This window comes from Acinetobacter sp. AOR12_HL, assembly GCF_027855275.1.
Classification (GTDB): Bacteria; Pseudomonadota; Gammaproteobacteria; order Pseudomonadales; family Moraxellaceae; genus Acinetobacter; species Acinetobacter baumannii.
In genome coordinates this window covers 344,817-402,342 of sequence record NZ_JAKTIJ010000020.1, presented here as the reverse complement: position 1 = coordinate 402,342, position 57,526 = coordinate 344,817, and the positions used below count along the sequence as shown (strand labels likewise).

Annotated in this window: 58 protein-coding genes and 1 pseudogene (2 of these 59 only partly in view); 25 read left to right on the top strand and 34 right to left on the bottom strand. The window is 38.9% G+C overall.

Annotated features, from left to right (window positions below; translation table 11 throughout):
* Window positions 1-114 carry the 3' portion of a YaiI/YqxD family protein gene (locus tag MKL36_RS10370; RefSeq protein WP_086374099.1) on the top strand. It extends 372 nt beyond the left edge of the window, so the window shows 114 of its 486 coding nt (coding positions 373-486); its start codon lies off the left edge, out of view; it ends in the stop codon at window positions 112-114.
* Window positions 115-124: 10 nt separating this feature from the next.
* A complete protein-coding gene (locus tag MKL36_RS10365) occupies window positions 125-1,033 on the top strand; it encodes a DMT family transporter (RefSeq protein ID WP_001140078.1) in 909 nt (302 codons plus the stop codon).
* A gap of 29 nt (window positions 1,034-1,062) precedes the next feature.
* Here the strand turns inward: MKL36_RS10365 and MKL36_RS19095 are convergent.
* Window positions 1,063-1,143 (bottom strand): annotated as a pseudogene (locus tag MKL36_RS19095) (PilZ domain-containing protein); the annotation flags it as partial.
* Between the two features lie 137 nt (window positions 1,144-1,280).
* On the opposite strand from MKL36_RS19095, the gene MKL36_RS10360 reads away from it, so the two are divergent.
* From MKL36_RS10360 to MKL36_RS10350, 3 genes are all read left to right on the top strand, one after another.
* Entirely contained in the window at window positions 1,281-2,516 is a 1,236-nt protein-coding gene (locus MKL36_RS10360) for a lipoprotein-releasing ABC transporter permease subunit (protein WP_001984636.1), read from the top strand.
* Entirely contained in the window at window positions 2,509-3,195 is a 687-nt protein-coding gene (gene lolD / locus MKL36_RS10355; protein ID WP_000049406.1) for a lipoprotein-releasing ABC transporter ATP-binding protein LolD, read from the top strand. Before MKL36_RS10360 ends, lolD begins: the two co-directional genes overlap by 8 nt.
* Before the next feature lie 85 nt (window positions 3,196-3,280).
* Window positions 3,281-5,713, top strand: a complete 2,433-nt coding sequence (locus tag MKL36_RS10350) for a DNA internalization-related competence protein ComEC/Rec2 (protein ID WP_021511079.1) — start codon at window positions 3,281-3,283, stop codon at window positions 5,711-5,713.
* On the opposite strand, the gene MKL36_RS10345 is transcribed toward MKL36_RS10350, so the two are convergent.
* Window positions 5,666-6,649, bottom strand: a complete 984-nt coding sequence (locus MKL36_RS10345) for a lysophospholipid acyltransferase family protein (protein WP_001984639.1) — start codon at window positions 6,647-6,649, stop codon at window positions 5,666-5,668. The two genes, MKL36_RS10350 and MKL36_RS10345, sit on opposite strands and share 48 nt — an antisense overlap.
* Before the next feature lie 136 nt (window positions 6,650-6,785).
* On the opposite strand from MKL36_RS10345, the gene sppA reads away from it, so the two are divergent.
* Together sppA and MKL36_RS10335 are read left to right on the top strand one after the other, a co-directional pair.
* Window positions 6,786-7,802 (top strand): signal peptide peptidase SppA, encoded by a 1,017-nt coding sequence (sppA, locus tag MKL36_RS10340; protein WP_031222736.1) that lies wholly within the window; start codon window positions 6,786-6,788, stop codon window positions 7,800-7,802.
* Window positions 7,803-7,820: 18 nt separating this feature from the next.
* Complete coding sequence (locus MKL36_RS10335) at window positions 7,821-8,630, top strand: alpha/beta fold hydrolase (RefSeq protein ID WP_000114071.1); 810 nt, start codon at window positions 7,821-7,823, stop codon at window positions 8,628-8,630.
* Between the two features lie 64 nt (window positions 8,631-8,694).
* Here MKL36_RS10335 and purN read toward each other — a convergent pair whose 3' ends face one another.
* A complete protein-coding gene (purN, locus tag MKL36_RS10330; RefSeq protein ID WP_000975530.1) occupies window positions 8,695-9,324 on the bottom strand; it encodes a phosphoribosylglycinamide formyltransferase in 630 nt (209 codons plus the stop codon).
* Window positions 9,321-10,391 (bottom strand): phosphoribosylformylglycinamidine cyclo-ligase, encoded by a 1,071-nt coding sequence (gene purM, locus MKL36_RS10325; RefSeq protein ID WP_000071984.1) that lies wholly within the window; start codon window positions 10,389-10,391, stop codon window positions 9,321-9,323. The genes purN and purM overlap by 4 nt, the downstream gene beginning before the upstream one ends.
* A gap of 135 nt (window positions 10,392-10,526) precedes the next feature.
* Here purM and cxpE point away from each other — a divergent pair, with 135 nt between their 5' ends.
* The 4 genes from cxpE (at window position 10,527) to MKL36_RS10305 (ending at window position 17,054) form a co-directional block, all read left to right on the top strand.
* Window positions 10,527-11,720, top strand: a complete 1,194-nt coding sequence (gene cxpE, locus MKL36_RS10320) for a chloramphenicol efflux transporter CxpE (RefSeq protein WP_021511077.1) — start codon at window positions 10,527-10,529, stop codon at window positions 11,718-11,720.
* A 20-nt stretch (window positions 11,721-11,740) separates the two neighbouring features.
* Window positions 11,741-12,439, top strand: coding sequence for a DnaA regulatory inactivator Hda (hda, locus tag MKL36_RS10315; RefSeq protein WP_001249536.1), 699 nt, complete (start codon window positions 11,741-11,743; stop codon window positions 12,437-12,439).
* A 316-nt stretch (window positions 12,440-12,755) separates the two neighbouring features.
* Window positions 12,756-14,609 carry a rhombotarget A gene (gene rbtA / locus MKL36_RS10310; RefSeq protein WP_021511076.1) on the top strand — a complete coding sequence of 618 codons (1,854 nt, stop codon included), beginning with the start codon at window positions 12,756-12,758 and terminating at the stop codon, window positions 14,607-14,609.
* A gap of 15 nt (window positions 14,610-14,624) precedes the next feature.
* Entirely contained in the window at window positions 14,625-17,054 is a 2,430-nt protein-coding gene (locus MKL36_RS10305) for a CSLREA domain-containing protein (RefSeq protein WP_021511075.1), read from the top strand.
* A 90-nt stretch (window positions 17,055-17,144) separates the two neighbouring features.
* Here the strand turns inward: MKL36_RS10305 and MKL36_RS10300 are convergent, their stop codons facing one another.
* The 5 genes from MKL36_RS10300 to MKL36_RS10280 form a co-directional block, all read right to left on the bottom strand.
* A complete protein-coding gene (locus MKL36_RS10300; RefSeq protein ID WP_000225917.1) occupies window positions 17,145-17,534 on the bottom strand; it encodes a DUF3106 domain-containing protein in 390 nt (129 codons plus the stop codon).
* Window positions 17,524-17,844, bottom strand: a complete 321-nt coding sequence (locus tag MKL36_RS10295) for a hypothetical protein (protein WP_001015075.1) — start codon at window positions 17,842-17,844, stop codon at window positions 17,524-17,526. The genes MKL36_RS10300 and MKL36_RS10295 overlap by 11 nt, the downstream gene beginning before the upstream one ends.
* Window positions 17,834-18,448 carry an RNA polymerase sigma factor gene (locus MKL36_RS10290; protein ID WP_000362312.1) on the bottom strand — a complete coding sequence of 205 codons (615 nt, stop codon included), beginning with the start codon at window positions 18,446-18,448 and terminating at the stop codon, window positions 17,834-17,836. The genes MKL36_RS10295 and MKL36_RS10290 overlap by 11 nt, the downstream gene beginning before the upstream one ends.
* Before the next feature lie 159 nt (window positions 18,449-18,607).
* A complete protein-coding gene (locus MKL36_RS10285; protein WP_000268346.1) occupies window positions 18,608-19,384 on the bottom strand; it encodes a TrmH family RNA methyltransferase in 777 nt (258 codons plus the stop codon).
* Window positions 19,385-19,440: 56 nt separating this feature from the next.
* Window positions 19,441-20,412, bottom strand: coding sequence for a class 1 fructose-bisphosphatase (locus tag MKL36_RS10280; protein ID WP_000067971.1), 972 nt, complete (start codon window positions 20,410-20,412; stop codon window positions 19,441-19,443).
* A 182-nt stretch (window positions 20,413-20,594) separates the two neighbouring features.
* Between MKL36_RS10280 and MKL36_RS10275 the strand changes: the two genes are divergently transcribed.
* Complete coding sequence (locus tag MKL36_RS10275) at window positions 20,595-20,783, top strand: NF038105 family protein (protein ID WP_000208542.1); 189 nt, start codon at window positions 20,595-20,597, stop codon at window positions 20,781-20,783.
* A gap of 54 nt (window positions 20,784-20,837) precedes the next feature.
* Here MKL36_RS10275 and pal read toward each other — a convergent pair whose 3' ends face one another.
* The 10 genes from pal to MKL36_RS10225 form a co-directional block, all read right to left on the bottom strand.
* Window positions 20,838-21,401: a peptidoglycan-associated lipoprotein Pal gene (pal, locus tag MKL36_RS10270; protein ID WP_000836015.1), complete on the bottom strand. Its 564-nt coding sequence runs from the start codon at window positions 21,399-21,401 to the stop codon at window positions 20,838-20,840.
* 27 nt (window positions 21,402-21,428) lie between these two features.
* On the bottom strand, window positions 21,429-22,709 hold the full coding sequence (gene tolB, locus MKL36_RS10265) for a Tol-Pal system beta propeller repeat protein TolB (protein ID WP_000858386.1): 1,281 nt from the start codon (window positions 22,707-22,709) through the stop codon (window positions 21,429-21,431).
* Window positions 22,710-22,802: 93 nt separating this feature from the next.
* Window positions 22,803-24,206 (bottom strand): cell envelope integrity protein TolA, encoded by a 1,404-nt coding sequence (gene tolA, locus MKL36_RS10260; RefSeq protein ID WP_021511074.1) that lies wholly within the window; start codon window positions 24,204-24,206, stop codon window positions 22,803-22,805.
* A gap of 3 nt (window positions 24,207-24,209) precedes the next feature.
* On the bottom strand, window positions 24,210-24,662 hold the full coding sequence (gene tolR, locus MKL36_RS10255) for a protein TolR (RefSeq protein ID WP_001007562.1): 453 nt from the start codon (window positions 24,660-24,662) through the stop codon (window positions 24,210-24,212).
* Window positions 24,662-25,360, bottom strand: a complete 699-nt coding sequence (gene tolQ / locus MKL36_RS10250) for a protein TolQ (RefSeq protein ID WP_002058761.1) — start codon at window positions 25,358-25,360, stop codon at window positions 24,662-24,664. Before tolQ ends, tolR begins: the two co-directional genes overlap by 1 nt.
* Before the next feature lie 23 nt (window positions 25,361-25,383).
* Window positions 25,384-25,791: a tol-pal system-associated acyl-CoA thioesterase gene (ybgC, locus tag MKL36_RS10245; protein WP_001273591.1), complete on the bottom strand. Its 408-nt coding sequence runs from the start codon at window positions 25,789-25,791 to the stop codon at window positions 25,384-25,386.
* A 210-nt stretch (window positions 25,792-26,001) separates the two neighbouring features.
* The gene (locus tag MKL36_RS10240; protein ID WP_021511073.1) at window positions 26,002-27,336 is read right to left on the bottom strand and encodes a M20 family metallopeptidase; all 1,335 of its coding nucleotides are present in this window, start codon (window positions 27,334-27,336) and stop codon (window positions 26,002-26,004) included.
* Between the two features lie 204 nt (window positions 27,337-27,540).
* A complete protein-coding gene (gene ruvB / locus MKL36_RS10235; RefSeq protein ID WP_001154002.1) occupies window positions 27,541-28,545 on the bottom strand; it encodes a Holliday junction branch migration DNA helicase RuvB in 1,005 nt (334 codons plus the stop codon).
* Between the two features lie 8 nt (window positions 28,546-28,553).
* Complete coding sequence (ruvA, locus tag MKL36_RS10230) at window positions 28,554-29,153, bottom strand: Holliday junction branch migration protein RuvA (RefSeq protein WP_000578663.1); 600 nt, start codon at window positions 29,151-29,153, stop codon at window positions 28,554-28,556.
* A gap of 91 nt (window positions 29,154-29,244) precedes the next feature.
* Entirely contained in the window at window positions 29,245-30,585 is a 1,341-nt protein-coding gene (locus tag MKL36_RS10225; protein ID WP_021511072.1) for a deoxyguanosinetriphosphate triphosphohydrolase, read from the bottom strand.
* Between the two features lie 309 nt (window positions 30,586-30,894).
* Between MKL36_RS10225 and purL the strand changes: the two genes are divergently transcribed.
* From purL to MKL36_RS10205, 4 genes are all read left to right on the top strand, one after another.
* Window positions 30,895-34,728 (top strand): phosphoribosylformylglycinamidine synthase, encoded by a 3,834-nt coding sequence (gene purL, locus MKL36_RS10220; protein WP_021511071.1) that lies wholly within the window; start codon window positions 30,895-30,897, stop codon window positions 34,726-34,728.
* 82 nt (window positions 34,729-34,810) lie between these two features.
* Entirely contained in the window at window positions 34,811-36,016 is a 1,206-nt protein-coding gene (locus MKL36_RS10215) for a multidrug effflux MFS transporter (RefSeq protein WP_000836948.1), read from the top strand.
* A 200-nt stretch (window positions 36,017-36,216) separates the two neighbouring features.
* Window positions 36,217-36,342: a KGW motif small protein gene (locus MKL36_RS10210; protein ID WP_000977276.1), complete on the top strand. Its 126-nt coding sequence runs from the start codon at window positions 36,217-36,219 to the stop codon at window positions 36,340-36,342.
* Window positions 36,343-36,409: 67 nt separating this feature from the next.
* Window positions 36,410-36,727: an NIF3 1 gene (locus MKL36_RS10205; protein WP_000916029.1), complete on the top strand. Its 318-nt coding sequence runs from the start codon at window positions 36,410-36,412 to the stop codon at window positions 36,725-36,727.
* Here the strand turns inward: MKL36_RS10205 and MKL36_RS10200 are convergent.
* Entirely contained in the window at window positions 36,724-37,524 is an 801-nt protein-coding gene (locus MKL36_RS10200; RefSeq protein WP_021511070.1) for an enoyl-CoA hydratase-related protein, read from the bottom strand. The two genes, MKL36_RS10205 and MKL36_RS10200, sit on opposite strands and share 4 nt — an antisense overlap.
* A 109-nt stretch (window positions 37,525-37,633) precedes the next feature.
* On the opposite strand from MKL36_RS10200, the gene MKL36_RS10195 reads away from it, so the two are divergent.
* Window positions 37,634-38,224, top strand: coding sequence for a nicotinate-nicotinamide nucleotide adenylyltransferase (locus tag MKL36_RS10195; protein ID WP_171251847.1), 591 nt, complete (start codon window positions 37,634-37,636; stop codon window positions 38,222-38,224).
* Between the two features lie 70 nt (window positions 38,225-38,294).
* Here MKL36_RS10195 and MKL36_RS10190 read toward each other — a convergent pair whose 3' ends face one another.
* From MKL36_RS10190 to dapD, 7 genes are all read right to left on the bottom strand, one after another.
* Window positions 38,295-38,864, bottom strand: coding sequence for a CAP domain-containing protein (locus tag MKL36_RS10190; RefSeq protein WP_021511068.1), 570 nt, complete (start codon window positions 38,862-38,864; stop codon window positions 38,295-38,297).
* A gap of 121 nt (window positions 38,865-38,985) precedes the next feature.
* Window positions 38,986-39,447, bottom strand: a complete 462-nt coding sequence (locus tag MKL36_RS10185) for a peroxiredoxin (protein WP_001293529.1) — start codon at window positions 39,445-39,447, stop codon at window positions 38,986-38,988.
* Window positions 39,448-39,464: 17 nt separating this feature from the next.
* The gene (locus MKL36_RS10180; RefSeq protein WP_021511067.1) at window positions 39,465-40,151 is read right to left on the bottom strand and encodes a diphthine--ammonia ligase; all 687 of its coding nucleotides are present in this window, start codon (window positions 40,149-40,151) and stop codon (window positions 39,465-39,467) included.
* Between the two features lie 90 nt (window positions 40,152-40,241).
* Window positions 40,242-40,658: a hypothetical protein gene (locus tag MKL36_RS10175; protein ID WP_000771345.1), complete on the bottom strand. Its 417-nt coding sequence runs from the start codon at window positions 40,656-40,658 to the stop codon at window positions 40,242-40,244.
* Between the two features lie 13 nt (window positions 40,659-40,671).
* Entirely contained in the window at window positions 40,672-41,343 is a 672-nt protein-coding gene (queC, locus tag MKL36_RS10170; protein ID WP_001247780.1) for a 7-cyano-7-deazaguanine synthase QueC, read from the bottom strand.
* Between the two features lie 40 nt (window positions 41,344-41,383).
* Entirely contained in the window at window positions 41,384-42,094 is a 711-nt protein-coding gene (queE, locus tag MKL36_RS10165) for a 7-carboxy-7-deazaguanine synthase QueE (RefSeq protein ID WP_021511066.1), read from the bottom strand.
* A 78-nt stretch (window positions 42,095-42,172) separates the two neighbouring features.
* On the bottom strand, window positions 42,173-42,994 hold the full coding sequence (gene dapD, locus MKL36_RS10160; RefSeq protein WP_021511065.1) for a 2,3,4,5-tetrahydropyridine-2,6-dicarboxylate N-succinyltransferase: 822 nt from the start codon (window positions 42,992-42,994) through the stop codon (window positions 42,173-42,175).
* Window positions 42,995-43,289: 295 nt separating this feature from the next.
* On the opposite strand from dapD, the gene carO reads away from it, so the two are divergent.
* Entirely contained in the window at window positions 43,290-44,039 is a 750-nt protein-coding gene (gene carO, locus MKL36_RS10155) for an ornithine uptake porin CarO type 1 (RefSeq protein ID WP_014207379.1), read from the top strand.
* 89 nt (window positions 44,040-44,128) lie between these two features.
* Here carO and MKL36_RS10150 read toward each other — a convergent pair whose 3' ends face one another.
* The 6 genes from MKL36_RS10150 to MKL36_RS10125 form a co-directional block, all read right to left on the bottom strand.
* Window positions 44,129-45,052, bottom strand: a complete 924-nt coding sequence (locus MKL36_RS10150; protein ID WP_001011052.1) for a CysB family HTH-type transcriptional regulator — start codon at window positions 45,050-45,052, stop codon at window positions 44,129-44,131.
* Window positions 45,053-45,123: 71 nt separating this feature from the next.
* Window positions 45,124-46,185 (bottom strand): sulfate/molybdate ABC transporter ATP-binding protein, encoded by a 1,062-nt coding sequence (locus MKL36_RS10145; protein WP_000027499.1) that lies wholly within the window; start codon window positions 46,183-46,185, stop codon window positions 45,124-45,126.
* Window positions 46,186-46,196: 11 nt separating this feature from the next.
* Window positions 46,197-47,081 carry a sulfate ABC transporter permease subunit CysW gene (cysW, locus tag MKL36_RS10140; protein ID WP_001048807.1) on the bottom strand — a complete coding sequence of 295 codons (885 nt, stop codon included), beginning with the start codon at window positions 47,079-47,081 and terminating at the stop codon, window positions 46,197-46,199.
* Window positions 47,078-47,911, bottom strand: coding sequence for a sulfate ABC transporter permease subunit CysT (cysT, locus tag MKL36_RS10135; RefSeq protein ID WP_000083115.1), 834 nt, complete (start codon window positions 47,909-47,911; stop codon window positions 47,078-47,080). Before cysT ends, cysW begins: the two co-directional genes overlap by 4 nt.
* An 80-nt stretch (window positions 47,912-47,991) precedes the next feature.
* Window positions 47,992-48,600, bottom strand: a complete 609-nt coding sequence (locus MKL36_RS10130; protein ID WP_021511064.1) for an RBBP9/YdeN family alpha/beta hydrolase — start codon at window positions 48,598-48,600, stop codon at window positions 47,992-47,994.
* Window positions 48,601-48,630: 30 nt separating this feature from the next.
* Window positions 48,631-49,638: a sulfate ABC transporter substrate-binding protein gene (locus tag MKL36_RS10125; RefSeq protein ID WP_001212600.1), complete on the bottom strand. Its 1,008-nt coding sequence runs from the start codon at window positions 49,636-49,638 to the stop codon at window positions 48,631-48,633.
* A gap of 263 nt (window positions 49,639-49,901) precedes the next feature.
* Between MKL36_RS10125 and pabC the strand changes: the two genes are divergently transcribed.
* The 4 genes from pabC to MKL36_RS10105 all read left to right on the top strand — a co-directional run bounded on the left by pabC (window position 49,902) and on the right by MKL36_RS10105 (window position 52,949).
* Window positions 49,902-50,714, top strand: a complete 813-nt coding sequence (gene pabC, locus MKL36_RS10120) for an aminodeoxychorismate lyase (RefSeq protein WP_000263427.1) — start codon at window positions 49,902-49,904, stop codon at window positions 50,712-50,714.
* A gap of 1 nt (window position 50,715) precedes the next feature.
* Window positions 50,716-51,786 carry an endolytic transglycosylase MltG gene (gene mltG / locus MKL36_RS10115; RefSeq protein WP_021511063.1) on the top strand — a complete coding sequence of 357 codons (1,071 nt, stop codon included), beginning with the start codon at window positions 50,716-50,718 and terminating at the stop codon, window positions 51,784-51,786.
* 9 nt (window positions 51,787-51,795) lie between these two features.
* Window positions 51,796-52,395 carry a dTMP kinase gene (gene tmk / locus MKL36_RS10110; protein ID WP_000470763.1) on the top strand — a complete coding sequence of 200 codons (600 nt, stop codon included), beginning with the start codon at window positions 51,796-51,798 and terminating at the stop codon, window positions 52,393-52,395.
* Between the two features lie 137 nt (window positions 52,396-52,532).
* Complete coding sequence (locus tag MKL36_RS10105; RefSeq protein ID WP_000842539.1) at window positions 52,533-52,949, top strand: PaaI family thioesterase; 417 nt, start codon at window positions 52,533-52,535, stop codon at window positions 52,947-52,949.
* Between the two features lie 54 nt (window positions 52,950-53,003).
* On the opposite strand, the gene nadB is transcribed toward MKL36_RS10105, so the two are convergent.
* Window positions 53,004-54,647: an L-aspartate oxidase gene (gene nadB / locus MKL36_RS10100; protein WP_000367534.1), complete on the bottom strand. Its 1,644-nt coding sequence runs from the start codon at window positions 54,645-54,647 to the stop codon at window positions 53,004-53,006.
* Window positions 54,648-54,877: 230 nt separating this feature from the next.
* On the opposite strand from nadB, the gene MKL36_RS10095 reads away from it, so the two are divergent.
* The 3 genes from MKL36_RS10095 to lepA all read left to right on the top strand — a co-directional run.
* Window positions 54,878-56,254: a Do family serine endopeptidase gene (locus MKL36_RS10095; protein ID WP_000842417.1), complete on the top strand. Its 1,377-nt coding sequence runs from the start codon at window positions 54,878-54,880 to the stop codon at window positions 56,252-56,254.
* Window positions 56,255-56,374: 120 nt separating this feature from the next.
* Entirely contained in the window at window positions 56,375-56,824 is a 450-nt protein-coding gene (locus MKL36_RS10090) for an acyl-CoA thioesterase (protein ID WP_000094833.1), read from the top strand.
* Window positions 56,825-57,001: 177 nt separating this feature from the next.
* Window positions 57,002-57,526 carry the beginning of a translation elongation factor 4 gene (gene lepA, locus MKL36_RS10085; RefSeq protein ID WP_000035781.1) on the top strand. It continues 1,293 nt past the right edge of the window, so the window shows 525 of its 1,818 coding nt (coding positions 1-525); its start codon is at window positions 57,002-57,004; the stop codon falls past the right edge of the window.

The following is a 57,526-nucleotide window of genomic DNA, read 5'->3' as shown; positions in this document are numbered from 1 at the left end:
CGCGGCGCTGGTGTACAGACGGGTGGTCCACCACCTATTTCAGAACGTGATAAGCGCGAATTTTCTAGTGCACTCGACCAAACAATTTTAAAGCAAAAACGTAAAACTGCTTAGTGAGCCTCTTATGCCATCCCAAACCAACTTGGCTTCAACTTATGTCTTGCTTGTATTTATCTGGGCAACGACACCTTTAGCCATTGTATGGAGCGTATCTGACTTACATGTCATGTGGGCTTTACTGTTACGGTTTTATATAGCTTTGCCTCTGTCGGTTATTGTTTTACTTGTTCTAAAAACTTCTTTTCCAACTCATAAGCAAGCTTTACATAGTTATTTTGCAGGGTCTTTTAGTTTAATCGGCTCGCAAATTTTTACCTATGCTGCGACCCAATATTTAAGTTCTGGCATGATTGCCTTGATGTTTGGTCTAGCGCCCATTATGGCTGGGTTGATTGGTCGTTTTGCTTTTGGTCAGCATCTTTTTAAATTGCAGTGGCTAGGTATGGCTGTTGCTGTTTGTGGACTAGCGATCATTTGTTTAAATGGTTCAAATCAACATGTGCATCCATTTGGCATTGTCTTAATGTTGGTCAGTGTTTTTGTTTATTCATTTTCTATATTTTGGGTAAAGAAAGTGAATGCCAAAATTCAGCCAATGGCTCAAGCGACCGGTTCGATCTTGGTTTCTTCAATTTTGGCAAGCTGCCTTATTCCATTTATTTGGCAATATGCACCGACTCATTTACCACAAGCTAAATCTTTATTTGCATTAATTTATACAGTTCTGATGGCTTCACTTGTGGCTATGTTCTGTTATTTCAAACTTGTTCAGAATATAAAACCGACCACTTTATCGTTAACGACAGTCATTACACCAATGCTAGCAATGATCATTGGAGCTGTTTTAAACCATGAACAATTGTCGATTATGGTTTTTGTGGGAGCTTTCATTATCTTATTTGGTCTATTTCTATATTTTTATAAAGACATTCAAGCAAATCGTAATTTTGCTCAACATATTAAGTCTAAGTAGGAGAAGATGAGGGTAATTTGTTGAGCTTATTCATTAAATTGTTCTAATTCGTAGCTAAATGCATGATCAAATTGATCTCATATCTTAAGTAGTAGAAAATAGCGCAGCAATATAATATTAGGATTGTTAAGGATAGATCAGAACTTACTGATTTTTAAGCCTTAATACAGCATCTAACGATATGGCTAAATAAGAAGTGTGAATGAACACTTCTCTTTTTCCATCAATGACCTTGGATTTAGAAGGTATGTTTAAACCAATCTCACTGTATATAGGGTTGAGATATACTCGCGCTCGACGCAGTAATCATTTTATTTCTTTTATTGCATTGGTTTCGATGGTCGGTTTGACACTTGGTGTCGCTGTACTAATTACGGTACTTTCTGTAATGAACGGTTTCGACCGCGAATTAAAAAATCGTGTTTTGGGAATGGTACCGCAAGCGACAGTTTCATCGACGCAAATCCTTACGGATTGGCCTGAACTGGTTAAACGAGTTGAAAATCATCCCCACGTGACAGGAGTTGCACCTTTTACCCAATTGCAAGGTATGTTAACTGCTCAAGGGCAAGTGGCAGGTATTATGGTGACGGGTATTGACCCTAAATATGAAAAGAATGTCTCTATCATTCAAAACCATATTGTTGCCGGTAGCCTCGACTCACTTAAAAAAGGTGAATTCGGTATCGTACTTGGTAAAGACATGGCCGATTCGCTTGGCTTACGTCTAAACGATAGCGTGACATTGGTTTTACCTGAAGCGACTCCATCTCCAGCTGGTGTTGTACCTCGTTTTAAACGCTTTAAAGTGGTGGGTATTTTCAGTGTAGGTGCTGAAGTTGACTCGATGGTTGGATACATTGCTTTATATGATGCTTCAACTTTATTGCGTTTACCTGATGGCGCTCAAGGCGTTCGTCTAAAATTAGATGACATTTTTGCCGCTCCTCAAGTTGCCGATGACATTGTGAAAAATTTGCCAAGCAATTTCTACGCAACCAACTGGACTTATACACATGGCAACTTATTTAATGCCATCCAAATGGAAAAAACATTAGTTGGTTTATTGCTTGTACTAATTATTGTAGTTGCTGCATTTAACATTGTTTCGTCTTTGGTTATGGTCGTGACTGACAAAAAATCAGACATTGCAATTTTACGTACTTTAGGTGCATCGCCATCTATGATTACTAAAATCTTTATGGTGCAAGGTACGGTTATTGGTGTGATTGGTACGGTTGCGGGTACGGTTTTAGGGGTAATTCTGGCACTTACGATCAGCGATATTATTTCTTGGTTTAATAATGTTCTCGGACTTAATCTGTTCGATGCCTATTTTGTACATTACTTACCTTCTTACTTAAGATGGCAAGACGTGACAATTATTGTGATTGTTTCTTTACTCTTAAGTTTCTTGGCAACTATTTATCCGGCGCTTCGTGCAGCCAAAGTTCAACCTGCCGAGGCATTGCGTTATGAGTAAAGTCGTTTTAGAAGCAAAAGATATTTATAAACATTTTGATGACGGTAAATCTAAGGTTGAAGTCATTAAAGGTCTCTCTTTACAAGTGGAAGCAGGGCAGTTTGTATCTATTGTCGGAGCAAGTGGTTCAGGTAAAAGTACTTTGTTGCATGTACTTGGTGGCTTAGATCAGCCGACTAAAGGACAGGTATTTTTGAATGGTCAGCGCTTTGATAATTTAGGTGAAGCGGAACGTGGCTTTCAACGTAACCAATACTTAGGTTTTGTTTACCAGTTCCACCATTTATTACCTGAATTTACTGCTCTTGAAAATGTAGCGATGCCTTTAATGCTTCGAGCAGACAGTCAATATAAGTCGGTAAAGGCACAGGCTGAATATTTGCTAGATCGAGTGGGGCTATCTCATCGTATGGACCATAAACCAGGTGAACTTTCAGGTGGTGAGCGTCAGCGTGTTGCGCTTGCTCGTGCATTAGTGACTAAGCCTGCGGTAGTACTAGCTGATGAGCCTACGGGTAACCTAGATCGTAAAACAGCAGTAGGTATTTTCGAGTTGCTCACCGATCTTAAGAAAGAACTCAACATGGCAATGTTAATTGTGACCCATGATGAGCAATTAGCTCAGGCAGCAGATTCAATCTTGCATATGGAAGATGGGCTGTGGGTAAACGGTTCTTAAAAAAATTGTCATTAAATCACATTGTTAAAGCCCACTGAGTTGGGCTTTAATTTTGCCCCTAAAATGATAATGACTAGATTTTTAAATGTTTAAGATTATTCTATTGGGGTGGATTGGCGGTATTGCATTGATGGGAATAGATTTCCCTTTAATCATGCAATATGAAAAAGTGGGCGAGGCTCTACTGTTACTTGCCATTATTTTTTATCTTTATAAACGACCAATGTTCGTTGATCGACCATTTTTAAAGGCAGTGTTTTGCTTATTATGTACAACAAGTCTTTTTATGGTTGGTTACCACTATGCTGAAAAAGCACTGATTGAACGATTAGAACAAAGAGAAACGGATACCCGAAATCTCGACATTATTGTCTATATAAACCGTTTAAGTGAAGAAAAAGATAATAAGGTTCAACAAACTGCACAAGTTCTAAATCTTTCTAAAGAACCGGTGAATTGGTTGCTATATTTAAAAAGTAATAATCAAAATTTATTAAAGAATAATCAGAATCTTGAATTAGGTCACTATTATCGAATATCTGGAAAAACAAGACCTGCGCATAGTTATGCCAACCCAGGAGCTTTTGATCAGGAAAAGTGGTTTATTCAGCGAAATATTATGTCTGGTTTTAACGTGAGATATATTGAGCCTTTAAGCCTTGATGAAATCTATCGATTGGGCTATCAGCAACATTTAAAAGAACAACAGTCTTTTTCCAATAGTTTTCGTTTAAATATAGAAAAACTTCGCTTAACTTTTAGGCAAATATTAAACAGCTCATCTATACAGCAAAAGGGTTTAATTTTAGCTTTGCTGACAGGTGATGAAAGCCTTTTATCAGATGAAACTCAACTACAGTTCAAACAATTAGGAATTAGTCATTTATTGGCGATCTCAGGCCCACATGTGCTCATTTTTGCCATTATGTTATCTTGGGCATGTCATCAATTTATCAGTCGTTATTATCCTCAAATTTACTTATGGAAACCGAAACAGGTTTTGATGACTGTACCATGCTGCCTTGGTGTTTTAATTTATACTGCATTTGTAGGTTTCGAAATTCCTGCACTACGAACATTATTATCAGTATTTATATTTATTGGATTTCTATTATTAAAACAACCTATTAAACCTTTTACATTACTCGTATATAGCGCAAGTCTACTGTTGCTAATTGACCCGTTTAGTGTGCTTTCTGCAGGTTTTTGGCTGTCTTATGGGGCATGTTTTATTTTATTAAGAATTTACCAAACTATAGCGCAGCTACCTCAGCAACATTTTTTAAGTCTGAGCTCAAAAATGATTTTTATGAGTAAGGTGTTAATTGAATCTCAAGGCAAAATATTTATTGCATTGAGTCCCTTAACCTTACTTTTCTTTCAACAAATTTCTTGGGTTGCTCCATTAACCAATATTATTGCTGTACCTATTGTTGGTGGTGTTATTGTCCCTTTAAACATCATAGCTGCTTGCGCATGGTTTGTAGTAAAACCATTTGGAAATATGCTTTTTCATTTCAACGATATGTTGCTCAGCATATTGCTGAGTTGTTTGGGCTTATTAGAAAAACTCTCTTTACCATTACAAGGTATAAGCTTGACGCCACTGTCTTTATTAGCGATTAGTTTTGCCATAATTATTTTATTTTTACCTAAAGGAATTCTGCCCAAAACTTGGGGGATATTATGTTGTTTACCCTTAGTTATTATGAACAAAACGAGTCAGCAAATTCAGCTTAATATTTTAGATGTTGGACAGGGGCAAGCCATTTTTTTACAACATTCAGAACAAAACTGGTTAATTGATACAGGCGGTTCTTACGATGAAAAAATATTTAGTATTGGACAAAATGTTGTAGTGCCTTTTCTACGTCAGCAAGGCGTAAGACAATTAGATCATGTTGTGCTATCCCATCTTGATCAAGACCATAGTGGCGCGTTTCCTCTTATTCAACAAGAGATTCCTGTAAAGCAGCTTATTTCGAATGAACAATTACCAAATGATTTAAAGCAACCATTCCAATATTGCCATCAAGGGCAACAATGGCATTATCCTGAGTTAGATATTCAAATTTTATGGCCTAAAGAAAAAGATCTGGCTTTTGTTACTTCTAACCAGAATCAATATTCTTGTGTTGTATATCTTCAATTTAAAAAAGTTGGTGGTTACCAAAATTTTCTTATTATGGGCGATGCAGGATGGGAAGCTGAATACGAGTTATTAAAAGATTATCCTAAATTGAAGATAGATGTGTTAGTGCTAGGGCATCATGGAAGTAAGCACAGTTCGGCTTATGATTTCTTAGCGACCTTAAAACCTAAACTGGCCATTGCATCGGCAGGGTTTGATAACCGTTATGGCCATCCTAGCCAACAAGTTATAGCACGTTTAAAAGCTCTACATATTCCGCTAAAAAGTACTGTGGAACAAGGGACCTTAAGTTTTGTGTTGGAAAATCACAAAATAGTTTTACATGACCGACGTTTGGATAGGCTCTGGTTGAGTAGAGGTTTTTAAAGCTTCTGCTTTGAGCCTATCTACAATTTTAAGTGCTTCTGTCGGATCGATATTATAGATATTGTCTAAAGCAGGGTTCGCTTTAAAACGTTTATAGCTCCAGTGATAGTGTTCTGGATATTGATAAATGAGTTGCTCAATCGCTTGATGGATGACATACGTTCCATCGTCCGCAGTACCCTCATAAATTTTCTCATCCATTGGCTCGATATGCATAGTAAACCCATCGTTTTCATTACGGATCGCATAAAGAAACAGAGCTTTTGCTTTAGTTTTCTGGATGAGTTTTGCGCTTAAATTACTTGAGGCAAGTGGAACACCAAAATAGTTCACCATATCTCCACCCACATTAGGGGTATGATCCGGCAAAATTACTGTCGTTTCACCTTGCTTTAATGCTTTAAAAATTTGTCTTACACCGCTTTCATCGGTAGGGACGAGATTCGCTTGTTCACGGCTACGGGCTTCTCGCACAAAACGGTCTGCATCAGCATTTTTAACGGGTTTATATAAAATGGTCATTGATGTGAATTGAGCACACCATGCATTCATGACTTCCCACGTACCAAAATGTGGAACAATAAGAACTACACCTTTTTTTGCAGCCAATGCTTCATGAAAAAAATGTTCACCTTCAATACGGTGAATGCGTGAGATATTTTTACTATTTGATGAGCCCCAAATACTTAAAAACTCAAAATATGAAGTTAATTCGTTTCTTACAGCTTTTTCTGTAATCGCTATACGCTGCTGAGGTGTTAAATACGGAAGCGCAATTCTTAAGTTAAGCTCAATACTTTTTGATGTTCTAGTAATTTTTAGAGTATTTACAAGTCCTGCTAACAGACGAGCAAGAAAACGCCCAAATTGAATGGGTTGGCGGCTAAATGTTTTGAGTAATTGATAGTTCATGCTTTTTGAATCTGGTCTAGTCATCTATAGCAGTAAGTAAGGAAGAAACAACAAGTAAAAAAAGACAAAAATATTATAAATGAAATCATATTATTTAGACAGTTTTTATCAAATCAACGTATATAATGACATCATTTCGATTGATTTGGATTGGAATTTTATGTCCGATTGGCCACCAAAACCACAAAATGAACCTATAACCCCTAAACAGAACGGACCGGAATGGCAAATCCTTGAGAAAGCTGTACTGGCTTCTGTAGAAGAACAACGCCGTAGTCGTCGCTGGGGTATATTCTTTAAAACACTTACTTTTATTTATCTATTGTTCATTATCATCTTAATGGGCAAAGGCTGTTCGACCACTAAAGATGGCTCTACAGCAAGTAGTAGCAGTGCTCACCTTGCAGTAGTTGATATTATTGGAACTATTGATGCTTCAAGCAATCAGGCTGTGAATAGTGAAGATACAAACAAAGCGCTTAAACGTGCTTTTGAGGCATCGAATAGTAAAGCAATTGCCCTTAATATTAATTCTCCTGGTGGTTCACCTGTTCAGTCAGATGAAATCTGGCAGGAAATTCGCTATTTGAAAAAAGAGCATCCTGACAAGAAAGTCTATGCGGTAATTGGCGATATGGGTGCTTCGGGTGCTTATTATATTGCTTCTGCTGCCGATGAAATTATTGTGAATCCATCAAGTTTGGTAGGTTCAATTGGTGTCATTATGCCAAACTATGGCATTACTGGTTTAGCTCAAAAACTAGGAATTGAAGACCGAACTCTTACAGCGGGGACGAATAAAGACATTTTAAGTATGACAAAACCGATTAATCCTGTACAAAGACAACATATCCAATCTGTACTCGATAATGTTCATACTCACTTTATTAACGCAGTTAAAGAAGGACGTGGGAAACGCTTAAAAACTAATGATCCTGCTATTTTCTCTGGTCTTTTCTGGACTGGCGAGCAAGCAATTCAGTTAGGCGTAGCTGACCGTTCAGGTAACATTACAAGCTTGATGCGTGAACTGAAGCTTGATAATAAAGTTGACTACACGATTGAACGTAATCCATTACAATCCATTCTAGGGCGAATGGGATCAGAAATGGGGAAAGGTTTAAGTGAGTCGGTTGCTGAACGCTTACAAACAAGTCAGGACGCAAAACTACAATAATTTAAGCAGGATAACGGTATGTCAGTAAAACCGGTTATACACTTTGCGCATGCCAACGGCGTGCCATCTATGGTGTATCAAAAATTGTTTGATCAATTAAAAGATGAGTATGACGTAATTTATGTTCCACTCATTGGACCTGACAAACGTTATCCGATTACCAATCATTGGCCTTTTTTGGTTGATCAGGTAATTGATAGTATTGTACGTCAAGCGAAGGGGCGAAAAGTGATTGGACTGGGCCATTCACTCGGTTCAGTTTTAACTTTAATGGCTTCTTTTAGACGGCCTGAGCTGTTCTCACAAGTGATCATGTTAGATCCGCCTCTTATTTTGGGTAGATATTCTTTTGCTTTTCATATGGCAAAATTATTTAAACCCAAAATAGTTGATGATATGACACCAGCGGGTTTATCTGCACGTCGTCGCGAGCATTGGGAATCACGTGAGCAAGCAGCTGCATTGTTACGTCCAAAAGGTTTTTATAAAGACTTTGATGAAGATTGCTTTCAAGCCTACATTGACTATGCTTTGAAAGAAGACTCGGTACGTGGTGGTGTAACGTTAACTATTTCCCGTGAAGATGAAGTTGCGATTTTCCGTAAAAACCCTTCTTGGTGGTGGTTACCCATGCCAAAACCGAAAATGCCAGTACATTTAGTTGTAGGAAAAGAGAGTGCCTTCTTAAAAAGAGGTTTTCCTCAAATGGCAAAACGTAAAATGGGGATTCCATTTAGTGTAGTTGAAGGAGGGCATATGTTCCCTCTAGAGCATCCGATTGATACAGTGAATTATATTAAGGAACTTATTCACCGTAATTCACGCTAATAAAGCTTTCGCAAAAAAAAGGACATGCATGCATGTCCTTTTTTAATTGACGTTAAGCAAACTTTTACCAAGATGCAAAACGGATAGGGTGTTCAAGAATTTGATTGCGGAAATAGGCTTGTCCATTTTTCCATGTGAGCTGGCCATTACATAACCACTCTGCAACTTGAGGATAAATAAAATGCTCAAGTTTATGTACACGTTCGGCCAAGGATGCAACATTGTCATGTTCTTTTACTTCAATGGCAGATTGAGCAATTGCTTGACCAGCATCAAGTTCAGAAGTCACAAAGTGAACGGTACAGCCATGTAATCGATCCCCCGTATTTAATACACGTTGATGTGTATTAACGCCTTTATAGGCAGGTAATAATGAAGGATGGATATTAAGCATTTTACCTTGCCATTTATCGACAAAGTCAGCAGTTAAAATACGCATAAAGCCAGCTAAAATAACTACGTCAGCTTGCCATGCGATAAGTTGCTGATGCATAGCTTCATCAAAATCTTCACGACTAGGAAAGTCTTTGTGAGAGATTACGGCTGTCGCGATATTGGCATTTTGAGCACGCTCTAGGGCATAAGCATCGGCTTTATTAGACAGTACACCTACAATTTGCCCTGATAGATTTGCATCTATCAAGGCTTGTAAGTTGCTGCCGTTCCCAGAGACTAGAACAGCAATTTTCATCATTCAAAGATCACACGAATTTTTTCGTCTGCACCTTCCACTGATTCAGCATTTTCTTGGATATGTCCGATTTTCCAAGCTTTTTCACCTTGAGCATTAAGCACTTCAATTGCTTTTTCTGCATCATTTGCATCAACAGCAATGACCATACCTACACCACAGTTAAAGGTACGATACATTTCAAAACGTTCTACATTGCCTTCGCGTTGTAAAAGTTTGAATAATTCTGGCCATTCCCAAGAAGCTTCATTAATTACAGCTTGAGCACCATTTGGTAATACACGTGGTAAGTTACCTGGTAAGCCGCCACCAGTGATGTGTGCCATCGCGTGTACATCAACTTGTTTGCAAAGCTCTAGAACTGGTTTTACATAAATACGTGTTGGCTCCATTGCTACATCTGCAAGAGGGCGACCATCAATTACTTGAGTTAAGTCTACATTCTTAACATCTAAGATTTTACGTAGTAATGAATAACCATTTGAGTGAGCACCGCTTGATGCAACACCAATAAGTACATCACCAGATTTTACTTTAGAGCCATCAATAATTTTGCTTTGCTCAACTACACCTACGGCAAAACCAGCAAGATCGTAATCTTCGCCTTCATACATGCCAGGCATTTCAGCTGTTTCACCACCTACAAGTGCGCAACCTGCAAGTTCACAACCTTTACCGATACCAGTAACTACGTTTGCAGCTACATCGACATTTAAGTGACCAGTCGCATAATAGTCGAGGAAGAATAGTGGTTCTGCACCACAAACCAAAAGATCGTTTACACACATAGCGACAAGATCTTGGCCGATTGTGTCATGACGATTAAGGTTAAGTGCTAAACGTAATTTAGTACCTACACCGTCAGTTCCAGAAACCAAAACAGGTTCTTCGTAACCTTTAGGAATTTTGCATAGTGCACCAAAGCCACCAAGTCCGCCCATTACTTCTGGACGAGTTGTACGTTTAGCGACTGACTTGATACGATCGACCAGTGCGTCGCCCGCTTCAATGTCAACACCCGCATCTTTGTAGCTTAAACCGGTATTTGGGGTAGAAGTTGAGTTGCTCATAAATGAAGTCTCCGCATTGGCGGCAGATTATAACCTGAATATACGAAACTCTTATGTTATTTATGCTCGAAAATGCTATCTTTAATAAAAATATTTTTCCATTTATAACGATTAAATCAAAAAAGGCTAGATTTTATGCAAGATCGTATACTGCGCCGTATTTTCTTACTCGCAGGTATTGTATTGCTGGTATGGGTATTATACTTGCTCAAGCCTGTGGTCATCCCATTTATTGGTGCTTTTTTCCTGGCTTATTTATTTAGTCCACTAGTCGAAGTTCTAGTAAAAATTAAGATACCTCGCTGGTTGGCAATTAGTATTGTTTTTATTGGTATAGGTGTAACTTTAACCGTTGCATTATGGTATCTGGTTCCACTGATCTGGAAACAACTTGTTTACGCTCGAGACAGTATTCCAGCGGGGATCCACTGGATTAATGCAGAGCTATTACCGTGGATTTCTTCGACATTCCATGTCCAGCAAATGGAAATTGATACCGATCAAATGTCCAAAGCTGTGATGGATTATGTTCAGACCAATTACAGTGCTGATAGTATTCAAGCAGTTTTATTAAAGCTTGCACAATCAGGACTTAATTTTATTCAAATTGGTGGAACAGTTGTTTTAATCCCAATTATTGCTTTTTACTTCTTATTAGACTGGGACCGTATGTTACAAAACTTACGTCGTCTCATTCCACGGCCATATGAGGCTACGACCTTACAAATCGTCCGTGAATGCCATAGCGTTTTAGGAGCTTTTGTTAAAGGTCAGTTCCTTGTTATGCTTTTGCTCGGTGTAGTTTATGCAGTAGGCTTACAATTAATTGGACTAGAGGTCGGCCTAATTATTGGTATGGTGGCAGGTCTTGCCAGTATTATTCCTTATTTAGGATTTGCAGTCGGGATTATTGCAGCGGTTATTGCAAGTTTGTTCCAATTTGGAATGGACTGGACACACTTATTACTTGTTGGCGTAGTCTTTATGATTGGGCAGGCAGTAGAGGGCTATATTCTGCAGCCATTCCTACTCGGTGATAAAATTGGTCTTTCACCTGTTGCAGTTGTATTTGCTGTTTTAGCTGGTGCTCAATTGGCCGGCTTTTTAGGAATGTTAATTGCATTACCTGTAGCGGCTGTCATTGTGGTGCTCTTAAAACACCTCAGAGAAAATTACGAACGGAGTTCATTCTATGCTCCATCTTCTACATTATTAATCCAAGAGGGTAATATTGAGCAACTTCATGTAGAAACTGAAAATACTAAACTTGATCTTGAAGTTAAAAAACAGCAAGATACAGATATCCCGAATCTTTCAGATCAGAAATAATTTCAAGGCCAATTCATTATATGCGTCAACTCCAACTGGATATAGAACCTCAACTTGATGCCCGAATCAGTGATTTTTCGGGACCAGGTTGGGGGCATGTAGTGGATGCAGTGCGACAACTACATGCGGGTCTAGTAAATAGATTTTATATCTATGGTGGCGCTGGAACAGGCAAGAGTCATTTGCTTTCAGCGATTTGTGATTCTTATTTAGAGGTCGGTAAATCTGCAATTAAAGTTTCTTTGCTTGAACTTCTCGATGCTCCAATTGAGGCAATTACTTGTTTAGAGCACTATGATCTGGTGGCTTTAGATGATATTGAGTCGATTAGTGGGGTGCCTCACTGGCAAAAAGCTGTTTTTCATTTGATGAATAACCATGAAGGACAACTTGTTTTCTCTTCACGTGTTGCACCGATTGAATTAAAACTAGAGTTACCAGATTTACAATCGCGACTTACACAAGCAGTGAGTGTAAAAGTGCCGAGCGGAAGTTTATATGCTGACCGCTATGCTTTAGTCACTTCTGTAATGGCTAGACGTGGGATCCATTTTGATCAGCAGATTGTAGACTATTTACTTTTACATGGGCCTCATCAAGCTTCTGTTCTATTGCAAACCGTAGCACAATTAGAAAAACTCCTTAAAGGTGAGAAGACTAAACTTTCAAATGCAACGTTAAGACAAATCTATGCTTTAATTGATGAATATCAACAATAATAATTTTTTAGCTTCTGGACTTTTAATTTATTAGCCTAAGTAGACTTTCCTTACTATAAAAATCATGAGCTACTTATTCTTTTAACCTTGAAAAATACTTTTAAATTTTTATAAGTAAAATTTTCATATATCAATAGATCTTTAATTGTACAAATATTTAGAAAGTTCCCTATCGAAAATGACGCTATAGACCGATCAAAACATCTTGAGAAATTCTGATTCCTGTGACAAAGTACGCACAAAGGATGCGTTTGCAAAAGTGGAAACTTTGCAATATTGACAAAGAAAAATGAAAAAAATAGGTAAGGAGAAGGGTATGCTCAAACGGAGCATTGCTTTTGCATTATTGGCTGCTGCTGGGCACGCTTATTCTGCTGATATTGAAGTCACAACTACAATTGATGAAGATGTCGATAATACAGTATGCTCATTACGTGAGGCTGTAGAACTAATAAATAAGCGTAATTCAAGTGATTCTACCGTGGTTGCCTCAGTAAAAGATGGGTATCATGGCTGTGGAAATAAAGATAGTTCATCAAATATTATTTTACAGCGGGATAAAGAATATACGTTAAATAGCAGAATAACGATTACAGCACCCCTTACAATTAGTACAGCAAAAAACGATTCTACATTAGTTGATACTGATCAGCCCGGTTCTCATAATGCAACCATTAAAATGGCAGGTACAGATCAGCTATTTAAAATTGATGATGGTAGCGTTGAGAAAGCATCTTTTGCTGTGACCTTAAGTGATATTAACTTACAAGGTGCAGGCGCAAGCTCTAATGTATTAACAGGCGGTTTAATTTTAAACCATGAAAAACTGACTATTCAGAACTCTCGACTGATTGGTGGATATGCGAATCAGGGTGGGGCGATTTACAACCAAGGACTATTATCTAAAATAGGTCAAACAGCCGGCTTTGTAAGTATTATAAATAGTTTGATTCAAAATAATAAAGCAACCCAAGGTGGTGTCATTTATAGTGAGCAGCCTTTATATTTGGTGACCCAATCTGTAGTACGTGATAATGAAGTCTCTTCTGCAGATGGTGCCTTGTTTTATGGTGCAACAAAGTTTGATGATGAAAGTACTGGTGGATACTTAAATGTACGTGCCATCGGCTTTAGTAATAGTACCTTTTTCCATAATAAAGTTGGTTTTATTGCAAACATTAAAGATGGGATGTTTGTTAATAATATTACAATGATTAAAAATGCGGCAGGTTTATTTCTTGATGCTCCACAAGGTAATGCTTCAGTTTCAAATAGTATATTAGTAGGAAATACTATTAATTGTCAGGCTAGTTCAACGGATAAAGCAATTATTCAAAGTAATCTGGTTATATCTGACTGTAATCGTAATGCTACATCAAAGCTTCCTAATATAATCTTTCCTGCAGATGAAAAATTAATTGCTGGCGATAGTGATGAAGGTATATGTGATGTAACTGCAAAAAATGGCTTGTTATGCCCATTTAATATACCAAAAGATAGTTTTCTTGGTTTCTTTAAGCCAAGGTTACTTGAGAGCTATAATACTTTAGCCGACTCTTTAATTATTAATAAAGGGCGTTTATATAGTGATGGTTCATCAGTTGGTTTAGCAAGTTGTGAGAGACTTGACCAACGTGGAAAAAATCGCAGTGGTTACGATGAATTATGTGATCTAGGGGCGATTGAATATATTTTAAATAATGAAATTGGTACAGTGGGGCAGGATATTAAATATGGACAAGTCGCAAGATTTAATATTTTAAATTCTTTAAGTGAAGCAGACTTGGTTACACCTGCCACGTGTAAGCGTTTATTCGGTGAACGTCCTGATGGTAAAGAATGGCAACCCGGCTGTTTGAAAATAAAACAAAGTACGGATACACCATTTTCTAAAGGCAGTGTAACTATAGATCAAAATGGAAATGTAATTTATACACCAAATGGTAATTGGCATGGTGCAGATATTTTCAGTATTCAAGTCGTTACAAGTGTATCGAGATTTAACGATGGTTCAGATTTCCAATATATCTCGATTCCAGCAACTGTAGTCCAGGAACCTGTATCTGGTATTGAAGATAAATCTGTGAGTACGGGTGGTGGGGGAAGTGTCGGTGGTGGATTAATTTTAGGGTTATTTGGATTAATTGCATTACGCCGTTTCAAGTCATAATCAGGGATGTGGACTATGAAAAATTATAAAAAAGCAGTATTAGCATTAGCTGTACTAGCGGCTATGCCTCTTTTTGCCGATACAGCAAATCAAAGAATCGAAGTAACAACTTTTGCAGATGAAGATGGTGAAAACCCTAATGCTTGTTCGTTAAGGGAGGCGATAAAAGTTGCTGAAACACGAAGATCTGATTACGGATGTACAGTTTATAACACTTCTAAAAGTCAGGTCATCCAGCTAAAAGCAGGAACTTATAACTTAAATAAAGAACTAGCTCCAAATGCAGATATAGCGATTTATGGATTTGGTGAAAAAGATCAAGATAAAAATTGGTCAGAGAAGAGTGTTTTAACCAATGATTATCCAGCATTACAACCGTTACAGACGAGAATTAATGCTGCTGGTAAATCACGTATCTTTAATACGGCAGTAAATAAACAACCCTTATTCCTTCAAAACATTATTTTGGAAAATGGTTCAGCTCCAGATTTTGGTGGCGCTATTTATGCAGGTGGTAATGTTACCTTATTAAATAGCCAAATTTTGAATTCACAAGCATCTAAAGGCGGTGCCATTTTCCTCGGTGGCGATAATGTTAATTTATCTGCAACTCACTCTTTGATTCAAGGTAATACTGCAACAGCAGGAAGTGTACTTTCAATGAGTTGTTGGAATGGTACAGCCTATGCAAAACGGGAAGTAACATTTACCTCTTCTAGTATTATGAATAATGGTTCAAATAGTTCCAATAATACTTTTGAGTTCTGTGGAGAGCCGAAAGCAACCTTTACAATTAATACAATTGCTCGAAATATTGCAAATACAGTCAATGGTAGCATTTTGAAATTTACTGGTGATGCTACTCCTAACGGGACACCTAATCCTTCGACCATACTTAGTTCTAACAGTAGTTTAACCTTAAAGAATAATACTATTGTTGAAAATAATGCTTATACCACGTTTTTATATGACACATTAGGAAGTAAAGAATTAAGATTTAACTTAATTGGTTATAATTCTGGAATTTATGCGTGTCATTATTTTATAGGACCGGCCACTGATTTAAAAAATGCTGGTTTCATACTATCCTTTAATGCATTAAATTTAACGAATGATGCTGGAAAATGTGATTTGCCGGCGGAAGCTCTTACATCTACGCATCGAACGGTTGATATAGCGGGACAGGCTTTTAATTTATTGCTTGAACCTTTACATTCATCTGCCCCAGAAACTGGCTTTTTACCAATTTACTATCCAAAGAATAATATTGGTGGTAAGAATTTAGTAGATGTAGACCCAGAAGGTAGAGATACATGTACTTCTATAGATCAACGAGGCCTATCACGACTTGCTGATAGTAAGCTCTACTATCAACCAAATAACCGTAATAGTTGTGATATTGGTTCAATTGAACTAATGAAACTGACTGCTGGTGATATAAAAGGTTTAGGGAATACTTCCCTTACAGATCTACTTGCAAAATATCAATCCCAATATGATACGGTTCAGAAAAATATATTAAATCCAGATTATGCATATTTATTAAATGTATTAAAAATCGATTCTGCAAATTATAAAAATCTTTTTGATCAAACCAAAGCAAATGCAAAATACAGAGCTATCTATATAGATTTGAAAGCTAATGGCTTACCTTTGCCGAATGAAGATAGTAACCATTTATTAAAGTTCTTTAATGCTACTGATTATAATATTAACCTTGAAGTTGTTGGCACAGGATTGATTGATGATAAAACTACAAGCATTAAAAAAGACGATGGATTGTTTTGTGAATGGAATCCTGCTCTCCAACAAATAATCTTCTATCGTTCAGATGATATTATTACCCAAGCTGGTGATTACAACTATTGTAAATATACAATTAGTAGTAAGGATGGAATTACGCAAACATCTGGTTTATTAGAAGCTCGATTTGATAATATTCCACCAGTAGCTGGTGAGGGTACTGTAACTTTTAAATATTTAGCAAATGAGATCATTCCTTTAAATCTATTACAATTTGCGAATGATGAAGGGGATGGACCTACTAATACTCTTAAGACAAAATCCAATAAATCTCAATTTTGGATAAATAATCAAGGTGTGGAGTTACCAATTTATATACCAAATAAAACTTCAACGGATGGTATTTTTAAGGTAGTTAAAGCAGATCGTGAAGGCCCATGTCCTAAAGAAGATAGTGGTAATATCTGTTATGGTGGTAATATTTATATTCAAGCTAGTAATGTATTTAATACCTTCAACGATACCTTAACTTATTATGTATATGATGCTGATGGTAAAATCTCAAATGAGGGTACTATTAAGTTGGTAAGTACAGCAACCACAACTGATGATTCACGTGGCGGTGGAGGTGGCGGAAGTATTGGAATTCTTTCTATCGTATCGCTACTAAGTTTAATTGCTTATAGACGTTATCGTAAGTGATGAGAAAAATAAAAAAGCCTCCACTAGGAGGCTTTTTTATTTGTTAGTAACTTTTTATTTTCAAAAAAAGATAAATATTAAATACGGTTTTTAGTGCTCTAAATATTTATTTATATATTCTTCGCGTATAGCAGTTCTTTCATCAGCACTTGCTTTGAGCATCCGTTGACGTAAATCATTACGCTCTTGTGTACTCATTTTTTGCCAGGCTTCACGCATTTTTTGCTTTTCTGCATCTGGAAGCTGGTTAAACCAATCCATACGTTGTTGCAAGTTAGCACTTTGGTTGGATGGTAATTCCTTTAAGCTTTGATAACGTTTAATTACAGCTCGTTGCTCTTCTTCAGATAGAGCATTCCAAGTATCATCTACTTGCGTATTGGCATCTTTCGAAAAAATCCAGAAACGTTCGAAACCTGCAAAACTTGTTTGCAAGAAACTTAATGAACAAAGGATAAGTGCTAACTTTTTAGCTACCATGTTGAACTTTATCCTCACCCAACACCATGAGCATTTCTAAATCTTCTACCATTTGTGGCGATAATTTAGGATTTACAACGACTTGATTTTGTGGCTTATCAAGCATATCTACTGAATTTGGTAAAATAACAAAACCAGTAATCGCTGCTGCAAGTGCAAAACCAGTCATTTTCCAGACACTATAATAAGAGGCTGGTTTTTGTTGGATATGGTCAAGCACATGATTCATCACCACTGTTTTATTTTTATGGTGATGGGCCAAACTATCGAGTTTGGATGTCACCTTTTTAGTGAAATCATCATGATTCATTGGAACCTCCCATGGGATTTAAATGCGCTAAATACTCTCTAAGTCCCTGAATTGCTCGATGATAATGGGTTTTTACACTACCTTCGGTACAGTTCATAATTTGCGCTGTAGTATGGGTATCAAAACCTTCCCACGCACGTAACATAAAAGCTTGTTGTTGACGAACAGGTAGTTTTGCAATCGCTTCCTGGATCTCTTCTATGGTCACTGCTTGATCTAGAAAATCTGCTGGATTGATTGCTTTTTCATCGACAATATCAATGATTTCTTCATCATCATTGTCTAGACTAACTTTTTTGAAGAATGAAAATGGGTTTGCCCGACGTGCTTCTTTGCGGCGCCAATCCTGAAGTTTATTATTTAGAATAGTATAAAATAGGGGATACCATTCTTCAGTACTTCGATCGGCGTAAGACTTGTGTAAAGCAATAAATGCTTCTTGAACCAAGTCCATAGCAATGCCTTGTTGACCTTGGGTAGCACTTTCCATCATCACTAAAGCACGACCAGTAACATCTTGCATGAAAACCTTTAGGCGTTGCTCAGCCGTGCTGGCATGAGCACTAGATGCTTCCGATCGAGACTTTTTCGGTGCTAAATCCATGGAGATGGAAAATCCTGTCATTGGACGTACCCACCTTATCTTCAATATATCTCTTATATAACGTTGAAAAGAGGTGGGAGGTTGACAACAATCGGCTATTTTTTAGTAGTGTAAATGATTTTTTTCACAAATATGAGCGATGTAAAATAAATTAACGTTTTATTGGCGTTGGCGAACCATTTCAAAAAAACAAATTGATCCTGCAATTGCTACATTTAATGACTCTTGACCACCTGGCTGCGGTATAGTCACTGATTGTGCATGTTCTAAAGCATAATCACTTGCACCTTGTCCTTCATTGCCTAAAATCCAAACACATGGTTTTGAAAGGTCTTTTGAATAAAGACTAGTCGAACGATGAGAGCTCGTAACGAAAACAGGAATATCGAATTTAGGAAGAATATCGGTCAATTGAAAGTTTTCAAAACAAGACAGGCTAAAATGTGCCCCCATACCTGCTCTTAAAACTCGTGGAGACCAAAGTGAGGCAGAACCTTGTGTGCAAATAATCTGTTTTATATTTGCTGCTGCCGCTGAACGTAACAATGTACCTACGTTACCTGGATCTTGTACATTTTCTAGAATTAACGTATCTACGCTATAGTCAATGGTTGATGCGGTTTTCGGTAAATCGATAATAGCCAAGCAAGGAAGAGTATTACCTAAAGTACTTAAGTCTTTATATAAAACTTCGCTAATAATAAAGACATGACCTTGGTGAAGTTCAATGATTTTCTTTAAATCGGGATGTTCTAAGGCTTGTTCAGTCGTAAACAATGAAAAGAGTTTTTTCTGTTGTTGTAACCAAGCTAGACAAAGGTGGGTACCTTCAAGAACTGTTTGTTGATGCTTTTTTCGGGCGCTATTGAGTTCAATTAAACCACGCAAATGCTTAATTTTTGCATTGTCTTTTGATTCTAAAAAAATAACCGCCATAAGGAAATATCCAAAAGGGCGTCATCATACTATGACGCCCTGTGTAATTTAAATTATTAATGATAGCTTGTTACGCGTTCAACTTCATTCTTAGAACCGATAATTACAGGAACACGTTGATGAAGTTCTGTAGGTTCAATCTCTAGAATGCGTACACGGCCAGTAGTTGATGCGCCGCCTGCTTGTTCAATGAGCATACTCATTGGGTTAGCTTCATACATTAAACGTAAACGACCAGCTTTTTTCGGGTCTTTCAAGTCATATGGATAAAGGAAAATACCGCCACGGCATAAAATACGGTGAACATCACCCACCATACATGCGACCCAACGCATATTGAAGTCTTTTTCACGTACAGATGTTTTACCTGCAAGTAACTCTTCAATATATTGTTTTACTGGTTGTTCCCAATGGCGTTGGTTAGATGCATTAATAGCAAATTCTTGAGTATCTGCTGATACTTGAACATTCTCTGTAGTAAGTAAGAATGTTTGAGTTTCTGGATCTAACGTAAAGAAAGCTACACCGTTTCCAACTGTTAAAGCCATCATAGTTGATGGGCCATATAACACATAGCCAGCAGCAACTTGTTGAGTGCCTGCCTGCATGAAATCTTGTGCTTGTGTAACCGCATTTTTGGCAGGAAGAATCGAGAAGATTGTTCCGACACACATGTTGATATCAATGTTGCTTGAACCATCTAATGGATCAAATAGAACCAAGTATTCGCCGTTTTCTTGTGCTGGTGTAAAATCATCAAGTTCTTCAGATGCAAGACCACCGACGTGAGGATGGACTTTTAAAGCATCGATTAAATAGTCATTAGAAATCACATCAAGTTTTTTCTGTGTTTCACCTTGAACATTTTCGTTACCTGCGCTACCCAAAATTCCAGCCAAGGCACCTTTTTGTAAGGCTTGATCAATGGTTTTACAAGTCGCAGCAATTGTGTCGATGACTTGAGCCAACTCAGGTGTAAGATTCCCTTTTTCTTGTTGTAAAAATTGGGACAATGTGAGGTTGGACATAAAAAAACGCTCCTGTGCGCAAGCATCAAAATGAGTCAGATAAATACGTGGCATATTCTAGATGAGAATGCCGGAAAATAAAAATTATCTTACTTTATTTGTGTTGCATTTATGCTTACAAGCCCCATTTTACGTGGTATGTTGTTTGCATAACAAAGGAATGTAGATTTAGGAGAATCGAAATGACAACTAAGAAGTTTGATGCGACCCCAACAGCAGGTGAACCAATCAATTTAGAAGAAATTTCGAAAGAAAGTGTTCAGGAAGCTTGGAAAGATTATGAGGCAAAACCTGAATATAAAGCTTTTAATAAGCATGATTTGATTGAGTCAATGCAACATTCAGAAGAAGAGCAAAACAAATCCTCTTAAAGTAAGAATGTAAAAATAAACGCCCATATGTGGGCGTTTATTTTTTTGGAAGTTTTATTTTAATAGAGGAGGAACCGCTTCATAGTTAATTTCAACACGGCGGTTTTCTTTCCATGCTGATTCATCATGGCCAGGATTAACAGGCGCTTCTTTACCATAACTTACAGCTTCAAGTTGCTGAGGATTTACACCACTGGTAATAAGATAATTCTGAACTGCTTTTGCACGACGCTCACCCAAGGCCATGTTGTATTCGCGTGTACCGCGCTCATCTGTATGACCAGTTAATGCAACTTTTGAGTTTGCATTTGCCATGAGGAACTGAGCATGAGCCTGAAGTGTTTGGTAATCTTCAGTAGATAAATCACTACTGTCATAATCGAAGTGAACGACGCGTTTCGCTAGGGCAGCCTTGTTTGCCTCAGTTACACCTTTTGAAGAAGCACCTGCTAGATTTTGAGCATTTAATGCAGCATCTTCACTTAAGCCTGTCGTATTTACTGTGCTTGGGTTAGTTGTACCTGTAGTTGCCGTTGTTGCTGGCTTACGACTTGCACAACCTGTCATGACAAGTGCTGCACTAAGTAGAGGAAAGGCCAAATATTTAATTGATTTCATCATCATCTCCATCAATGGAATAAAAAGTTATTTAGGTGCCCAGGCTGGTTCACGTACTTCACCTTGCTCACTCGGTAAATTCATACGGAAACGACCATCAGTGGACATGATAGACAGTAAACCACGGTTCCCTTCACGAGTTGCATAAACCACCATTTGCCCATTTGGTGAGAAACTTGGTGATTCATCTAAACTGGTTGGGGTAAGAATATTGACAATGCCTGTATTAATATCTTGGATCGCAACTTTATAGTTACTACCACTTGGTCGATGCACGAGTGCAATTTTTTTACCATCTGCACTTAAAGTGCCACGAGCATTAAATGACCCTTTAAATGTTAAGCGTTTTACTGAGCCATTCCCAAAATCATAGCGATAAATTTGAGGCGAGCCTCCACGGTCAGATGTAAAAATAAAAGCTTTTCCATCTGGTGTGTAACGCGCTTCAGTATCAATTCCCGAGTCATTTGTCATGCGTTTGACTTGGCGAGTTGATAAATCCATTTGATAAATTTCAGGGTTACCATTCATCGATGCTGTAAATAGCATTGATTTGCCATCTGGTGAAAAGCTTGGTGCACCATTTAAGCCTTTAAAACTCGTAAGTACTTCACGTGTTCCAGTAGAGAGATCTTGTAAATAAATGGCTGGACGTTTAGTTTCAAAAGAAACATAAGCAATTTTTTTAGCGTCAGGAGTCCATGCCGGAGACAAAATCGGGTCACGTGAAGAGAGAACAGTTTTTGGTTGTTCACCATCTGTATCAGCGATTTGTAAGGTGTAACGTTCAGCAGGAGTGGCAGGATTACGTAATACATAAGCGATACGGCCACTAAAATCACCTGGAATTCCGGTTAAGGCCTGATAAATAGCGTCACTTACCATATGTCCTGCTTGACGTATGCGTGAAGCAGGAACATTTAACAATTCATTCAGAAGATATTGCTGTTTTTGTACATCATAAAGTTGGTAATGGACTTCAAACCCGTCAGCTGTTTGCTTAATTTGTCCAGTAACAACATAAGGAATACCCGCAGCTTGCCAATCAGATGCTTGAATCTGGTTAATAGCGGCATTCGCAGGTAAATTTTTTGATGAACTTGTGAAACGTCCTGAGCGGTTCAAGTCAGTTTCAACAATAGGATAAAGTCCATTGTCGTTATTAAAAGGCACAATAGCGATTTTAGGCGCCTGATCAGGTGCTTTTGCAATCTCTAAATGTAATTGAGCAAAGGCAGCTGTTGGTGCAAGAGGACTTAATGCTGTAAGTAGCGTTAAGGCTAGAAGGTGTTTGCGGCTCGTTTTCATAGGTTTAAAGTCATTGAAGGTATTTTTGTGACTGGTGATTTTGTAGCATAGTTACATGCTTCAAACTATTTAAAGCATGTAACTCTTACAAAATTATTGTGCTCTGAAAGTAGAGGTAACGCTTCGCGCTTCTCGTCTTGCATCAGGATCCGATGGCATTGGGTAGGGAGCAGATGCCTGAATTGCAGCTTTGATACTTGCATCCAATGCATCATCTCCACTTGACCGTGTAATAACAATCGAGCTAACACTACCTGAGTCAGACAGGGTAAATCTAACGCTAACAGTTTTACCACTGCTTCCTGTAGGAACATCCCAAGCACGACGAATTTTCTGCTCAAAATCACGTTTAGCCGAAGATGCAATTTTTTTAGCTTCACCTTTTTTCTGGGCAGCTTCTTCTTGAGCTTTTTTAGCAGATGCAGCTTTTTCTTCGGCCTCAATTTCGGCTTTACGTCTAGCATCTTCTGCTGCTTTTTGTTGTTTGGCTTTTGCATCAGCCTCAGCTTTGCGTTTAGCGTCTTCTGCTGCTTTTTGCTGTTTAGCTTTCGCATCGGCCTCGGCTTTGCGTTTAGCATCTTCAGCTGCTTTTTGCTGTTTAGCTTTCGCATCGGCCTCAGCTTTGCGCTTAGCATCTTCAGCTGCTTTTTGCTGCTTGGCTTTTGCATCAGCCTCAGCTTTACGTTTAGCATCTTCAGCTGCTTTTTGCTGTTTAGCTTTCGCATCGGCCTCGGCTTTACGTTTCGCGTTATCAGCTGCTTGTTGCTTAGCCTTAGCATCTGCTTCAGCTTTGCGTTTGGCATCTTCAGCTGCTTTTTGTTGTTTGGCTTTAGCATCTGCTTCGGCTTTTCGTTTAGCTTCTTGTTGTGCTTGAAGTTTAGCGTTTTCAGCTTTTTGAGCTTCACGTTTTAGTCTTGCTTCAGTCTCAGCTTTACGTTTAGCTTCCTCAGTTGCTTTTTGTCTAGCTTTCGCATCGGCCTCAGCTTTTGCATTTTGTTCGGCTTTTCGTTTTTGTTCAGCTTCAGCTCTCGCTTTAGCCTCCGCTTGACGCTTAGCTTCGGCCTGTTGCTTTTGTGCTTCCTCTAAACGTTGTTGCTCTGCAGCTTGCTTTGTTTTAGCAGCTTCTTCAGCTTTACGCTTTTCCTCAGCTAATTTTGCTTGTTGTGCCTGCTCAGCTTTTTGCTTTTGAGCAGCAAGTTGTTGTGCTGTTGGAGGAGGAGGGGTAGCTGGAAGATTTTGAGGAAGAGTTTCATCCACAATCGGGCTTAGAACTTCTTCAGCCTGATTTTCTGCTACGGTTGGTTGCTCAACTTCTTTTGCCAAAGGTGGTGGTAAATCTTCTGGTTTAACTAAAACAGTGGTCAGCTTTTTGGGTTGTTCAGGTGGTTTACTCAAGCCTAAAAAAAGCAAGCCAACAATGGCAATTGCATGAACTCCAAGGGTGAAGCTCAATGCTATTGCATTTTGTTTAAAAGGAGGCTTTTGATTTTTATTCATAGCTTATTTTAAAGGCTCTGTCAGAAGGCCAACTTGAGTTAAACCTGCTTCTTGTAAACTTGCCATCAATGATACGACTTCTCCATAAGGGCGAGTCTTATCACCATTCACTAAAACTGTAAGTTGTTTATTTTCCTGCTCAGCTTGTTTTTGTGCTTCACTTAAAACAGACTCAAGTTTTTCAAGAGAAAGTGGCTCATTATCTTTGTAATCTTCATATTGAAGGTAAATATTGCCATCTTTACCAATCGTGACCATGGCTGGCATATCTTTTGATTCAATTGGATGATTATTTGCCTGAGGTAAATCGACTTTAATACCACTGGTAATCATGGGAGCAGTCACCATGAAAATCACTAAAAGTACCAGCATCACATCGATATAAGGCACGACGTTCATGTCACTTTTTAATGGTTTTTTTATGCGCTCAAAGCGCCCTGAACGTTGAATGGCCATTATACATCTTCCTGTGACGAACCCACAGATTGACGTTGCAATAAAGCAATCATCTCTTCGGCAAATAATGCACGATCAGAGTAGACACTTTCGCTTTTAGCCGTAAAGTGGTTAAAAGCCAATACCGCAGGAATTGCAGCAAATAGACCAATTGCAGTTGCAATAAGGGCCTCGGCAATACCTGGCGCAACTGTCGCTAACGTCACTTGGTCAACAGCAGCCAAACCAATAAAAGCATTCATGATTCCCCAAACAGTACCGAATAAACCGATATATGGGGCAACCGAACCGATACTTGCTAAAGTACCTAAACCATATTCAAGACTACCCTGATCACGACTTAAACCGACACGTAAAATACGTTCTGTTCCTTCGATCATTTGTGAGGTAGGAGCTTGGCGTTTTTTGAGTTTAAAAAACTCACTCAATCCTTGATAAAAGATATCTTCAAGGCCTGAGCGTTTTGAATTGAGTTGTGCGTTGTTGTAAAGCGTATTGAGTTCAGCACCAGACCAGAACATTTTTTGGAAATGTTCATCATCTTGGCGTGCTTTTTTATAACTCATATGTAACTTGGCAATCAGGTACCAACTAAAAATTGATGCTAATAATAAAATCAGCATGACCAACTGGACGACTGGACTTGCTTGTAAAATAAGGTCAGAAATATGCAGGGTTGATTCAATGTTTGTTGCCATAGTTACATATGCCGGTTGTTTTTTTAGTCTTGTTCCAATTCTTTACGAATAAGATCACGTATTTCTTCTGGAAGACGACGTGGCATTAGATCTTTACTTAAACATGCCAACTCAACCTCACCAGAAGCAAGCAAGATTTCACCACGATAAATATTTTGTTGCAACACAAATGACGCAGCTTTACATGAAACTACACGCGCTGTAACAGTAATTAAGTCATCCATTAAAATAGGACGCATATATTTTACGTCAATTTTATATACCACAAAGTTGTAGTCTTTTTGATGCCAGTAATGGTCAACGCCAGCAGCGCGGAGCCATTCTGTACGGGTACGTTCCATATAGCGAATGTGGTTGGCATGGTAAACAATACCACCTGCGTCCGTATCTTCAATATAAACACGAATGTTGAATTCAAAATGATTCGCCATGAGAGTATTCCGTTTTAGTTCACTATAGAGCTTTATATTTAAAATATGACTGTTGAATAAAATATCAGTTCTATCCAAAGTCATACATCTGCTTTTAAATACGGGGCAGTTTAGCAGATTGCATACTAAGTCCTATGGCACAACCTTTCAATCGCGACTGCTGTCTTACTTCTTTAAAACGGAACACTCTATGGTGAACATATTGTTAAGTTACGACTGTTTCCATGCTGCCTGAACTTGTTTAGCGATATTCGGATAATCTAAAACGAATCTTATATGTAGCTCGGTTCCTGTCTTTAAGGCCTTATCATCTACTATAAAAGAAGGGTTGTGATTTGGTGCAGCTTGGCTTAAGTCCTGATTTTCAGGTGTTGCTCCTAAGAAAACGAAGAAAGAGGGCATTAATTTCCCATAATAGGCAAAATCTTCACTTGCACTTGCATTATGGTCCAAAACATGAAGATTCGAATCTCCAACAGTTTTGGCTAATGTTGGCTGGATAAGTTGAGTAAGAGCTTTATTATTCATGGTTACTGGAGCATAAGGCGCAATTTCAACTTTTGCTGTTACATCATTAGCTTGAGCGTTATGTTCCACCAGAGTTGGTAAGCTCTTTAGGATATTTTCTCGGATCTGTTCGTTATTGGATCGAATAGTACCGATCATATTGACCTGTTCAGGAATCACATTTCCAGCTGTACCGCCTTGAATATTGCCAATACTAATAACGCCCATACCTTGGGTTAGGTCGGTTCTTCGACTAATAAGGCTTTGTAAATTATTAATCATTTGAGCTGATGCATAAATTGGATCTCTGCCTAACCAAGGGGTAGAGCCATGAACCTGTTTGCCGTTAACTTGAATACGTAAGTGATCGGCACTGTTTAAAATAGCACCATCTTTATAATATAGATGTCCGCTTTTCATGCCGGACATGACATGCATGCCAAAAATAGCTTCTGGTTTGTAGTCTTTAAATGCACCATCCGCAATCATTTTTCTTGAGCCGATTTGATCACCATGCGTGAAGTTATCTATATCTGCTCCACCTTCTTCAGCTGGCTGAAATACAAAAACTACAGTGCCTGATATTTTATCTTTATTAGCCGCCAATATCTTTGCTGCACCTAATAACATTGCAGTGTGCGCATCGTGTCCACAAGCATGCATCACATAAGTTTCTTTACCTTGATAAATTGCCTTTTGTTTACTGGCAAATGGCACACCACTTTTTTCTTCCATAGGTAGCGCATCCATATCTGCTCTAAGCGCAATAATAGGGCCAGGGTTACTCCCTTTTAAAATGCCGATTATCCCTGTTTTTGCATAACCTGTTTTGACTTGAATGCCATAAGACTTTAATTCTTTTTGAACCAATGCAGATGTTTTAAATTCCATATTGCCTAGTTCAGGGTACTCATGGATGTGTTGTCTTAATTGAATGGCCTGATTTTCATTTTGTTGTGTAGCATCTTTTACCCAATCCGCTAGGCTCAATTGACTTATTAGGGTAAGTGGAAAAATTAAAGCAGCTTTTTTGTACATATCCTTATCCTAAAAATATTATTGTTCAGAAGATTTAATATCTAGATTTCTTATAATTCAGTTTTTAAAAATATTAAAAAATCAATAAGGTATAAAGAAAGACTTAAAAGGTATAGAGTGGCTAATTTATTGATAAGACAATTTTTATTTGAGTTAAAAAGAATAGTTAAATAAAAAAAGGAAGAGAAAATTCTCTTCCTTTGGTTAGTTTTTAGGCTCAGGTGGCGTCATGCCAAACTGCAAATAAGATTGGTTGGTTGCAATGCGACCTCGTGCAGTACGCATAACATAACCTTGCTGAATTAAATAAGGTTCAATAACATCTTCAAGTGTTCCGCTATCTTCAGCCATAGCAGCTGCAAGGGCTTCAACACCAGCAGGTCCACCATCAAAACGTTCTAACAGCATACTTAAATAACGTCGGTCTAAGGTGTCTAAACCAGCTTTATCGACATTAAGCATATCAAGCGCACGTTGTGCCATTTCATGGTTAACTTCGCCTGTACCTTTTACTTGTGCATAGTCACGTACACGGCGTAATAAACGATTGGCAATACGCGGTGTTCCGCGTGAACGGCGTGCAACTTCTTCTGCACCCTCAACTGTAATGGGTACATCCATGAGGTTTGCAGATCGTGACACGATGTGAGTTAGGTCTTCTACAGAATAGAATTCAAGACGTTGCACAATACCGAAACGGTCACGTAGGGGCGAGGTGAGTAAGCCGGCACGTGTGGTCGCAGCAACGAGCGTAAAAGGTGGTAAATCGAGTTTAATTGAACGAGCAGCAGGGCCTTCACCAATCATGATATCGAGTTGGTAATCTTCCATTGCCGGATACAGAATTTCTTCAATTACTGGTGAAAGACGGTGAATTTCATCAATAAATAAAACATCGCCTTCTTCAAGGTTAGTTAGCATTGCAGCCAAATCACCCGCACGCTCTAAAACAGGCCCTGAAGTGGATTTGAGATTGCCACCCATTTCACGCGCAATAATATTGGCAAGCGTGGTTTTTCCTAAGCCCGGTGGACCGAAAATCAGTGTGTGATCGAGTGCTTCACCACGACCACGAGCCGCACCGATGAAAATTTCCATTTGCTCGCGTACGACTGGTTGCCCGATATAATCGGCAAGTGAAGTCGGTCGAATAGCCCGATCAAAATGATCTTCAGGTTTTTCTGTTCCACTGATTAGACGGTCTTGCATAGGTGTGTTTACTTCATCATTGATTTAAGTGCAGCACGAATAATATCGGCTGATTCAGTGTAATCGGCTTTAACCGCCGCAACAGCTTTTTGTGCCTCAAGAGGTTTATAACCTAGTGACTGTAAGGCTGCTTCTGCTTCTGCAACAGGTGAGTTCGAAACAAATTGAATCTGAGGCAGGGCCGCAGCGCTAGAAGTTCCTTGTGCCAAAGTTTTAAAACGGTCACGAAGTTCAATCATTAAACGTTCAGCTGTTTTTTTGCCTACCCCCGGAACTTTAACCAAAGTATTCACATCGTCATGTTCAATTGTGTGTACCAGCAATTCAACACTTAACGTAGAAAGAATACCTAATGCCATTTTCGGGCCCACACCATTTACTTTTAGTAAGGTGCGGAAAATAGTTTTCTCTTGAGCATCACTAAAACCATAAAGCTGCTGAGCATCTTCACGGACGACCAAATGCGTCCATAGCGTAACTTTCTGGCCTTTTTGTAATTGGCAAAATGTTGAAAGTGGTGTATCAATTTCATAGCCCACACCATTTACATTCAGTAAGACAGTTGGGGCTTCTAGGGCAAACACTTCGCCAATTAAACATCCGATCATAGCGTAATTTCACTTATTCATAACTGTAAATCTGGTCGTTCTAAATGTATTAAAACGACACTAGCTGTATTTCTTTCTATATTAAGGCAGCTTAAAACAAGCCGATTTTATTACCTTGTAGCTCTTGAGCCAAGCTATAAGCCTGATGATCTGAAAACTTACTGATAATATCGAGTACCTGCATGATATTGCTGTAGTGGTTATTACTAAAGCGAGCACCGTACAAATTAAGAATAGACATCAAGCGTTGTTCTTTAAAGCTTAAAGATTTATGCGGCATCGTTAAGGGAACAAATGCATCAAGAATAGTTTGCAAACTTTGGTGAGCAATAATTTCTAAACCAGACTTTTGTGGGTGTTCAAAGATTTTTTCACGCGCCAGATTTTTGGCTGTTTCAATACCTGCCGCAATATCAGGCGAACAGTACTGTAAAAGACTACCTTTGAGCTGACCAGTAATAATTTCATAATGATGTTTGGCAAAAGCTGTAGTGACTTCATCAACCAGACGCTTCATAACACGACCACGCAATGCCGAAATTTTTTGTTGCCATGTACTGCTTGGAAGTGATAGCTCTTCAGGTTGACCATAATCTGCAATCAAGTTGAGAAAAATCGGTTCAACCTCTTGGTAATTCAGCATATTTAGAATAATGCCATCTTCTAAATCGATGAGGGCATAGCAAATATCATCAGCAGCTTCTAACAAATAGGTAAGTGGATGACGGCAGTAGTGATATTCACCTAATTGAATAAGTCCGAGCTGCTCAGCAATTTGTTTTAAAATTTCTTTTTCAGATTGATAACAACCAAATTTCGCTCGTTGGTGGGATGGACGATCACCTTGAGACACGATTGTTTTTGAAAGCCAAGGATATTTTAAATAAGCGCCTAAGGTTGCATAAGTTAAACGCATGCCTCCATCATCTGGATGATAGTCAATACGGGTTAATAGGCGTAATCCTTGGGCGTTGCCTTCAAACTGACGGACATCGGCTTCTTCTTCGGGAGTTAATTTTTTTAAAAAATCATTATGTGAGGCATCGTCAAACCATTCACGAATTGCATATTCACCTGCATGACCGAAGGGTGGGTTACCAATGTCATGAGCAAGGCAGGCCGCTTGAATAATTGCACCGACATCGGCAGGAGAAATCCAGACAGGCAATTCATCTTTAATTTTTTCGGCTGCCAGCATGCCCATGGAACGGCCAATACAGGAAACTTCAAGCGAGTGAGTTAAACGGGTATGAATGCCATCATGCTGTGCTAAAGGATGAACTTGGGTCTTACGGTTTAACTGACGAAAACTTTGTGAAAATATAATGCGGTCATAATCTTTATGAAATGGGCTTCGAGCCAGCTCTGTACTGCTTTTTTTACTACCTAAACGAACTGCAGACAGCAGTTCTAACCAACGCATTTGTTCCATTTATCATTATTCAAAACTATAAAGCCTGATCATGCCAAAAAAATGCTAAAAGCACTAGCTTGGTGCGACATAGTTTGTCTTAGTTCAGGTTTTATTATGTTATTGAATAAACATGAAACAATTTATTTTGAGCGAGAATGATTAAAAAAATGATTTTGAACAAAAAACACATCACTTCTTGCAGAATTAGGTTACAGAATACTGATTCTACATCTAGCTGATTTTAGCAAGACACAGTAGAATATGCGCTCTCTCTAAAGTCACATTGCGGTAAGGTTCACAAGACCTGCCCGTGGAGCCAAAATCAACATGTTTATCGTGGCCGGTGCAGCAGCACATTCTTCTTTTAAGAAAGCTCAACTATTAACACGTTTATCGTCAATTAGTTCTGTTCAATCTTTTGACAGCCAATGGGTCTATTTGTTTGATCAAGCGCTCAACGAGCAGCAACATCAATCTGCTTTGCAATTATTAAATGACGGTGAGTCTTTTGAACTTCGTCAACCTGCAAGTGATGAGATTCAGATTTTAGTAACACCACGTGTGGGTACGATTTCACCTTGGTCATCTAAAGCGACTGACATTTTCAAAAACTGTAATACTCCAGTTCACCGTTTAGAACGTGGTCTTTTATTTACCTTAAAAGGTGTTTCTGAAATTTCTAATGAAGTAAAACAAGTACTTCATGACCGTATGACTGAAACTGTTTTTGCACAAATTGAAGATGCAAAAGCACTATTTTCAGAAACAGCACCAAAACCTTTAAATTCAATTGATATTTTAGGTCAAGGTAAAGAAGCATTAGTAAAAGCCAACAACGAATTTGGTTTTGCGTTATCTGAACAAGAAATTGATTATTTAACTGAAGCATTTACTCGACTTGGTCGTAACCCAAATGACATCGAGTTGATGATGTTTGCACAAGCAAACTCTGAACACTGTCGTCATAAAATCTTCGGTTCTGAATGGACAATTGATGGTGAAAAACAACCATTATCATTGTTCCAAATGATTAAAAACACTTATAAAGAGTCTCCAACTGACGTGTTATCGGCATATAAAGATAACGCATCTGTAATTGTTGGTTATGACACGATGCGTTTTTATCCGAAAGCAGATGAAAACGGTCATTTTATTTACAAATATAAGAGCCAAGCTGCTCACATTTTAATGAAGGTTGAAACTCACAACCATCCAACAGCAATTTCTCCATTTGCTGGTGCAGCAACAGGTTCAGGCGGTGAAATCCGTGATGAAGGTGCAACTGGTCGTGGTGGTAAACCGAAAGCAGGTTTAACAGGCTTTACAGTTTCTAACTTAAATATTCCTGGTTTTGAACAACCTTGGGAAGAAAACTACGGTAAACCTTCACGTATGGCATCGCCATTACAAATTATGATTGAAGGTCCATTAGGTGGCGCGGCATTTAACAATGAATTTGGCCGTCCTGCATTAAATGGCTATTTCCGTACTTTCGAACAAAACGTAAATGGTGAAGTGAAAGGCTTCCATAAGCCAATCATGATCGCGGGTGGTTACGGTAACATTCGTCCTGACCATGTAGAAAAAGATGCGATTCAACCAGGTGACTTGCTCATTGTATTGGGTGGCCCTGCAATGTTAATCGGTCTTGGTGGTGGTGCTGCTTCTTCTGTAGACAGCGGCACAATGGGTGAAAGCCTTGATTTCGCATCTGTACAACGTGAAAACCCAGAAATGGAACGCCGTTGTCAAGAAGTGATTGATACTTGCTGGCGTTTAGAAGACTTCAACCCAATCGTGTCTATTCATGACGTAGGAGCTGGTGGTTTATCAAATGCAATGCCTGAGCTTGTAAACGATCATGAGTTAGGTGCAGTTCTTAACCTTCGTAAGATTCCTTCATTAGAGCCGGGCATGAGCCCAATGGAAATCTGGTCAAATGAAGCACAAGAGCGTTATGTTCTTGCAATTCGTCCAGAGTCTTTAGAACAGTTCGAATCAATCTGTGCTCGTGAACGTTGTCCATTTGCCGTGTTAGGTGAAGCAACTGAAGCTCGTCACTTAACTGTTGAAGATCCATTGTTCCAAAACAACGCAGTTGATATCCCAATGCAAGTGATGCTTGGTGGTACACCGCGTATGCAACGTTCTTATGAAACAATTGAACGTAAAGGCAACGAATTTGACGCTTCAAAAGTTGATTTGAAAGATGCGATTTTCCGTGTATTGAAAAATCCTACAGTTGCGTCTAAATCATTCTTGATCACCATTGGTGACCGTTCAATTACAGGTATGGTTGCACGTGACCAAATGGTTGGTCGTTGGCAGATTCCTGTTGCAGATGCAGCAGTAACGACTACCAGCTTACAAGGCTTCACTGGTGAAGCAATGGCAATGGGTGAACGTCCACCAGTTGCATTGTTAAATCCAGCAGCGTCTGCTCGCTTGGCAGTTGCTGAAGCAATTACCAATATTGCATGTGCAAACATTGAACAAATTAGCGATATCAAACTTTCTGCAAACTGGATGGCTGCTGCTGGTCAAAAAGGTGAAGACCAAGCATTGTTTGAAGGTGTGAAAGCAATTGGTATGGAAATGTGTCCTGCTTTGGGAATTGCGATTCCTGTAGGTAAAGACTCACTTTCAATGCGTACCACTTGGAACGACAACGGTGAAGATAAAGCCGTAACATCTCCAATGACTGGTGTAATTACTGCATTTGCTCCAGTAGCTGATGTTCGTAAGACTTTAACACCTGAACTTAAGAATTTAGAAGACTCAGTACTTGTCCGTATTGATTTATCTAAAGGACAATTCCGTTTAGGTGGTTCGATTCTTGCGCAAGTATATAAAGCAATTGGTTCAGTCACTCCAGATGTTGATAGTTTTGATGATTTCAAAGCGTTCTTTGCTTTAATTCAAGACTGGAATAACCGTGGCTTGATTCAGGCTTACCATGACATCGGTGATGGTGGTTTACTCGCAACTGTAGCTGAAATGATGTTCGCTTCGCGTTTAGGTGTAGCATTAGAAGATCAGACTACTGCTGGTTTATTTGCAGAAGAAATTGGTGCAGTAGTTCAAATCAAAGCAGCTGATTGGGAAGCTTTACAAGCAGAAGTAGCTGCTTCTAGCTTAAAAGATGCAATTGCTGTAGTTGGTCGCGTAAATAATACTGATCAATTATCTGTAAATGGCTTAACTTTAGAGCGTGCAGAGTTACAACAAGCTTGGTCTGAAGTATCTCATCAGATCCAACGTTTACGTGATAACGTTGAAACTGCTGACCAAGAATTTGCTTTAATTACTGATAAATCACATCAAGGTTTGATTGCTAAACCTACATTTGATTTAAATGAACCTATCGAAGCACCGTTTATTAATAGCCGTCGTCCGAATATGGCAATCTTGCGTGAGCAGGGTGTAAATGGTCATATTGAAATGGCTGCAGCTTTTGACAAAGTTGGCTTTAACACAATTGACGTACACATGAGCGACTTACTTGCTGGTCGTGTGAGCCTAAGTGATTTCGAAGGTTTAGTGACTTGTGGTGGTTTCTCTTACGGTGACGTAATGGGTGCAGGCGGCGGCTGGGCAAAATCAGTTCTGTTCAATGCGAAGTTACGTGATCAGTTTGAACAATTCTTCCATCGTGAAGGTACGTTTAGCTTAGGTATCTGTAATGGTTGCCAAATGTTGTCACAATTAGCACCGCTTATTCCGGGTGCTGAACACTGGCCACGTTTCCACCGCAATATGTCAGAAGTTTTTGAAGCACGTAGCGTAAACGTTCGTGTTGAAAAAACAGTTTCTGTATTACTTGATGGTATGGAAGGTTCAATTTTACCGATTGCTGTAGCACATGGTGAAGGCCGTGCGGTTGCTAGCGAAGCTGATATTGCAAGCTTAAATGCAGCGAATCAAGTTGCATTGCGCTATGTTGATAGCCACGGTAACCCGACTCAACATTATCCATTGAACCCAAATGGTTCACCGGAAGCGATTACGGGCGTAACGTCTAAAGATGGTCGTGCAACGATCATGATGCCGCACCCTGAGCGTACTTTCCGTGCAATTCAACACTCTTGGAGTCCAGAAGAGTGGACTGAAGACGGTGCTTGGTTACGTATGTTCCGTAACGCACGTAAGTTTATTGGTTAATATAAAAATTGAAATAAGCCACCGTAAGGTGGCTTATTTGTATGTAGTACAATGTAAGTAGAATAAATAGTAGAGAAGAAAAATGAAGTCAAAAATCCATTTCCGTGAGTTTGCACTGTTGATGGCATTACTCATGTCTATCGTGTCTTTTTCGATAGATGCAGTGTTGCCTGCTTTAGGTGAGGTTGGACGAGTTTTTGAATTAAAGAATAATAATCAGACCCAGTGGGTCATTATTGGTATTTTCTCCGGCATGACAATAGGGCAGTTGATTGCAGGTCCACTTTCCGATGCGATTGGACGAAAACGTATTTTATTTACCGGTATTATCATCTACTTTTTGGGAAGTTTATTGTGCTTTACCACACAAAGTTTTGAATGGTTTTTAGTAGGTCGCTTTATTCAAGGTATTGGGGTTTCAGGTCCTTATGTCGCCTCAATTTCCATTGTGCGAGATAAATACAGCGGCGCTCAGATGGCCCGTATTATGTCCTTAATCATGATGGTATTTATGGTCGCTCCCGCGATTGCACCAAGTCTGGGACAACTCATTATTCACTTCTTTGGTTGGCGTGATATTTTTGTCTTATACATGATCTATGCCACAGTCGTTGGAGCGTGGGTCGCTTTACGTTTAGAAGAAACGTTACTTCCTGAAAATCGTTTACCTATGCGTTTACAAGCATTTCAAGAGGGTTTCAAAGAAGTTGTAAGTAATAAAACCACCATGAGCTATTTGTTATGTGCAGGCTTTTGCTTTGGGGGATTTATTGGTTACTTAGGTACTTCTCAGCAAATTTTTATGCAGCAGTTTGGTAAAACTGGGCAAGAGTTTAGTGCTTATTTTGCTGTGCTTGCTGGTGTAATGGGCATTGCTTCATTTACCAATTCTAAAATTGTCATGAAGTTTGGTATGCGTCCAATCTGTATTTATGGCTTTCTCAGTCTGTGCTTAATTTCATTAATTTTCTTAGGGATTCAACTTATAGGTGTGACTGTAGCATTTTGGATGTTTATGCTTTATGCCTGTATTTTATTTTTATTATTTGGAACTTTATTTGGTAATTTAAACGCGATTGCAATGGAACCTATGGGACATGTAGCTGGTATGGCATCAGCTATTATTGGTGCAGCTTCGTCCGTATTGTCACTTATTCTTGCCTCTATTATTGGGCAATTATATAACGGCACACTAATTCCAATGACTTGCGGTTTTGTTATTTTATGTGGTTTAGCATTTATGATGACAGTATATGAGAACAGATATTTAAAGAAATCGAATGTTTAAAATGATCCAGAATAATGATAGCTCACTGAATTAGAAAAATTTTCTTTAAACTTAAAGTAAAGGTAAGAAAATACGTTTTTTAAGGACTTTAAGAAAATTTATAAGAGTATAGACATAAGTATATTTAACCCCTTATGCTTGGATTGCTGTTGGTTCAATTTTTGCTTTCTCTGTAACAACGATAAAAATCGGAGATCAAAATGATGAAAAACAAAAATCACATAAGAACGATGTACACAAGAGATAAAGGTTGGCGCTTATTTGGCTTGGCACTTGCCATACAAATACTTTTTATTGGAGCAAATTATTTAGCAATGATGAGCTGACTTTGATTCGGAGTCTTCTTAAAGGGTATGATTTAAAGCAAATTACTAGTTTTGAGTCATTCTATTCATGTTAAAGCTGATTTATTACGTACCAGAGTCACATCTTGAGTCGACTAAACAGTCTATATTTGCGGCCGGAGCAGGTGGGATAGGGAACTATGAACAATGTGCTTGGCAAGTTAAAGGAATAGGGCAATTCAAGCCAGTTAAAGGAGCTGACCCTTATATAGGAGAGCTAGGTGAACTTGAGCAAGTTGACGAATGGCGTGTTGAAACGATTGTGCTTGAAGAAAAGGCAAGTGCAGTGGCAAAAGCATTAAAGGCAAGCCATCCTTACGAAGAGCCTGCCTTTGAGTTTATTCAAATCATAGAAGTTGATTTTTAATTAAACTGTGAAAAGTCCGGTTTACGTTTTTGCATAAATGCCTGCACAGCTTCTAGCATTTCTGGTGATTGAACGCGTTGCATAAAGATTTCTGCTTCATGGTCAATACATTCAATAATCTGATCTAAATCATGTTTCATTAATGCTTTGGTTTGTTTTAATGAAGCAAGCGGTAAAGCTGTTAAGTGTTGGGCAGTTGCCTGAGCAGTGGCATAAGCATCTTCAACGATTTCATTAACTAAACCAGCTTGTACAGCAGTTTCTGCATTGTACTTTTTGGCAGTAAACAGAAGTTCAGCTGCTTTGTGATAACCAGCTTGTTTAACCAATAATTGACTTGCACCACCTTCAGGAGAAAGCCCAAGGCTAACAAAAGGAATTTGAAAGAGGGCCGTATTGTCGGCAAAAACGAGGTCTGCCTGTAATAAAATCGTAACACCAATACCAATTGCCACGCCTTTTACTGCAATAATAAGCGGCTTCGATAATCTGGCAGCAGATTTAAGGAGTACAAATGGAGGAACTTGACCTGCTGGACCAGCATTCGGATTTTGTACAAAACCCATAAAATCTTTCATGTCATTACCAGCGGTAAAGTCATGTTCGGCACCACGTAGAACGACTGCTCGTACATCTTTATTTTGGTCGGCTTCATCAAGTGCTTTGGCAATCCATAAGTAAAGTTCGCCATATAATGCATTTTTTGCTTCTGGGCGATTTATGGCTAAGGTGAGTACGCCACCTTCTAAATTTGCTTGTAAATGTTGATGAGGTTGTTGAATACAGCTAAGTGTCATCGTACTATCCTTGCTTTAAACCACGTTGTTGATTTTTAGGTTCTCATTATGGCGCATATTTTTTGTAATGAGCGTAACTGGTGAGTTCATAAAAAGTGAAAAACTAATTATGTATACATTTGACTATCTCGTTTTTATAGGTCGTTTTCAGCCATTTCATTTGGCACATATGCAAACGATTGAAATTGCACTGCAACAAAGTCGCTATGTGATTTTGGCTTTAGGTTCTGCCCAAATGGAACGTAATATAAAAAATCCGTTTCTTGCAATTGAACGAGAACAAATGATTTTATCTAATTTTTCATTAGATGAGCAAAAGCGCATTCGTTTTGTACATGTGATTGATGTTTATAATGATGAGAAGTGGGTAAAACAGGTTAAATCATTAGTAAATGGTGTAATAGAACCGAACTCAAAAGTTGGTTTGATTGGCCACTTCAAAGATGAGTCATCTTATTATTTACGACTATTTCCAGAATGGGTGATGGTCGAACTTGATAGCTTGAAAGATTCGATTTCTGCCACTCCAATGCGTGAAGCCTACTATCAGGGCAAAATTAAAACGGATGCATTTCCCAAAGGCACCATTCAATTTTTGGAAGAATTCCAAAATACACCGTTATATTTACAGCTACAGCAAAAGTTTTTACAGGCAGACCATTCAAATATTGAGGAAACCGTGTCGTCTCATAAAGAATGAGTCGATCTAACTAAAGAATCTCTGGTTTTTAAAAGTAGATTGAATTTTTTGATGCTTTTTTGAGTCTACTTTAAAAACCTGCAAATTGTTGTGTCCAATAGCTTCTTTGTTTAGCAGACTGGTCAGAAGCACATGCAATGGCATATTCGGTATATCTAGGGTTCATGATATTACTGCAATGCAGAGGACTGGTGATCCATTTAGCCATGACCTCATTTAAAGTTTTTTGTCCACTCGCGACATTCTCACCATTGGCTTTACTCAGCATATGATATTTTTTTAATCTCGCTCTTAAATCTAAACCTGTTGAGCCAACATGCCCAAGAAAGTTGTTATTTGCCATATCTTTAGAGTGAGCATTTGCACCTTGATATAAATTATTATTCCAGCTTAAAGGTTTAGCTGCAGAAAAATACTGCTGACCACATTGACGAGGATGTTGTCGAATTTGATTAATTGCATTAAGCACAGCTTGTCGGTAAGCAGGATTTTGTAAATCTTGGCAGCTTATTTCTATCGATGATTTTTGAACTTGTGGTGTAGAAGAGCTCAGTGTAGGAGGAGTGCTTGATGAATTAACGGAGCAGGCAGCAATAACAAGGCTACAAGGCAATAAAGTACAAACTTTTAGTAGATTCATAGCAATGCCTGAGTTCGAGTTATTTTAATATTTTTATCATACGCCAAATTAAAATGGCTGAGCAATTTATGTGCGTGTAAAAAAGCGAGTATTCAACTCGCTTTTTTGTTACTCAAGCTTATTAAGCTGTTTGTAATGCTTTTAAATCTTCTAAAACCTGTTCAGCATGGCCGGCTGCTTTCACCTTACGGTAACTTTTAACTAAGGTTTTATTATGGAAAATAAAAGTAGAGCGTTCGATCCCCATTACTTTTTTCCCATACATATTCTTTTCTTTAATCACATCAAAGTGTTTGCAAAGTACTTCTTCTTTGTCACTAATTAAATCGATTGTTAGTGCCTGTTTTTCTGTAAAGTTTTGATGGGCTTTTACCGAGTCGCGTGATACTCCAAAAATGCGAGCACCTAAAGCATCAAATTGATCTTTTAAACAAGAAAAGCCGACAGCTTGTGTTGTACAGCCTGGCGTTGAGTCTTTAGGGTAGAAGTAAATAATCAGCCATTCATTATCGACTTCAGCCAAATTAACTTCGCCGTGTGTGGTTGGGAAAACCTGATTTGGCAGTTGAATATTCTCAGACATTTCTTATCCTTTAAAAGTTAAATTTGATCTAATTCAAGTGGTAAAAAAGCATATTCTTCATGATAAACAATATCGAGCTTTCTTACAGGAATAGCTTTGTTAAAAATTGGACCATCAATCACAGTGGTATGAAATTCACCACCTTCTCCACATGGATCAATTCCACGGTTTTCAAGTTCCTGTATATATTCTAACGATAACACTTGACCTAAATCTTCCACCTTCATTCCGAGTTTAAGGTTTACAGTCACAACTACACTCTGAAATCCAAGTTGAATAAATTCTTCAACAACTTCACGATGGGGCCTTAGCCAGAGCGGCATTCCTAATTTAAGGCCCACTGTTTGAGTAACACGATCATGCCAACAACCATGTTCCGGCATATCTAAATCACCTGTAACCAGTACCTCAGCACCTTTTTGTTTGGCTTCATTTAATAAGTTGATGAATTTATTTTCATAGTCATTCCAGCTAGATGAGGCCATAAATACAGGTAAGCCAATTGCTTGTGCTTGCGCCCGAATAATATCAAGTGGCATTGCATGTGAACGGGAGCGTTGTCCTTGCTCTTCTAGCATAACGATTAAACCCATTACGTTACCAGTTTGCATGGCATGATAAAGTGCAAGAGAGCTATCTTTACCTCCACTAAAGGAAACAATTGACGGTCTGTTATGTGCGTTAGTTTTCCATTGGTCTTGCATGGCTTATTTCAAATGGCGAGATCGGTGTCATTTTAACAGAGCTATAAAAAAGCCTGCATAAATGCAGGCTTAATTTGGAGCAACAAAAGCTTATTTTTTAGGAGCTTGTTGTTGAGCTGCTTTCATTGCTTCTTCAGTTAATTTCTCAAGCTTAGTTGTTAACTGAGGACCGAAACATGCTTTAAGGTCACGGTTTTGCTGTTGTACAAAAGCTAAAGAGCTTGGGCTTTTCTTCGCATTGATTGCGCTTTGAATTTCCCATTTTTGTGCTTCAGTCACTTTACCTTGCGCTTCAACTTGGCAGCTACAGAATTTACTTACTTCAGCTGAACTTAATTTACCGCCTTTTGCAGTTTGGTCTTTACAAACGTTGATTAATGCACCTTTAACGTTAGTGCTTTTATATGCTGCTTGAACTGGGTTTTCAGCTGCTTGAGCTGAACCAGCCATAAGTGCAGCTGCTGAGAATAAAGATGAAAGAATAAGATTTGATTTTAACAACTTCATAAATTTTACCTACTTATTGCGGTATATAGCGTGTTGGATCGGTAACACCAGCATCGATAAAGCCTTCTTTACGCAAACGGCAACTGTCACATTTACCACACGCACGTCCTTGAGCATCTGCTTGGTAGCAAGATACCGTTTGACTATAGTCTACGCCATGTTCAATCCCTAAACGTATAATATTCGCTTTGGATAAATGTAACAGGGGTGTTTCAAATTTAAGAGGTTTTCCTTCTACGCCAGCTTTAGTTGCTAAACGAGCCATATTGGCAAAAGCATCAATAAATTCTGGGCGACAGTCAGGATATCCTGAATAATCAACGGCATTGATGCCAATAACAATCGCTTCAGCATTGAAAACTTCTGCTGCTGCTAAGGCATAAGAGAGGAAAATTGTGTTACGTGCTGGTACATAAGTTACAGGAATACCTTCTTGTAATTGTTCTGGTACAGCAATGTTATGATCTGTAAGTGCAGACCCGCCTAAATTGGCTAAATCGATATTAATTACACGGTGTTCGACACCTGCACGCTGAGCTAATGCTTTTGCGGCATCAAGTTCAGTGGTTGAGCGTTGACCATACATAAAACTAATAGCAATACATTCATAGCGCGCTTGTGCCCAAGCTAGGCAAGTGGTTGAGTCTAAGCCGCCTGAAAGTAAAACAATGGCACGAGGGCGCATATTTTTCTCCATATTCGGAATGATTTATTTTATTGAACGATTAGCGACCTGATTCATCGTTCCAGAGCAGTTTATGTAACTGTAGCTGGAAACGTACAGGCAGTTTGTCGTCCAGTATCCACTGTGCCAGATCACGTGCTAAACGTGGCAGGCCAACAGCACCTTTTTCAACTGCAAAAGCAGGGGAGAACCAGACAGTACTGACTTTGGTTTGCAGTTGATATTGTTCAACTTGTTGTTTTGACCATTCATAGTCTTCACGATTACAAATCACAAATTTGATTTGGTCACGCGGTGTTAAATGGTCAAGATTACTGATGAGATTACGGTGTTCTTCACCAGAAGTTGGAGTCTTTAAGTCGAGGACTTTTGAAACACGCGGATCCACTCTTGATACATCAAGAACGCCACTGGTTTCTAGGGAAACGTCAAAACCGGCGTCACATAAACGTTGTAATAAAATTAAGCAATTGGGTTGTGCTAGGGGTTCACCGCCTGTTACACAAATATAAGGCGTTTGATATTTTTCAGCCGTTTCAATAATGTGCTCAAGTGATAAGCGTTCGCCACCTTCAAAAGAATAGGTGGTGTCGCAATAACTACAACGTAAAGGGCAACCTGTGAGACGAATAAATACAGTCGGTAGGCCAGAGGCATTTGCTTCACCCTGCAAGGAGTAAAAAATCTCGGTAATGCGTAGACCGGACGCAGGGTCAGAGACAGGAATTGCAGAGGAACGTAAGGAAGCCATTCTAGAAATACCACACTATATAAAAAATAAAATCTCTACGATCAGTGTTGATCGTAGAGATGTTTGATCAAACTGAAATTAGTCAGCGCGTAACAAATCGTTCAAACTTGTTTTTGCACGTGTTTGTGCATCAACTTTTTTCACGATAATTGCAGCGTATAAGCTGTATTTACCATCAGCTGACGGTAAGTTACCTGGTACAACAACTGAGCCAGCAGGAACACGGCCGTAATGGATTTCACCAGTCTCACGATCATAAATACGTGTAGATTGACCGATATAAACACCCATAGAAATAACAGAGCCTTCTTCGACAATAACACCTTCAACGATTTCAGAACGTGCGCCGATAAAACAGTTGTCTTCAATAATGGTTGGGTTAGCTTGTAATGGTTCTAAAACACCACCGATACCAACACCACCTGATAAGTGAACGTTTTTACCGATTTGAGCACATGAACCTACAGTTGCCCATGTATCAACCATTGTGCCTTCATCTACGTAAGCACCAATGTTGACATAAGATGGCATTAACACCACATTTTTAGCTTGGAAACTACCACGACGAGCAACAGCAGGAGGAACAACACGAACACCCGCAGCTTTAAATTGCTCTTCAGTCCAACCAGAGAATTTAGTTTCAACTTTGTCGTAGAAACGAAGATCACATGACTCGATTGGTTTATTGTCATTAAGTTTAAATGATAATAAAACAGCTTTTTTTAACCATTGATGAACAACCCATTCACCATTGATTTTTTCTGCAACTCGAAGTGTACCGTTATCTAAACCAGCAATTGCTTCTTCAACAGCTTGGCGAATTTCGCTTGGGCAATCTGTTGCAGTGAAATTTGCGCGGTCTTCAAATGCTTGCTCAATGATCGTAGAAAGCTGAGACATGATCTTCCTTCCATAAAAAATTTTAAAGATTTTACACTAATTTGTGACAAGAATCTTTCAAAAAACGTGTTACGTTTAATTGATGATATAAATGAGGTAAATCGAAATAAGCTTATTAGATAATCAAGTGTTTTTTACACAAAAATGATTTGAAAATAAAAATTTAACTCAATTTGTATCAAAAAATAACAGAAATCTAGCATTTTTTGTATAAAAAAGAATCTAAGCTGTCATTATTATGATTTCAGTCACAAGATGAATAAATTAAAAACAAAGCCTTTTTGAGGAGAAAACTATGAAAGCATTACGTGTGTTAGTCACAACAACAGCTTTATTCGCTGCTGGTGCCGCAATGGCAGATGAAGCTGTTGTTCATGACAGCTATGCATTTGACCAAAAACAATTACTTCCTGTAGGGGTGCGTGCTGAGGTAGGTACAACTGGTTACGGTGGTGCTTTATTATGGCAAGCCAACCCATATGTAGGTTTGGCTCTGGGTTATAACGGCGGTGACATTTCGTGGACAGATGACGTCTCTGTAAATGGTACTAAATATGACCTAGATATGGATAACAATAATATTTATCTAAATGCTGAAATACGTCCTTGGGGCGCTAGTTCTAATCCATGGGCTCAAGGCTTATATGTAGCTGCGGGTGCTGCTTATTTAGATAATGATTATGACTTAGCTAAACGTATTGGTAATGGCGAAACATTATCAATTGATGGTAAAAACTATCAACAAGCAGTTGCTGGCCAAGAAGGTGGTGTAAGAGGTAAGATGAATTATGAAAATAATATCGCCCCTTATGTAGGTTTTGGTTTTGCACCGAAATTTAATAAAAATTGGGGTGTATTTGGTGAAGTAGGTGCTTACTATACAGGTAATCCAAAAGTTCAGTTAACTCAATATAATCTTGCTCCTGTGAATGGTAACCCAACGTCTGCTCAAGATGCAGTAGATAAGGAAGAAAATGAAATTCGTAATGACGATAAATACAAATGGTTACCAGTTGGTAAGGTTGGTGTGAACTTCTACTGGTAAGATCACAAAAGAAAAACGAGCTACGGCTCGTTTTTTTGTACTTAATAAAAAAATAAAAGAGCTAAAAAGCTCTTTTATTTTTTTAATTTTTACTCATCTGGATAGGCAATTTTTTTCAATGCTTTAATGTCAGCATCAGGTGAGCATAAAGAAATAAACTCATAACCATAACCACGTAATAAATGGCCTTTGCGAACAGCAATCCATGTGGTGTTGACACCAAAGATATCAGTTTTAATTTGTTTTAAACGATAATCACGTTCTGCATCGTAAGCGACATCATTGACAATTCCGACGCCCATGCCGAGTTCAACGTAAGTTTTGATAACATCGGCATCAAGCGCAGACATTACAATATCGGCATCAATTTGTGCATCTTCAAATGCTTTATCGATCTTTGAACGACCTGTAAAACCGCCGTGATAAGTAATTAGTGGGTATTCAGATAAAGCATCAAGATCAATTTTATCGAGCTGTGTAAGTGGGTGATCTTGAGGAGTGATAATGCTGTGCTGCCATTGATAGTATGGAATACTTGCTAAATTTTCTTCAGTTGTTAAAGACTCTGTCGCGATACCAATATCAGCTTCACCTTGTAAAAGCATTTCTGCAATTTCGACAGGACTTGCTTGTTGCAAAATCAAATGAACTTTTGGAAATAGTTTCTTAAATTGATTGACGATTGGTGGTAATACATAACGTGCTTGAGTATGAGTTGTTGCAATCGTTAAAGTACCTTCGTCCACTTTATTAAAGTCATCGGCAAGACGTTTAATATTTTCAGCATCTACAAGCATGCGTTCTACAATGCTAAGGAGTGATTGGCCGGGTTCAGTTAAACCAAGCAGACGTTTACCTTTACGGACGAAAAGTTGTACGCCTAATTCATCTTCTAAATCTTTAATATGCTTACTTACACCTGATTGAGAGGTGTATAACGCGGCAGATGCTTCCGTTAAATTAAAGTTTTGGCGTACTGTTTCTCGGATAATTCTTAATTGTTGAAAGTTCATTTACACTTTTCCTCAAAAGAGGTGAGGAACGGCTTTAAATACCACGAGATGGCTCCTCACCAAATAATTCCTTAAGCAACTTGATCTGCAAATAGGTGAAGTTGAGATGCACTTACCCAAACAGTTTGATTTGGTTTAAATGCATGTTGTTTTGCAGCTTCACTGCTCAGAGCAATCTCAATTAAACGTCCATTACGATCTTGTAATTCCGCCACTACTTTTCCAGCAATCCAGACTTCACGTACAAAAGTTGCTTCAATTGTATTTGCCTGTGGTTGCGCATGAATATGTAACTCATCCGGACGGGCAAAAGCAATTACTTTTCCTTGCGGTGCCTGAACTGTGGTCGGTAATTCGATACGATCATTGCCAATACGGATAATACCGCTTGCATGTTCACCTTCAAAACGATTTGCTTGACCCAAGAAATCAAATACAAATGGTGTTGCAGGTTTTTCGTAAACTTCACGTGGAGAACCGATTTGTTCGACGTTACCTTTATTCATCACAATAATTTGGTCTGCTACTTCAAGTGCTTCTTCTTGGTCATGGGTTACGAAAATTGAAGTGATATGCAGCTCATCATGCAAGTTACGTAACCAGCGGCGTAATTCTTTACGAACCTTAGCATCTAGTGCACCAAATGGTTCATCAAGCAATAACACACGAGGTTCTACGGCAAGTGCACGAGCTAAGGCAATACGTTGGCGTTGACCACCAGAAAGCTGGGCTGGGTAACGGTCTGCTAAAAAGCCCAATTGAACCAAATCGAGTAGACGAGTCACACGTTTTTTAATTTCGGCTTCCGATGGGCGTGTGGCACGAGGACGGACACGTAAACCAAAGGCAATATTGTCAAATACGGTCATGTGACGGAATAAAGCATAGTGCTGAAAAACAAAACCGACCTGACGCTCACGGACATGTACATTGGTTGCATCTTCGCCTTCTAGTAAGACTTGACCACCATCTGCTGACTCTAAACCCGCAATAATACGAAGTAGCGTCGTTTTACCGCAGCCAGATGGGCCGAGTAAGGCAACCAGTTCACCCTCTGGGAAATCGAGTGAAATATTTTTAAGCGCATGGAATGCACCAAAGTGTTTTTCAATATTTTTAACTTGAATACTCATGATTTCATTCCTTACGAATCAGTTGAATGCGGTTCTGGTTTGTCTTGATGTAGTTCTAACCAGGTTTTTAAAATCAGTGTTAATAGTGCCAAGAAAGCAAGTAGTGAGGACACCGCAAAAGCTGCACTAAAGGTGTACTCGTTATATAAAATTTCGACATGAAGAGGTAGGGTATTGGTCTCACCACGGATGTGGCCAGAAACTACTGATACTGCCCCAAACTCACCCATTGCACGGGCATTACACAAAATCACGCCGTAAATCAGACCCCATTTAATGTTAGGGAGTGTGACTTTCCAAAAGGTTTGCCAACCTGATGCACCGAGTACAATCGCTGCTTCCTCTTCTTCAGTTCCTTGCGCTTCCATAAGTGGAATTAACTCACGCGCCACAAATGGAACTGTAATAAAGATGGTCGCTAAAACAATGGCAGGTACGGCATATAGAATCTTGATGTCATGTTCCATGAGCCAACCGCCTAACCAGCCTTGAGCACCGAAAATCAGTACAATCATTAAACCTGCAATAACAGGTGAAACCGAAAAAGGCATATCAATAATGGTGGTTAAAATTGCTTTACCTTTAAACTGAAATTTGGAAACAGCCCATGCAGCGGCAACACCAAATATCACATTAATCGGAACGGCAATTGCTGCGGTCAATAGTGTTAATTTCACTGCTGATAACGTATCTGGATCAATTAAAGCTTGAACATAGACTTCAAGGCCTTGTTTAAATGCTTCAACAAAAACCAGAATAAGTGGCAGCATGAGGCAGCTAAGGAAAAAAATCAGTGCAATTGTAATGAGCGTATAACGTACCCAAGTTGGTTCACGTGTCGCGTCACGAGATTGCAATTTCAAGGCAAGTGCATTGCTGTCGGTATGTAGGTTCATGTGACATTTCTCCCTGTACGACGGTTTGCCCATGCTTGAAGTAAGTTAATGACAAATAAAATAATGAAAGAGAGAACCAACATCACTGCTGCAATAGTCGTTGCACCTGCATAGTCATATTCTTCGAGGCGAGAAATGATCATAAGCGGAGCAATTTCAGTTTTAAACGGCTGGTTACCTGCAATGAAAATTACAGAACCATATTCACCTACACCGCGAGCAAATGCTAAAGCAAAGCCTGTAAATAGGGCAGGGAGTAATATTGGTAAAATAATTTTGGTAATGGTCTGCCAACGATTTGCACCGAGTGCGGAAGCTGCCTCTTCAAGTTCAGTTTCAATATCGCTTAATACCGGTTGAACGGTTCGAACAATAAAAGGAATGCCGATAAACACTAAAGCTAGCGTAATCCCGATGGGGGTATATGCAACCTGAATACCAAGTGGTTCTAAATATTGACCGATCCAGCCTGTAGGCGCATAGAGTGAGGTCAACGCAATGCCTGCAACCGCTGTTGGAAGTGCAAAAGGTAAGTCCACTAAGGCATCAACCAGACGCTTTCCGGGAAAGTTATAACGGACAAGGCACCAAGCTAAAAGTAGCCCGAAAACAACATTAATAAATGCCGCTATTAAGGCTGAACTAAAGCTGAGTTGAAGCGATTTTAAAATACGCTCAGAGGTTAAAATTTCCCATAGTCCGTCCCATCCGATTCCAAATGATTTTATAAAGACTGCGGCTAATGGAATAAGCACAATAAAAGAAACGTAAGCGAGGGTGAAGCCCAATGATAGACCAAACCCAGGCAGCACTCGGGATCGCTGCGACATGATATTTCCTCAAAGAGAAAAGCCTGCTGAAACCAGTAAGCGAATAAATAAAGATAAACGGCGCGGTATAAAGCTAGGTATTAAGCAAATTTCAAAGAGAAATGTGTCTTTACCGGATCAATAGATGAGTGGCTACACATCGAGTCTTCAGGAAGTAGATGATTCAGTAAGTCAGGAAACGGACCGAAACCTGAAGCAACATTAATATGACCAACTTGTCCAAGGTTAATCGGGGTTAATTGCCAAGATTTCGCAAGCTGTAAAGCATCAAAAAAGTCTAACCATGGATCATTTTCACTAATGAGTAGCATTGCAGGCACATTAATTTTTAGCTGATGAAAATAATCTTTGTAGTCAGTCAAACTATGACGGGCAAATCCCGCTTCACCAAAACGTGCCGGATTTGCAGGAGCAACCAAAATCAGTTTTTTAACTTGAAGTTGTAACTCTGGATGCTCTGCTAAGGCAGCAACACTAGTTAGGCAGCCGAAACTATGCGCAACAATTTGGACTGGTGTTTGTACTGCTTGAACTGTGTTAACGAATTGCTCAATCCATTCGCTTAATACGGGTCTATCCCAGTTTTTTTGCTCAACGCGAGAACTAGACACGAGTTGACGCTGCAACCAAGATTGCCAATGTTGATGTTCACTTCCACCTACACCCGGAACAATTACAGTGTGTGTCATGTCTGTTCTCCTTATCGTTAGAACAAAGAATTACTTCTCTGCACTATTGATTTTCACGATTTGATCGAAAACACCACCATTATCAAAGTGTTGCTTTTGTACTTTTGTCCAACCGCCAAACTCTTTATCAATGGTGACAAGTTTCAATGGCTTAAATACATTGCTATATTTTTTGAGTACAGCTGCATTGCGAGGACGGTAGAAATTACGTGCTGCAATTTCTTGACCAGCAGGTGAGTACAAATAGTTGAGGTAACCTTTTGCAATAGTTAAGTTGCCTTTTTTCGCTGCATTTTTTTCAACAATTGCAACTGGCGGCTCAGCCAAAATAGATAAAGATGGCGTCACAATCTCAAACTTGCCAGGTTGTTCACGGATAGCTAAATGTGCCTCATTTTCCCAAGCCAGTAATACGTCACCAATTCCGCGTTCAGCAAATGTAGTGGTTGCACCACGGGCACCTGAATCTAAAACTTTGGTGTGTTTATAAATTTGGCGAACAAACTCTTGTGCTTTTGCATCGTTACCACCTGCTTGATGTTTTGCCCAAGCCCAAGCGGCAAGATAGTTCCAACGTGCACCACCAGAAGTTTTTGGGTTTGGCGTAATAATTTCCACGCCTGGCTTGATTAAGTCACCCCAATCTTTAATTTGTTTAGGGTTACCCTTACGAACTAAAAACACGATAGTTGATGTGTACGGAGTAGAGTTTTGCGGTAACTTTTTCTGCCAGTCTGTTGGAAGCAATTTTGCTTTTTCAGCAATTTCATCAATATCAGCAGCTAGTGCTAATGTCACAACGTCAGCATTTAAGCCATCAATCACTGCACGAGCCTGTTTACCAGAACCACCGTGTGACTGTTTAAACTCAATATCTTGACCGGTACGCTGTTTCCAGTAAGTACCGAACTGTTTGTTGAAATCTGTATATAACTCGCGAGTTGGATCGTAAGAAACGTTTAAGAATTCTTGAGCTGCAAACGATGAAACAGAAAGTAATGCAGCAATAACCCCGACTTTTAACTGAGAAAAACGCATGAGATAACCCCTCAAAAAATACGAAATGTTCAAAACATGAACGCAGAATAGCGCTAGTCTTTATTCTAAAAAAATAATAAAAAACGAATTTAATATGAAAAATATAGAAATAATAAAAATGGATAAGTTATTCTTAAATCTTGATATATAACAAGTTTCAAAAGTTTCTCTTAAATCGGTATAATTTTTTAAAATCAGTCATTTATTAATTAAATGAAAGGTGTTGTATTGTTGGGTGGTTTTAAATAAAGGACGGATTAAACATGTGGTGTTTTAAAAATGGACAACCTGTAGAGACCATTCCTTTATTGGACCGGGCATTTCATTATGGGGATGGCTGCTTTACCACAATTCGTGTTTTTCAAAATAAGATTGAGCTTAAAGCACGGCACTGGGAACGTCTAAAACTTGCTTGCCAAAAATTATCTTTGGTTGCAGATTTTGAGTTAATCGAACAAAGTTTGCAGCATCTACAAAATCAGAATCTCGTGCTCAACGGGACTTTAAAAATTGTGATTAGCCGTGGTGAAGGTGATCGTGGCTATAGTTTGCCAAAGCATGCGGCAGATATTTATATCTGGTTTTATCCAAAAGCATTGGAGCAGTTCCAGCCAGATTTTATACAGTGTGGTGTTTTAAATCAGGCTTTAGGTTTAACCATGCCGAGTTTAGTTGGGCTTAAATCCTTAAACCGTCTTGAGCAGGTATTGCTAAAAAAAGAAGCAGATCAACAAGGCTGGGTTGAAGCTTTAGTAACTGATGTACAAGGTTATATTGTTGAAGGGGTAAGCAGTAATTGTTTTATTCGTTTAAATGATAGATGGATTACTCCGGAACTTCGCTATAATGGCGTCCACGGTGTGATGCGTGCAGAAATTTTGGCGCGTATGCAGCACTACGGAATTGCCTGTGAAGTCAGAATAATTGAGCTAGATGAAGTACCACAAATACAGAGTCTATTCTTTTGTAATGCTTTACATCCAATGCGAGTAGTTACTCAAATCAGTGAACAAATTCTAGAGTCACAGGCGTGCCTAAATTTATTTCATACTCTTAACTTGAATCAGATTCATTAATATGCCGAAGCCACCTGTGAATGCGAAAGCAAAAAATGCTAAAAAAAAGGGCAAGAAAACAGCATCTAATTTTCTAAAAAAGTTAGTGCTGATTGGCTGTTTTATCGTTTTAATTTCTATTTTTGCTATTTTATGGTCAAGTTTATTTAAAGCTTATCCTATTGAAGGGAAAAAGCAGATGCTATCGATCACATCAGGTGAGACCTATTCTGGTTTTATTGATCGCTTAGCCAAAGAAAATAAAATCCATTTCCCAATTGTACTTAAGCTTTATCAAAAGTTTATGATTCATGACAGTATGAAAGCTGGTGTATATGAGATAGAGCAGGGAATGAGCGTAAGACAAGTATTAGAAATGTTATCTGATGCTGATAATGCCCAGATGAACCGTGTTCTAGTGATTGAAGGAACAACTTTTAAGCAGCTGATTACAGCACTAAAAAACGATAAAAATGTAAAAAATACGATATTGGATTTATCAGATGACCAGCTTATGAAGGCTTTAGGTATCCCTTATCATCATCCTGAAGGTCTGTTTGCACCCAACACTTATTTCTTTGCTAAAGGTGAGACCGATAAGAAAATCCTGACTGATTTATACCATCGTCAAATGAAAGCCTTAGATGCGGCTTGGGCAAAGCGAGCACCGAATTTACCTTATAAAGATAAGTATGAAGCTTTAATCATGGCTTCTATTGTTGAAAAAGAAACGAGCCTCGATAGCGAACTTACACAAGTTTCAGGGGTTTTCGTGCGCCGTTTAAAACTCGGTATGCGTTTACAGACTGATCCAACCGTAATTTATGGTATGGGTGCAAACTATAAAGGTAACATTACTCGCGAAGACTTACGTACACCAACACCATATAATACCTATACAATTAATGGGTTACCGCCAACTCCAATTGCGCTGCCAAGCCAAAAAGCCATTGAGGCTGCGTTACATCCAGATGATTCAAATAACATCTATTTTGTAGCGACTGGTAATGGTGGACATAAATTTACGGCAGACTTGCAAGCACATAACCAAGCAGTGCAAGAGTATTTATCCGTGTTGAGATCGAAGAAATAAGGAAAAGAGATGTTTATTAGCTTTGAAGGCACGGAAGGGGTAGGAAAAACTACACTCATTCGAAAAATTCATCAGCATTTTGAAGAACAAGGTAAACAAGTTGTTTTAACTCGAGAGCCGGGTGGAACACCGCTCGCAGAACAAATCCGTTCGATGCTTTTGGCAGTGAATCATGATGAAAATATGAGTCATGATACTGAGTTGCTCTTAATTTATGCGGCACGAGCTCAACACTTACAACAAGTTATTTTGCCAGCATTAGAGTCTAATAAAATTGTATTAAGTGATCGTTTTACCGATGCGAGTTTTGCTTATCAATGTTCCGGTCGTGGTTTAAGCCAAGACAAATTACAGCTTTTAAACCAGAACTTCGTTTCACGCATGCCAGAAGTGACTTTCTGGTTAGATGCACCAATTGAACTTGGTATGAACCGTGCACGTGAACGCGGAGCTTTAGACCGTTTTGAACAGGAAAAGTTAAGCTTCTTTACTAAGGTTCGTGAAGGATATGAAACCTTATGGAAAGCTGAGCCTGAGCGTATTAAACGTTTAGATGCTACCCAAAGTCCTGATCAGGTATTCGAGCAAGCTTTGCAATATTTAGCATAGGCCATGGGATTAGCCACTCTCATATTTTTTTGGGAGTGGTGAAAAATGACAAGAAATCTGGTTTTAAACGTCATAGAAAATATTGGGCAGTATCGTATGCTATTTTAATTACCGTTTAAAATTGAAGAATAACAAGGATGAAAAGCTCAAAAGAAGAAATTGTGGCATTTCTTGAAAAGGAATTCCCACAAAGTTTGGAACATTGCACGATTGAATCAGTCACTTCTAAAGCTGCGGTTGTTTATTATCACGTTGACCAAAGACATCAACGTCCGGGTGGTACTATATCTGGCCCGACTATGATGACTTTGGCAGACTTTGCTTTATATATTGCAATACTCGGTGAAATTGGAATTATTGGTTTAGCTGTAACCACCAATTTTAATATTAATTTCCTGAGAAAACCCGCAGGTGATCAAGACTTACGCAGTGAATGTAAGCTCATGAAAGTAGGAAAGAGCTTAGTCGTAGGTGAGGTCTGGATTTATTCAGTAGGGCAAGAGGAAGCCGTGGCACATGTGACCGCGACTTACTCAATTCCTCCTAGACCATAAATCTTCAGTAATAAAAAAGCACGGCATGAACCGTGCTTTTTTATAAAAAACTATTTATACACTGGTATTCACCAAAGGTTGCTCTACTGCAAAGTTTGGAGGCGTCAGAACCGTTTTACGAATCTCACTCGAAGTTTCCGGATAATCAAGTGTGTAATGTAAGCCACGTGATTCTTTACGGTGCATGGCACAGCGAACAATCATTTCGGAAACAAGTACAAGATTACGCAGTTCAATCAGGTTTTTGCTGACACGATAATCTTGATAATATTCAGTAATTTCGCGCTTTAGCATTTCAATACGGTGTAAAGCACGTTCTAAACGTTTTGTGGTTCTTACAATACCAACGTAGTTCCACATAGTCGAACGTAACTCATCCCAGTTTTGTAAAATCACGACATCTTCATCTGGATTGGTTACTTGGGAATCGTCCCAAGTTGGTACTTCCGGTAATTTGAAGTTTTTATCAAACTTACTTTCGATATCTTTTGCTGCACTCATGCCATAAACGAAGCATTCAAGTAATGAGTTACTCGCCATACGGTTTGCACCATGTAAACCCGTATAAGAGGTTTCACCAATTGCATATAGACCTTCAATATCAGTCTGGCTATTTGAGTCAACCACAACACCACCACAGGTATAGTGTGCAGCCGGCACCACCGGAATCATGTCTTTAGTGATGTCGATACCTAGCTCAAGCAATCGTGCATAAAGTGTAGGGAAGTGCTCTTTAATAAAATCCGGTGATTTGTGTGTAATGTCTAACCACACATGGCGAATACCGAGACGCTTGATTTCATGGTCAATGGTACGTGCCACAATATCGCGAGGAGCCAACTCTGCACGATCGTCAAAACGTAGCATAAAACGTTCGCCGTCTGGTAAACGTAAGTAAGCACCTTCACCACGCATGGCTTCAGTAATTAAGAAAGAACGTGCTTGCGGGTGGTAAAGGCAGGTTGGATGGAACTGGTTAAATTCCATATTGGCAACACGGCAACCTGCACGGTATGCCATCGCAATACCGTCACCAGTAGCAATATCCGGATTAGACGTATAAAGGTAAGCTTTCATTGCGCCACCGCAAGCAAGTGCGGTAAATGGGGCAAGGAAGGTATGAACTTTTTCAGTACTTTCATCTAGTGCATACAAACCCATAGCGCGATTCGCTTGATCTGTATGACCCAATTTATGCGACGTGATTAAATCAATCGCAATATAGTTTTCAAAAATAGTGATATTTTTACGTTCTTTGGCGCGTTCAACTAAAGTGGTTGAAATAGCTTTGCCAGTTGCATCAGCAGAATGAATAATACGGCGCTGCGAATGGCCACCCTCACGAGTCAAATGAAGCTGTTCATCTTCATCTAAGGTAAACTGAACGCCTTGCTTTAAAAGGAAATCAACAGAAGGACGGCCGCCTTCTACAGTATGCTGGACTGCATCCATTTCACATAAATGAGCACCTGCAATCATAGTGTCATTAATGTGTTGTTGAATAGAGTCAGTTTCATCAAGTACTGCAGCAACACCACCTTGTGCATAGAAGGTACTTGCTTCAGTTAAAGCAGCTTTAGCTAAAACTGCAATATTAAAATGACTTGGTAACGATAAAGCCAGACTTAAACCAGCACCGCCACTGCCCACAATAATCACGTCAAAGTGGTGAATTGTCTGTTGATTAGGCATGTCCATTCGCATCAATTTAAAACGTCCGCTAATGACACCCCTTTTTACCTAAAAAGGCAAGAGCTTAAGCGCTCTAAGTCACAGAAAAATTGCAATTAGCTTAAAAAATTGCAATGTGTAAAATAAACGTGATGAGGATGCCTTACAAATAAACATATTGTTACGCACAATTCCAAAGCATTGTGATACAAAAGTTTTATTCTTATTCTCGTAGACCAATTGTGGGTGAGCACCGAATGAAATCTCGCTATTTACAACAAGGAATGTATGCAGCGGTATTTACAGTTGCTGCTGTTCAAGCAAATGCTGCTGTTGATTTTTCAAACCTCGTTGAACAAGTTAGTCCGGCTGTGGTGAGTGTAAACGTTGTAAAAAAAATGACTCAGGATGAACTGCTACAACAGCAAGTACCTGAAATTTTAAAACGTTTCTTTGGTAATCAGGTCATCATTCCACAGCAACAAGGTCCTCAAGAGAAAACCGCATATGGTAGTGCGTTCTTTATTAGTAAAGATGGTTATTTACTTACGAACCACCATGTAATTGAAAATGCTTCCCGCATCAGTATTACTTTAAATGACCGTCGTGAAATTGATGCAACAGTGGTCGGTAGTGATGAGCGGACAGACGTTGCATTATTAAAGGTAAACGGAACTAACTATCCTGCTTTACGCGTAGGAAATGTTGACCGTTTACGTGTAGGAGAGCCGGTTTTAGCAATTGGTTCACCATTTGGTTTTGATTATTCAGCTTCGGCAGGTATTGTTAGCGCTAAATCACGTAACATGAGCGGTGAAACCTCTGTACCATTTATTCAAACCGATGTGGCGTTGAACCCTGGTAACTCAGGCGGTCCATTGTTTAACCAGAATGGTGAAGTTGTCGGGGTGAACTCACGTATCTTTAGTGGTACGGGTGGCTATATGGGCTTATCTTTCTCTATTCCAATTGATGTTGCGATGGATGTAGCTGAACAGCTTAAAACGAAAGGGAAAGTGACTCGTTCATACTTGGGTGTTATGATGCAAGATATTGACCGTAACCTTGCAGATGCCTATAAATTACCTAAACCGGAAGGTGCTCTGATTACTCAGGTTTCTCCAAATTCACCTGCTCAAAAAGCAGGGCTTAGGGCTGGCGATGTTATTCTAAAATTAAATGGTGCTTCTGTACTGCGTACTAGTGATTTGCTTTATGCATTAAATAAAGTACAACCAAACCAAACTGTTCAGTTTGAAGTTTTACGCGATGATAAAACCCGAAATATCTCGGCAACACTAGCAACTGCACCGGATGAAACACCTGCTACCGGTAATCAAACCTCTGCTTCTAAAGGCCCAGTATTGGGAATGAGTATTCGTGATCTCGCTGTGCCAGAGAAAAATGCTTTAGGTATAAAAGGTGGTATTTATGTACAAGATGTCCGCCGTGGTGGATTAGCATCATTGTCAAATATCATTCCTGGGGATGTGATTATTCAGGTTAATAATACTCAAATTCTAAATAGTCAGGATTTTGCAAAAGTTGTTTCGAATTTGCCGAAAAATACAGTTGCGCGAGTTGGGATTATTCGTCAAGGACAACGAGCAATGCTTGGTTTACGTATTCAGTAAAATATTATAAAAATGAACCACCCTGAAAATGGGTGGTTTTTTATTATTTGTATTCGGCATAATGTTCGATCTAGCTAATTAAATTTTAGCTTTGAATTTAATGATTAAAGTGGGTGTTTTGTGAGCAGTATTTTCGATTTACATATTCAGGTTCAGCCACAGCATATTGATGCTTTAGGGCATGTTAACAATGTAATGTATGTCCAGTGGATGCAAGACGTCGCTGCTGCTCATGTGGAAACATTAGGGGTAGGAGTAACCAAATATCTAGAGCTAAAACATGCAATGGTTGCGGTTGAACACCATGTGCAATACCGTAAAGCTGCGTTTGAAGGTGAAGAAATTGTGCTGCGGACATGGCTAGATGATATTAATGCTCTGTATTCATTTCGTCAGTATGCCTTTTTCCGTCCTTCTGATCAGGCAATTTTGTTCGTCGGAAATACCAAATGGGCATGTATTGAAATTGCTTCAGGTCGACCTAAGCGTATGTCGCCGACTTTTACACAGGCTTATAAACCTCTTGATTCAAGTATAAATCCTTTAGATTTTACTGTTTCATATGCCTGATAATCAGAAGCATTACTTGTACTTTGAATTATCATTTTTTAAAACATAAGTACAAAGCTCATGAATTTTGGATACTTTAAAATATCCATCTGCTATAATCTCTCGCAATTTGTTAAACCGCTTTGGCTATGTATTAAAACAAGCTACATAGCACTTTATATTTTCTCAAGGTAGCCCATGGCGCAAGCTAAAAAATCCGTTGATATCAAAAATATCCGAAATTTCTCGATTATCGCTCATATTGATCATGGTAAGTCTACTTTGGCTGACCGTTTTATTCAGATGTGTGGTGGCCTGCAAGATCGTGAGATGCAAGCTCAGGTCTTGGACTCAATGGAGCTCGAGCGTGAACGTGGGATTACCATTAAAGCTGCTTCGGTGACGTTGTACTATACTCATCCAAACGGGCAGGAATATCAGCTTAACTTTATTGATACTCCGGGACACGTTGATTTCTCTTATGAAGTATCACGTTCATTAGCTGCTTGTGAAGGTGCGTTATTGGTTGTGGATGCTGCACAAGGTGTAGAAGCACAATCAGTTGCAAACTGTTATACCGCTATTGAGCAAGGTCTCGAAGTTCTTCCAATTTTAAATAAAATTGATTTGCCGCAAGCAGAGCCTGAGCGCGTTATTCACGAAATTGAAGAAATTATTGGTATTGAAGCAACCAATGCACCTACATGTTCTGCAAAAACAGGC

What these genes read in the sequence shown, in the direction of transcription:
- MKL36_RS10195 (WP_171251847.1), top strand. Translation starts at nt 37,634, where the DNA reads ATGTATACATTTGACTATCTCGTTTTTATAGGTCGTTTTCAGCCATTT.
- MKL36_RS10200 (WP_021511070.1), bottom strand. Translation starts at nt 37,524, where the DNA reads ATGACACTTAGCTGTATTCAACAACCTCATCAACATTTACAAGCAAAT.
- MKL36_RS10225 (WP_021511072.1), bottom strand. Translation starts at nt 30,585, where the DNA reads ATGGAACAAATGCGTTGGTTAGAACTGCTGTCTGCAGTTCGTTTAGGT.
- MKL36_RS10290 (WP_000362312.1), bottom strand. Translation starts at nt 18,448, where the DNA reads ATGGATTTAGCACCGAAAAAGTCTCGATCGGAAGCATCTAGTGCTCAT.
- ruvA (WP_000578663.1), bottom strand. Translation starts at nt 29,153, where the DNA reads ATGATCGGATGTTTAATTGGCGAAGTGTTTGCCCTAGAAGCCCCAACT.
- tolA (WP_021511074.1), bottom strand. Translation starts at nt 24,206, where the DNA reads ATGAATAAAAATCAAAAGCCTCCTTTTAAACAAAATGCAATAGCATTG.
- MKL36_RS10210 (WP_000977276.1), top strand. Translation starts at nt 36,217, where the DNA reads ATGATGAAAAACAAAAATCACATAAGAACGATGTACACAAGAGATAAA.
- MKL36_RS10145 (WP_000027499.1), bottom strand. Translation starts at nt 46,185, where the DNA reads ATGAGTATTCAAGTTAAAAATATTGAAAAACACTTTGGTGCATTCCAT.
- MKL36_RS10280 (WP_000067971.1), bottom strand. Translation starts at nt 20,412, where the DNA reads ATGTCCAACCTCACATTGTCCCAATTTTTACAACAAGAAAAAGGGAAT.
- MKL36_RS10205 (WP_000916029.1), top strand. Translation starts at nt 36,410, where the DNA reads ATGTTAAAGCTGATTTATTACGTACCAGAGTCACATCTTGAGTCGACT.
- pabC (WP_000263427.1), top strand. Translation starts at nt 49,902, where the DNA reads ATGTGGTGTTTTAAAAATGGACAACCTGTAGAGACCATTCCTTTATTG.
- MKL36_RS10345 (WP_001984639.1), bottom strand. Translation starts at nt 6,649, where the DNA reads ATGACTAGACCAGATTCAAAAAGCATGAACTATCAATTACTCAAAACA.
- MKL36_RS10185 (WP_001293529.1), bottom strand. Translation starts at nt 39,447, where the DNA reads ATGTCTGAGAATATTCAACTGCCAAATCAGGTTTTCCCAACCACACAC.
- cysT (WP_000083115.1), bottom strand. Translation starts at nt 47,911, where the DNA reads ATGTCGCAGCGATCCCGAGTGCTGCCTGGGTTTGGTCTATCATTGGGC.
- MKL36_RS10175 (WP_000771345.1), bottom strand. Translation starts at nt 40,658, where the DNA reads ATGAAGTTGTTAAAATCAAATCTTATTCTTTCATCTTTATTCTCAGCA.
- mltG (WP_021511063.1), top strand. Translation starts at nt 50,716, where the DNA reads ATGCCGAAGCCACCTGTGAATGCGAAAGCAAAAAATGCTAAAAAAAAG.
- MKL36_RS10095 (WP_000842417.1), top strand. Translation starts at nt 54,878, where the DNA reads ATGAAATCTCGCTATTTACAACAAGGAATGTATGCAGCGGTATTTACA.
- MKL36_RS10130 (WP_021511064.1), bottom strand. Translation starts at nt 48,600, where the DNA reads ATGACACACACTGTAATTGTTCCGGGTGTAGGTGGAAGTGAACATCAA.
- sppA (WP_031222736.1), top strand. Translation starts at nt 6,786, where the DNA reads ATGTCCGATTGGCCACCAAAACCACAAAATGAACCTATAACCCCTAAA.
- cysW (WP_001048807.1), bottom strand. Translation starts at nt 47,081, where the DNA reads ATGAACCTACATACCGACAGCAATGCACTTGCCTTGAAATTGCAATCT.
- MKL36_RS10285 (WP_000268346.1), bottom strand. Translation starts at nt 19,384, where the DNA reads ATGGCGGTTATTTTTTTAGAATCAAAAGACAATGCAAAAATTAAGCAT.
- tolQ (WP_002058761.1), bottom strand. Translation starts at nt 25,360, where the DNA reads ATGGCAACAAACATTGAATCAACCCTGCATATTTCTGACCTTATTTTA.
- MKL36_RS10300 (WP_000225917.1), bottom strand. Translation starts at nt 17,534, where the DNA reads ATGGTAGCTAAAAAGTTAGCACTTATCCTTTGTTCATTAAGTTTCTTG.
- MKL36_RS10335 (WP_000114071.1), top strand. Translation starts at nt 7,821, where the DNA reads ATGTCAGTAAAACCGGTTATACACTTTGCGCATGCCAACGGCGTGCCA.
- MKL36_RS10150 (WP_001011052.1), bottom strand. Translation starts at nt 45,052, where the DNA reads ATGAACTTTCAACAATTAAGAATTATCCGAGAAACAGTACGCCAAAAC.
- MKL36_RS10305 (WP_021511075.1), top strand. Translation starts at nt 14,625, where the DNA reads ATGAAAAATTATAAAAAAGCAGTATTAGCATTAGCTGTACTAGCGGCT.
- tolB (WP_000858386.1), bottom strand. Translation starts at nt 22,709, where the DNA reads ATGAAAACGAGCCGCAAACACCTTCTAGCCTTAACGCTACTTACAGCA.
- ruvB (WP_001154002.1), bottom strand. Translation starts at nt 28,545, where the DNA reads ATGCAAGACCGTCTAATCAGTGGAACAGAAAAACCTGAAGATCATTTT.
- MKL36_RS10295 (WP_001015075.1), bottom strand. Translation starts at nt 17,844, where the DNA reads ATGAATCATGATGATTTCACTAAAAAGGTGACATCCAAACTCGATAGT.
- pal (WP_000836015.1), bottom strand. Translation starts at nt 21,401, where the DNA reads ATGAAATCAATTAAATATTTGGCCTTTCCTCTACTTAGTGCAGCACTT.
- cxpE (WP_021511077.1), top strand. Translation starts at nt 10,527, where the DNA reads ATGCAAGATCGTATACTGCGCCGTATTTTCTTACTCGCAGGTATTGTA.
- hda (WP_001249536.1), top strand. Translation starts at nt 11,741, where the DNA reads ATGCGTCAACTCCAACTGGATATAGAACCTCAACTTGATGCCCGAATC.
- purM (WP_000071984.1), bottom strand. Translation starts at nt 10,391, where the DNA reads ATGAGCAACTCAACTTCTACCCCAAATACCGGTTTAAGCTACAAAGAT.
- purL (WP_021511071.1), top strand. Translation starts at nt 30,895, where the DNA reads ATGTTTATCGTGGCCGGTGCAGCAGCACATTCTTCTTTTAAGAAAGCT.
- MKL36_RS10105 (WP_000842539.1), top strand. Translation starts at nt 52,533, where the DNA reads ATGAAAAGCTCAAAAGAAGAAATTGTGGCATTTCTTGAAAAGGAATTC.
- tolR (WP_001007562.1), bottom strand. Translation starts at nt 24,662, where the DNA reads ATGGCCATTCAACGTTCAGGGCGCTTTGAGCGCATAAAAAAACCATTA.
- MKL36_RS10215 (WP_000836948.1), top strand. Translation starts at nt 34,811, where the DNA reads ATGAAGTCAAAAATCCATTTCCGTGAGTTTGCACTGTTGATGGCATTA.
- MKL36_RS10240 (WP_021511073.1), bottom strand. Translation starts at nt 27,336, where the DNA reads ATGTACAAAAAAGCTGCTTTAATTTTTCCACTTACCCTAATAAGTCAA.
- MKL36_RS10350 (WP_021511079.1), top strand. Translation starts at nt 3,281, where the DNA reads ATGTTTAAGATTATTCTATTGGGGTGGATTGGCGGTATTGCATTGATG.
- lolD (WP_000049406.1), top strand. Translation starts at nt 2,509, where the DNA reads ATGAGTAAAGTCGTTTTAGAAGCAAAAGATATTTATAAACATTTTGAT.
- queE (WP_021511066.1), bottom strand. Translation starts at nt 42,094, where the DNA reads ATGGCTTCCTTACGTTCCTCTGCAATTCCTGTCTCTGACCCTGCGTCC.
- MKL36_RS10190 (WP_021511068.1), bottom strand. Translation starts at nt 38,864, where the DNA reads ATGAATCTACTAAAAGTTTGTACTTTATTGCCTTGTAGCCTTGTTATT.
- MKL36_RS10365 (WP_001140078.1), top strand. Translation starts at nt 125, where the DNA reads ATGCCATCCCAAACCAACTTGGCTTCAACTTATGTCTTGCTTGTATTT.
- purN (WP_000975530.1), bottom strand. Translation starts at nt 9,324, where the DNA reads ATGATGAAAATTGCTGTTCTAGTCTCTGGGAACGGCAGCAACTTACAA.
- ybgC (WP_001273591.1), bottom strand. Translation starts at nt 25,791, where the DNA reads ATGGCGAATCATTTTGAATTCAACATTCGTGTTTATATTGAAGATACG.
- MKL36_RS10180 (WP_021511067.1), bottom strand. Translation starts at nt 40,151, where the DNA reads ATGCAAGACCAATGGAAAACTAACGCACATAACAGACCGTCAATTGTT.
- MKL36_RS10360 (WP_001984636.1), top strand. Translation starts at nt 1,281, where the DNA reads ATGTTTAAACCAATCTCACTGTATATAGGGTTGAGATATACTCGCGCT.
- queC (WP_001247780.1), bottom strand. Translation starts at nt 41,343, where the DNA reads ATGCGCCCTCGTGCCATTGTTTTACTTTCAGGCGGCTTAGACTCAACC.
- dapD (WP_021511065.1), bottom strand. Translation starts at nt 42,994, where the DNA reads ATGTCTCAGCTTTCTACGATCATTGAGCAAGCATTTGAAGACCGCGCA.
- carO (WP_014207379.1), top strand. Translation starts at nt 43,290, where the DNA reads ATGAAAGCATTACGTGTGTTAGTCACAACAACAGCTTTATTCGCTGCT.
- tmk (WP_000470763.1), top strand. Translation starts at nt 51,796, where the DNA reads ATGTTTATTAGCTTTGAAGGCACGGAAGGGGTAGGAAAAACTACACTC.
- MKL36_RS10275 (WP_000208542.1), top strand. Translation starts at nt 20,595, where the DNA reads ATGACAACTAAGAAGTTTGATGCGACCCCAACAGCAGGTGAACCAATC.
- MKL36_RS10125 (WP_001212600.1), bottom strand. Translation starts at nt 49,638, where the DNA reads ATGCGTTTTTCTCAGTTAAAAGTCGGGGTTATTGCTGCATTACTTTCT.
- rbtA (WP_021511076.1), top strand. Translation starts at nt 12,756, where the DNA reads ATGCTCAAACGGAGCATTGCTTTTGCATTATTGGCTGCTGCTGGGCAC.
- nadB (WP_000367534.1), bottom strand. Translation starts at nt 54,647, where the DNA reads ATGGACATGCCTAATCAACAGACAATTCACCACTTTGACGTGATTATT.